Consider the following 44,596-nt stretch of genomic DNA (forward strand, 5'->3'; position numbering starts at 1 on the left):
GAGGCCCACGAGAACGGCGCCGTCGAGGCTCAGAACAACCATCTCAAGGTCGCTCTCGACCAGGCGCTGATCCTGCGCGGCTCCCGCGACTTCGCCGAGCTCGACGACTGGAAGCGCTTCGTTGACGAACTGGTCGCCCGCCGCAACCGGCGGCGCGAAGCCGCTGTGCGCACTGAGATGGCCGCGCTGCGACCGCTGCCCATCCGGCGCACCACCGACTTCACCGAGGTTGTCTCCCGCGTCACGAAGACCGGCGGCTTCCTGGTGCATGCCGTCTTCTATTCTGCGCCCTCCCAGCTCATCGGCAAGCGGCTGCGGGTTCATGTCTACGACGATCGGATCGAGGCATTCCTCGGCGCTACCCGGGTCGTCACCCACCCCAGGCAGCGCGGGCGTCGGGACGGCGTACGCGTCCATTGCGTGAACTACCGCCATGTCATCCACGCCCTGCGCCGCAAGCCGCAGGCCTTAGCAGGGTCGGTCTATCGCGATGGCCTGTTTCCCCGCAGCGAGTACGAGGCCGCCTGGGCTGCGCTTTCCACCGCCTTGCCCCGCAGGGACGCCTGTCGCCGGATGGTCGACCTGCTTTGGCTTGCCCATGACGAAGCCTGCGAGGCCGAACTCGCGGGGCTGATTGCCGGCGTCCTTGACGAGGGCCTCTTGCCCGAGGCCCGGGCCCTGAAGCCGAAGCTGGTACCGCGGCGGCGCGAACTGCCGGGAGACACACCTGTCACCCTGACCGACCTCTCCAGCTTCGACGACCTGCTGGAGGGGCGGGCATGACCGCGCCCGTGCCGCGCCCCGTCGACGTGCATGCGCTGCCCGCCATGCTCACTGCGCTGCGCCTCCCCAGCATCCAGCGGCACTGGCCCGCACTGGCCGGGCGCGCCGATGCCGAGGGTTGGCCCGCGTCCCGCTTTCTTGCTGCCTTGGCCGAAATCGAGCTCGCCGACCGCGACGCACGGCGCATCCAGCGCCACCTGCGCGAGTCCGGGCTACCCGGGGGAAAGACCCTCGCAACCTTCGACTTCAAGGCCTTGGCAGGCGTCCCAAGGGCCCGCATCGAGGCCCTCGCCGCCGGGGACTGGGTCGAGACCGGCGCCAACCTGATCGCCATCGGCAATTCCGGCGCCGGGAAGACCCATGTCCTCTGCGCCATTGGACATGCCTTGGTCGAAGCCGGGCGGCGGGTCCTCTACACCCGCACCACTGATATGGTGCAGCGGCTCCAGGCCGCCCGACGCGACCTCGCCCTCGAGGCTGCTCTGGCAAAGCTCGACAAGTTCGACCTGATCATTCTCGACGACATCACCTACGCGCAGAAGGATCAGGCCGAGAGCTCCGTGCTCTTCGAACTCATCGCCCGGCGCTACGAGACCAAGAGCCTCGCGATCGCCGCCAATCAGCCCTTCAGTGCCTGGGGCAGCGTCTTTCCTGATCAGGCTGTCACCGTTGCCGCGATCGACAGACTGGTCCACCACGCGACCATCCTGGAAATGAATGGGGACAGCTACCGCCGGCGAGCTGCAGCCTCCCGACAATCACCCGAGGCTGTCGCTCCGCCGACAGCCTCCAGCGACAACATCAGCGACAAGCTCGAGGAGAAAACCGCACAGTAACATCAACGAAGAACGCAGCGGTCAAAACCGGCCAATTTGGTTGTCGGTAGCGGCCAAGGAGGTTGACGCTCTACACGCTTGAGCGGTACGCATAGTATACGGTAACTAAGTCTGGCCCTGCGGCTTAAATACCGACCGGCCCGAATATGTAATTTAATTTTGCCACACCTACCATCTTTGTTACTCGAGAAGCAGAACAACTTTCAATGGTGCACGCTCAAGCTATGGTAGCGTCCGAGGACGTGGTGTAAAATCATCGGCGCTGCCGGTGTAATCCGGGGTGGCCATCGAGGTGTATGATCGAGGTGGAGTTTCGACGCTTCAACCACGGATCTTACGGAGACCCCGATGACCAAACCCACCATGGACCTGTCCGAGCTTCTGGCAAAGCATGATCAGGGCGATTTTCTGCGCGGTATTGCCGAGGCTGTGCTGCAGCTGATCATGGAAAGCGATGTCGACGGCCTGATCGGCGCCGGTCGGCACGAGCGCAGCGGCGAGCGAACGACCTGGCGCAACGGCTATCGCGAGCGTGCCCTTGATACCCGTCTGGGCACGTTGAACCTGCGCGTGCCGAAGCTTCGGCAGGGCAGCTATTTCCCCGGCTTTCTCGAAGCCCGCAAGACCTCGGAACAGGCGCTGGTAGCGGTGATCCAGGAAGCCTGGATCAGCGGCGTCTCGACCCGCCGCGTCGATGAGCTGGTCCAGGCCATGGGGCTGAGCGGTATATCGAAGAGCACCGTTTCCAAGCTGTGCAAGGATATCGACGAGCGCGTTGGCGAATTTCTGAACCGCCCGCTGACCGGGGAATGGCCCTATGTCTGGCTGGATGCGACCTATCTGAAGGTGCGACAGGGCGGCCGGATCGTGCCGGTGGCGGCGATAATCGCGGTGGCTGCCAACACCGAAGGTCGCAGGGAAATCATCGGCCTGGGCATCGGCCCCTCGGAGGCCGAGACTTTCTGGACCGAGTTCCTGCGGTCCCTGCGCGCCCGGGGCCTCGGCGGGGTCCGGCTGGTGGTCAGCGATGCACATACCGGCCTCAAGGCCGCCATCGCCCGGGTCTTCGAGGCAACCTGGCAGCGCTGTCGCGTTCACTGGATGCGCAATGCTCTGGCCCATGTCTCACGCGGCCAGCACACGGTTGTCGCCGCCGCGATCCGTCAGGCCTTCGATCAGCCCGATCGCGCGCATGCCAGCGAGACCTGGCGCAAGGTGGCCGAGCAACTGCGTCCTCGCTGGCCGAAGCTGGCCGACCTCATGGACGCCAGCGAACACGATGTGCTCGCCTACATGTCCTTCCCGCGCCAGCACCGCACCAAGCTGCACAGCACGAATCCCATCGAGCGGCTGAACAAGGAGGTGAAACGCCGCGCCGATGTCGTCGGCATCTTCCCAAACGAGGCGTCCATCATGCGCCTGATCGGCGCCGTGCTCTTCGAGCAAAACGACGAATGGCAGACATCCAGCCGCTATATGATGGTCGAAGCCTTCGCCCAGATCGACAAGGAAGAGATCGACCCCATCCTCAGCATCACCACAAAGGCCGCCTGATCATGACCTCAGGCCATCCCGGAATTTACACCACCTTGACGGACGTGACCCAAGCTATAGAGTATCGGTAAATTTGTCGATACCAGCTTGAGCGCACAACGAGTCCTGCGCCGGCGTTCCCGAGCTGATGCCGATCGCGCCGACAACCTGGTTGTCAACAAGGATCGGTATCCCTCCAGCGACGACTGATAACCGGCCACCAATTGCAGAGTTGATTCCATAAGCAGGCTGCCCCGGCTGGCTTGCCGCTCCATAGCTCTCCGTCGTGCGCTTTGCCCCTGCAGCAGTAAATGCTTTGTCCTGAGCGATTGTCGTGCTTGTGACTTTCCCGCCATCCATTCGTTCGAAGGCGATGAGTTGACCGGATTCATCAGCGATTGCAATGCACATGGGCACGCCTATCTCTTCGGCCTTTGCACGGGCTCCTGCGATCAGCACGCGTGCGTCATCGATACCCAGTCGTTTAATCAGTAACATAGAATAATCTCTGCATGTTAATTTAGGCGTGGCGACAACAATCCGCTAGGGAGGTGAGTGTAGGCTTCCGGCGCTCGCCCTCAGGCGAGAGTATAGGCGGTCTTGACGGTCGTGTAGAATTCGGCAGCATAGCGGCCCTGTTCGCGTGGGCCGTAGGAGGAACCCTTGCGGCCGCCGAAGGGGGCATGGAAATCGACGCCAGCCGTCGGCAGGTTCACCATGACCATGCCAGCTTCCGAATTACGCTTGAAATGGATCGCGTGCTTCAGGCTCGTCGTGGCGATGCCGGAGGAAAGGCCGAAGCTGGTGTCGTTGGCGACGGCCAGCGCCTCGTCATAGTCCCTGACGCGGATGACGGCGGCGATGGGGCCGAAGATCTCCTCGCGGGCAATGCGCATGTCGTTGGTCGCCTCAGTGAAGAGTGCGGGAGCCAAATAAAAGCCCGGCGTTTCCCGCTCGAGCCGTTCGCCGCCGAAGGCGAGCCTTGCTCCCTCGCTGCGGCCGATCCCGATATAGTCCAAGTCCTGCTTCAACTGGCTTTCATCGACGACGGGTCCGATATGTATACCGGCCTTCAATGCGTCATCCACAACGAGGCTCTTGAGCTTTTCTGTCAAGGCCGCAACGAAGCGCTCGTGGATGCCTTCCGTCACGATCAGGCGCGACGAAGCGGTGCAGCGTTGACCGGTCGAGAAGAAGGAGGAATTGGCGACGGCCTCCACGGCGACGGACAGATCGGCGTCGTCCAGAACGACGAAGGGGTTCTTGCCGCCCATTTCGAGCTGGAATTTCCTGTTGTGCTCGATAGACGACGCCGCCACGCGCCTGCCGGTGCCGGCCGAGCCTGTGAAGGTCAACGCGTTAACGTCCGGGCTGTCGAGCAGCGTCTGGCCGGCGACGCTGCCGCGGCCCATGACGAGGTTAACGACACCGGCCGGCGCGCCTGCGCGGTGGAGGATGTCTACGAGTGCCCATGCGGAGCCCGGTACGAGGTCGGCGGGTTTCAGCACGACGGTATTGCCGTAGGCGAGCGCCGGGGCCATCTTCCAGGCGGGAATGGCAATGGGGAAGTTCCAGGGTGTGATGATGCCGACAACGCCCACCGGCTCGCGGGTAATCTCGACGCCGATATTCGGCCGCACCGAAGGTAGCACCTCGCCGGAAAGACGAAGTACCTCGCCGGCGAAGAAGTCGAAGATCTGGCCGGCGCGGGTCACCTCTCCGATTGCTTCGGGCAGGGTCTTTCCCTCCTCACGTGCGAGCAAACGACCGAGATCTTCCTTACGGGCGAGTATCTCGTCCGCGGTCTTGCGCAAGATCACATGGCGCTCGAGGATCGGCGAGCGAGACCATTCGGGCAGGGCAGTCCTGGCGGCGGCGATGGCGGCTTTTGTATCCTCGGCGCTGGCGCGGGCATACTCACCGACGACCTGGTCGGTGTTGGACGGGTTGATATTCACCGACGCCTCGCCGGACACCCAATCACCGCCAATGAGATTTCTGTGCAGCATTGTAATTTCCCATCCGCTTCATTTGACCATGACATAGGCGCGCTGTACGAGCCCCAACACGCAGTTGGTATTGCCCTCGATGAGGGAGCGAGGTCCGGCAAACGCCCGACGAAGAAGATCAATTCCGGCCCAATTCCGGCCGTTGAATACGACAAGGCAGGCCAGATGAATAATTCATCTCACCCCGCACCCGATCCAAAAAAGGGATTCTAGCGCGATCGCTACGGTTTCCCATTTTTCCCAAACATGTTTTTCCATGCCTCGGTGCCCGCCTTCGCTTCCCATTTCTTGCTGTCGGCCAGCGTATCTATACCCGCTCGAACGCCCGGACGGTCCTTGATCGCCTGGTACCATCGATCGATGTTCGGGTAGTCCGACAAGTCGCGGCGATGCAGTTTCCGGGTGCGGACCCAGGGAAACGTGCTTATGTCGGCAATAGAGTATTCGCCGGCGAGATATTCATGCCGGCCCAGGCGCTGTTCGAGAATGTCGTATATCCGGCCGACTTCCCGGTCATAACGCTCGATCGCGTAGTCGATCTTCTCGCTCGCATAGACCATGAAATGATGCGCCTGCCCCAGCATCGGGCCCATCGTCGCGTTCTGGAAGATGAGCCATTTCAGCGCCTCGTAGCGACCCTCGGAATCCTGAGGGAGGAACTTACCTGTCTTTTCGGCAAGATAGATCAGGATGGCGGCGGATTCAAAAACCGCATAAGGCCTGCTGTGCGGGCCATCGTGATCCACGATGGCCGGCACCTTGTTGTTGGGATTGATCTTCAGGAACTCCGGCCTGAACTGTTCTCCCGCGGTTATGTCGACTGGAATGACGCGATACGGCAGATCCAGCTCGGCGAGCATGATCGCGGCCTTGTAGCCGTTGGGCGTGGGCCAGAAGTAGAGATCAATCATTGTCGACTATTCCTATCCGACGATCTTCGCCCCTGCCGGCTTGTCGATGAGAAGCCCCGGATTCATGATCCAGTTGGGATCGAGCTCGTTCTTGGCGGCGCTCAGCACGCGGCGGAACAGCGGATCGACTTCCTTGTCGTACCAGGGACGGAACGACTTGCCGACGGCATGGTGGTGCGTGCAGGTCGCGCCGAGCTCGATCAGCGCATCCGACGCCACGCTGTGCAGCATCGAATAGGCTTCGAGGCTGTTGTCATGCGTCGACGGCGCCATGATCGAGTAGTAGGGAGCCGGGCCGTCGGGATAGAGGAAGGAGAACCTGCGGCAAACGATGCCGCCGCCGAGATGCTGCCGCTGGGCCTCGCGGACACGGCGCATGATCTCGGTGTCGACCTCCTCGAACTTGTCCCAGGTATAGGCGGTCTCGAAGGTGAAGCTGACGATCCCCATCGCCGCGCGCGTATGCATCAGCCGGGGTAGATAGCGGAACTGATGCCGCCAGTTGCCCTGGGGTCCGCTGCGGCTCGTCTCCAGCGCGTTGTCGGACGTGCCGGCGCGCTGCTTCACGGTGCCTCCGAAATCGCGGCAGATTTCCAGGCCGCGCTCCAGCCATGCGTCGACCGGGTGGTCGGCGGACTCGAAGCCCAGCAGCAGGACCGACTCGGAACCGTCTCCCGCGCCGTAGAACTTGGCGTCCTGCTCGTCCAGATAGCGGCAATTGGCCGGGAACAACCCCGCCTGGGTGATCTGCCGGACGGCCTTGGCGCCCTCGTAGAAGGTCCGGAACGCAATCGACGCATTCGCGCGGAATTTCACGCGCCCCTGAAGACGCATCCAGGCCTCGGTGATGATGCCCATCGTGCCTTCCGAGCCGATGAACAGGCGGTCCGGATTGGGGCCTGCGCCCGAGCCGGGCAGCCGGCGGTTCTCCAGCGTGCCGGCGGGCGAGACCACGCGCAGGCTCTCCACCATGTCGTCGATATGCGTGAGATGGGTCGCATAATGGCCGGACGACCGCGTCGCGATCCAGCCGCCCAGCGACGAGAATTCCCACGATTGCGGGATATGGCGCAGGGTGAGGCCATGCGGCTTCAGCTGCTCCTCGAGCGCCGGCCCGAGAATGCCCGCCTGTATCCGCGCGCAGCGCGAGACGGGGTCGATCTCGAGGATCTGGTTGAGGTTGCCCAGGTCGATGACGACGACGCCCGGAAAGGCGTCGCGCTCGGGCGCCCAGAAGCCGCCGGTGACGCTCGATCCGCCGCCGAAGGGGATGCAGGCATAGCCGTTCTCGCCGCACCAGTCGAAGACGGCGGCGATGTCCTCCTCGTCGCGCGGGTAGGCGACGACGTCCGGCGCCCGGCCGAACTCGCGCCGGTAGATCAGGACCATGTCCTTGAAGCCCTTGCCGTAGGTATGGGCGATCCGGTCCCATTTCTCGGACGTGCAGAAATCCTCAAGCGCCCTCGGGATCTTTATGCGCGACGGGTGAAGCTCGATCTCGTCGACGGTCGGATCCGAAAGAACGGTGATATCCTTGATGCCGAGCCGTTGCTCCACGCGCTCGCGCATGACCTGGATCTCGTCCTGGGAATTGTCCTCGTCCTCATATCCCCACGTCCAGAATTTCCGGCGCTTTCCATAGTAGCCGCTCTTTTCCTTCGCCACGGCGCATCCTCCTTTGATCCTCGGGCTTCCAACCATCCAGGTGCGTATGTCTCGGAAGCACCGCGATTTGGTTCTACCAGATTGGCATATCCAAACTGCTCGGTCAATGGCCGGCGGAAGGGATCGCGGCCCCCGGGGAACGGTCATGCGGGAGGCTGGAGATCACGGGCAGCAGCGCGATACGGGGTGCACTCCCGGGCCCTTGGGCCAGGGTTCGTGACAGCGATGAAGAAGGTTGCAGCCCGGGATGCTCAGCTCACCCGGGCGATGAAGACGAAGCGCCTTCGCCCTGGACGATCTCGTCGGCGATCTTCTCGGCCATGGCCATGATGGGCAGGTTGGTGTTGCCGCTGATCAGCGTCGGCATCACGGAACCGTCGACCACGCGGAGGCCGACGAGGCCGCGCACCCGCATGCCCGGGTCCACGACCGAGGCGTCGTCGGCGCCCATGCGGCAGGTGCCGACCGGATGATACACCGTCTCGGAGCGCGCCCGCACGAACCCCTCCAGCGCGGCACGGTCGCCGAAGGCGTCCGCATCGATCGGGCGCTTCACGAAATTGCTGAGCGGCCCGGCCATGATCATCTCGCACATGTCGCGCACGCCGTCCCTCAGGCTCTCGAAGTCCGCCCGCTCGGAGGCCAGGCGCGGGTCGATGGCGGGGGCGACGCCGGGGTCGGCGCTGCGCAATCTCACCGTGCCGCGGCTCTGCGGCCGAAGCTGGCAGACGCGGACGGCGAAGCCGTGATCGATGCGCTTGCCCGGAGGCGGATTGCGCAGGACGTTGGCGAAATGCGCCTGCCACTCCGGCAGCGACGAGGATCGGTCGGGGCCCCAGAACGCCCCGGCTTCCACGGCCTGGGAGGCGGCCGGCCCGTCCCCCTTGAGAAGATAGCGGGCGCCAGCCATGCCGCCTTTCACCAGGCCCATATAGGGGGTCAGCGTCGTCGGCTGCGACGCCTCGAAGCGCACCGCGCAGTCGAGATGGTCCTGGAGGTTCTCGCCCACGCCCGGAAGATCGTGAACCGGATCGATGCCGAGAGACCTCATGTGGTCGGCAGGCCCGATGCCCGACAGCATCAGGAGCTGCGGCGAGCAGATCGCGCCCGCAGTCAGCAGAACCTCCCGGTCGCAGTCGATCACCCTCTCGCGGCCGTCCTGCGCCACGACTACGCCGCGGGCGCGGCCCTTTTCCACCTTGATGCGGCGGACACGGCAGTTCGCCAGCACGGTCAGGTTCTGCCGACCCTCGGCGCGCTCCAGATATTTGAACGCGCCGGACCGCTTACCGCCGGCGATCGTGAGCTCGTAGAAGCCGGCGCCGATCTGCGAGGCGCCGTTGAAGCCGTGGTTCTCGGGCAAGCCGGCGGCGACGAGGCTGTCGACGAAGGCCTGCGCCGTTGGGCGCCTCGGCCCGTAGGACAGCTTGATGGGGCCCGAGCGCCCGCGCGTGCCGTCGCCTGCGTCGGCGACCAGGCTCGCATCCTCGACCCGGCGCAGATAGGGCAGCATGTTGGCGGCGCTCCAGCCGGGCATGCCTTGGGACGCCCAGGAATCGTAGTCCCTGGGATTGCAGTGGATCGCGATCATCGTGTTGATCGACGATGACCCGCCGATGACCTTGCCTCGCGGAATATATATCTGCCGATTGTCGAGATGCTGCTGCGGCTCGGTCCAGAATCTCCAATTATAGCGATTGCTCGTGTATAGGATCTTTATCCCGGCGGGCATGTCGACGAACAGCGACTTGCCTCCACCCGCCTCGACCAGCAAGACCTTGACGCCAGGGTCTTCGCTCAGGCGGGCGGCCAGGACGCAGCCGGCGGATCCTGCGCCGATGATGATATAGTCGTAACGCGACATGGACCTTCTCCTGTCGGCGACGGTCGCCGCCGCCATTTCACACGCGATTATCCCTTCAGCGCGCCCGCCGACAGACCGGCGACGAAATACCGGTAGCAGAAGATGAAGATCACGAACAAAGGCAGCGCTATCAGCGAGGCGCCGGCCAAGACCTCGCCCCAGCGCAGGTCATGGACGCCGAGCAGCGAGGCGAGCGCCACCGGAAGCGTCTTCTGCTGGTCGCTCATGATCAGGATCAGCGCGAAGACGTAGTCGGCCCAGGACAGCAGGAAGGAGAAGATGCCGACCGTGATGAGCCCGGGCGCGGAGAGCGGCAGGACCACCTTCACGAAAGCCTCGAACTGCGAGCAGCCGTCGACCATGGCGGCTTCCTCCAGGTCGAACGGCATTGCCTTGAAGAAGCCCCACAGCAGCCACACGGCGAGCGGCAGCGAGATCGCGAGATGCGCGATGAGAAGCCCCCACAGGCTGTCAGTGAGACCGGCCCAGCGGAAGGCCGCGGCCATCGGGATCGCCAGCATCAGCGGCGGGAACATGTAGGCGAACAGCATCGAGGCGACGAGCGTGGTCTTGCCGCGGAAGCGCAGCCGCGTCGCGCCATAGGCGATGAACGCCGACAGGACCAGCGAGACGACGATCGTCCCGACGGCCATCAGGACGCTGTTCATGAAATTGACGAGGTAGTTCGTCTGCTGGAACAGCGACGTGTAGGAGGCGAAATCCGGCGGCCAGAACACGAGCGAGGAGTCCAGGAACAGGCGCTCCATCGGCCTGACGCTTGAGATCATCATCCAATAGATCGGGAAGAACGAATAGACGCATATCGCGATGACGGCTGCGTACAATCCGATCTTCGCGGCCGTCTTCTTGAAGAGTTTCCGGCTTTGCCCTTCACGCGCTGCGCCTTCCGGACGCTGTGGTGAAGGTTGATGCCGGATTGGACCCTGCCCGGGAAATCGGGTGTCGGAGACAGTTGACGATCTTTCCGCATTGCCTGTCATGCTCACCGCTCCTGTTTCGTGTCATCGATCGGGAACAGGCGCAGATAAATCAGCATGACGCCTGCGAGAATGAGGAACGAGATCGTCGCCACGGCGGCGCCCCCGCCGAGATTGAATTCCAGGAACGACTTCCGGTAGGCGAGCGTCGGCAACGTCTCGGTCTGGTTTAGCGGTCCACCCTTCGTCAGCAGCCAGATCAGGTCGAACTTGTTGAACATCCAAATGCCCCGCAACAGGATGACCACGACAAGGACCGAGCGCAGGCCGGGTAGTGTGATGTGCCAGAATTGCCGCCACGGGCCGGCGCCATCGACACGCGCCGCTTCATAAAGTTGAGTGGGGATCGTCTGCAGGCCAGCCAGGACGCAGGTGACGACGAACGGCGTCCACAGCCACACGCTGACGAGGACGATCGTCCCTCGGGCAGTGAAGGCTTGCGAACTCCAGTCGGCGATCCCGATCCCGAACGAGGCGAGGAGGCTCTTCAGCAATCCGTAGTTCGGATCGAGTATCCATTGGGCGATCAGGCAGGCGACGACGGTCGGCAGGAAGTATGGAAGTATGGAGACCGCCCTGACGACGGATTGGCCGAAGAACCTCCTGTTCAGCACCAAGGCGATACCCACGCCCAGAACGACCTGGAGGAAAATTGCGGAAAGCGCGATCATCAGGCCGTTTGCGAAGGACTGCCAGAACAGCGGATCCTGTATCGCCTTGGCGTAATTTGCCAATCCCACCCATTGGAGTTCGCCGACAAACGATTTCGCCGAATAGAAGGAAAGCATGATCGCATAGACGAGCGGCCCTCCGATGATGGCTCCCAGCACCAAGATGCTGCCTATAAACAACGTTACGATTCGCCAGTCCTGGGCCATGGGTCATATCCTTTGAAGAAAGAAGCGGGGCGTTGCCGCCCCGATCCTGCGTTCAGATCAGGGACCGTATCCGCTGCGCCGCCGCCGCGATGCAGTCGGCGGAAGGAGCGTTGCCGAGAGCCTTCTGCTGGAGCATCTCCGGCATGACATTGGCGTTGAAGACGGTGCAAGGCCGGATGTCGATCGAGGGACCGCTGGTGTCGATCGCCTTGATCACGACGTCGTCGCTCTCGATGAAGGACTTCATCGTCATCATGGTTTCCCAGTGCTTCTGGATCATGGGATGGCTCTTCCAGCGCTCATTCTCATAGATATCCATGCGCGCCGGGTGATTGTTCATCCAGGCGGAGAGCAGCCAGTCCACATAATGCTCATCGACGAACCACTGCAGGAACTTCAGCGCCTCCTCGCTTTGCGGTGTCTTGAAGACGCAGAAGCCGTCAAAGGCGTAGGAGAGCGCCTTCCCGCCGGAACTGCCGGGGGACGCGAAGACGCCGTATTTGTCGGCAAGCTCCGGGTTGGTCGCCTCGAGCGCCTCGACCAGGCGGCCGGAATAGAGCGTGTGCGCGCTCTTGCCCGTTGCGAAAAGGCTCATCAACTGGGCGAAGCTGACCGTGTTCATGCCCGGCGGCATGGTCTTGTACAATTCTGCGTACAGGTCCAGGAAGCGTTTGGCGCGGTCAGCATTCTCGCCCTGATCCAGAACCACATTCCAGTCACCGTCGAAAAGCTCCACGCCTTCTGCAAACATGTTCCCGAAAGCGGCCCAGTTCGTCGCGCTGTCGCTCGCCAGAGGCACAACGCAGCCGCCGACATCGACGTTAGAGCCGTCAAGTACCGTCAACGCCCGGCAGTTCTCCAGGAACTGATCCGACGTCTCCGGAATCTTCAGGCCCTTCTCGGCGTAGAGATCCTTTCTGTAGTAGTTCATGACGAGATTGTAATCGAAGGGATAGTACCAGTTCTCGCCCTCGTAGTCCCAGGCTGCGCCGCGCCCCCAATCATACCGCTTCACCATGTCTGTGAGCGGCACGAGCACGCCCGCATGAACAAATTCGAGGACGGTCGCGATGAAGCTGGCGGTCATGAGGTCGTAGGGCTGGCCGCCATTGATCGCGGCCATCGCCTTTTCCATCGATCCGCTGATCGGTGAGGAATCGATGATAATCTTGACGCCGGTCTTTGCTTCATACTCATCGCACGCGTTTCTCAGCGCGGCTTGGCTTGCGGCAGACGTCTCGTTGTTGAGAAAACGAAGCGTGACGCCGGATTGGGCGCGAACCGCCGGCGCCGCCAGGCCGGTGCCGATGACCGCGGCCGACGACACGAGAAAGTTTCGCCGCGTCAGGCCGAATAGACCCGTTCCAGCCTTCTTGTCACCTGGAATGTATATGCCCATTATCTGCTCCTCCCCTGTTTAAGGACTATTAATGACGTCGAACTTCCAAGACGTATTTCGGCCTGAATCGAGTGAACGCCTTTGTTTCCTCCTGCTTTCGACGATGCCTCTTCTTTCTTCGAATCCTGGAACAGACGGGCGCTCCCTCCGGATGCGGTGTGTCCCTGGTCAGGGGGCGGAGCCTCGCGGCTGCCCGCCCTCAGTGAACGGCGATCACGAGTATTCCTTCACGTCGGCTTCCGACATTCGCAGCGTAGCGCCGCTGGCTGAAGCGAACAGGTGCAATCGCTCCTTCGGGAACGCGATCGGAACCTTGTCCCCGGACCGTATTCCGTCCCGACGGTCGAAAACGGCGCGCATTCTGTGACCGGCGATCATGCCCATGAGATAAGTCTGGGCTCCGATCTGCTCGACCAGGCTCACAGTCATCTCGAACGGCGAACCGTCAGCAATGACCAGATGCTCCGGCCGGATACCGAGCGTCACGGTTCCTTCGTTCGTGGTGAAGGTTCGTTCCGGTATGCTTATCGTGAGGTCGCCGGATCGCACGGCCATCCGCCCGCCCTCATCGATCAGTTGTCCGTCGATCAGGTTCATTTCCGGCGAGCCGATGAAGCCGGCGACGAACGTGTTCGCGGGCGTGTCGTAGAGCTCGAGCGGCTTGCCGGCCTGCTGGATCACGCCGTCACGCATGATCACGATGCGATCCCCAAGCGTCATCGCCTCCACCTGGTCGTGCGTCACGAAGATCATCGTGGCTCGGAGCCGGGCATGGAGTGTCGCGATCTCTTCCCGCATCTTGACGCGTAGCTTTGCGTCCAGGTTGGACAGAGGCTCATCCAGGAGGAAGACGTCGGGATCGCGCACGAGCGCGCGCCCGAGGGCGACACGCTGCATCTGGCCGCCCGAGAGCTGACGCGGCTTGCGATCGAGCAGCGCTTCGAGATCGAGACTGGCCGCTGCCGCCCTTACCCGCCGGTCGATTTCCTGCTTGTCTTCACCGCGAACATGCAGGCCGAAAGCCATGTTGTCGTAGACTGTTTTCTGCGGGTACAGCGCATAGTTCTGAAAGACCATCGCGACGTTGCGGTCCTTCGGAGGCAGCCCGGTGACATTCCTTCCACCGATAACGATTGCGCCCGACGTGGCCTCGTCCAGACCGGCGATCATCCGTAGGGTTGTCGATTTACCGCATCCCGAGGGACCGACAAAGACAATGAGTTCGCCATCTTCGATCTCCAGACAGAAGTCCTTGACCGCCCAGGGCCCTTGCTCTCCGCCAAAGGACTTGGAGACATGTTGGAGCGATATTCGCGCCATGCAGCGTAACCTCCCTTAACATGAGGCCCCAATGAGAGCCTCGCGTGCCGTCCCTCCAGACGACCGCTTGTTGACCAAATTGGATAGACCAGTACTGTCGCTTCGTCAATGTCTCCTGATGGATTTGATTGACCTAAGCATAATTGGATTGACCAATTTGGTATCTCCAGTTAGGCATTCTCTTGTGTCTTTTCTGAGAAATACGTCAATTACGAACGCGGTGGTTGAAATGGCTGGACCCTTAACCGGATATCAAGTTCTTGATCTATCGAGGATTCTCGCAGGTCCTTGGTTAGGGCAACTCCTGGCCGATCTGGGAGCGACGGTGTGGAAGATCGAACGTCCGTTCACCGGCGACGACACCCGTCACTGGGGACCGCCGCATCTTGAGGGAACGACCGAGAGCGCCTATTTCCTGAGCGCCAATCGCGGAAAGCATTCGATCTGTATAGACATCTCCACCCAAGCTGGCGCGGATATCATCCGATCCTTGGTAAAGAAGGCCGACGTTCTTATCGAGAACTACAAGGTCGGCGACATGAAGCGCTACGGGCTGGACTATGAAACGCTCCAGCGCATTAAGCCGGACATTGTGTATTGCTCCATCACTGGCTACGGCCAGACCGGCCCGATGAAGAATGTAGCCGGATACGACATGGCCATACAGGCTATATCGGGGCTGATGAGTATCACGGGCGAGAGCGACGACAAGCCCGGTGGCGGTCCCCAGAAGGTCGGCGTCCCGATCTCCGATCTTCTTACGGGAATGTATAGCGCTGCCGGCGTGCTATCGGCGCTATTGCATCGAGAGCGGACGGGCGAGGGCCAGCATATCGACATGGCGCTTCTGGATGTCCAACTCGCCGCACTGGCCAACCAGAACCTGAACTTCCTGACCACCGGCACGCCGCCGCGGCGATATGGAAATGCCCATCCCAATATTGTGCCTTACCAGGTGTTCGGATCGAGCGACGGGTCCTTCGTGCTCGCGGTCGGAAACGACCAGCAGTTCCGGAAATTCTGCATGGCGTCCGGATTGGAAAGGCTCTGCGAGGATCCCCGTTTCACCACGAATACCGACCGCCTACTGAATCGCGACGACCTGATCGCGATCCTGACCGGGCATCTCGCCCAGGAAACGACGGAGTACTGGATCTCCCTTCTCGAGCCGATCGGCGTGCCATGCGCGCCGATCAACCGCATCGACCAGGCATTCGCGCATCCGCAGGTCATCCATCGCAAATTGCAGATCAGCCTTCCCCATGCCACCGGCAAGACGGCGCCTCTCGTGGCCAATCCGATCAAGTTCTCGCAAACGGAAATCGAGTATTCGACCAGCCCCCCGATGCTCGGGGAGCACACGAAGCATGTCCTGAGCTCAATCCTCGATATCAGCGGCGATGAGATATCGCGGCTCGAGAAGGACAAGATCGTCTATTGCGGGTGAGATGAGCCGGTGCCGCTGGGTGCCTGGCGGCGCCCTTTACTGGGGCGCCGTTCGGCGGGCGTGCCATTCCGGCACGTTTATGCGGGCAACCCGCACGTCGGCCCGGATTCAGAACTACCAATTTGCTGGACCGATTCTGGTTTTAGCGATACTATAATATTCAGTTGACACGATATCCACGGACAAGCCTTGACCCTGGCAGGCTGTGGCATGCCTGATGATGATTGTCATTCTAGGGCTGCTTCAGGAGCCGTCGGCAGATTGGCCGGGCGCGCCCGATCGGGCTGGATGGGAAAAGACCAAGAAGATACTCGGAATGACTGAAAGAACCAAAATTGTCGGCTCTCCGAATGTTGTGGGGAGAATACTCTCGTTCATTGAGGAACGTCGCTATCAGCCGACTGAACGGCTTCCTTCGGAGCGTGACTTTGCCGACAAGTTTGATGTCAGTCGCGGGGCTGTTCGCGAGGCTTTGGCCGCTCTGGAATCGATGCGCGTGATCGAGCGGAGACCCAATTCGGGGATTTATCTCAGAAATTCCGATGAGAGCAGTATTGAGGCCCTCGTCTTTCGCGCATCGTCCGGCCTGCCGTTTCAACCGGATGAGACGGCGGACGTCTTTGAAGTGCGAAGCATCCTTGAATTGCAGGCCGTCAGGCTTTCCTGCGAGCGCAGGAGGGATCAGGATATCGACCACCTGAAGGAGATACTTCACAAGACAAAGCTGGCAATCGATGAAAAGAAATCGATAGAAGTCGAGGATGAAGCATTCCATCTCGGCATCACCGCTGCCACGCAGAACGAGATACTTCTCCGAACTGTGAAGCTTTTTTACGAATTTTCGAAGCAGCGCCGCATCATATATTTCTCGGAGTATGCCAGAGGCAAGCAGGCCTATGAGGATCATTGCGAGATTCTCGAGGCGATCGAGAACCGCCGAGCCGATTTGGCCGTGCGAAAGATGGACGGCCATTTATCCGGCGCCCTCGCGACATGGCAAACCCTGCTCGCGACCCCGGAGCCCGCCGCCAAGTGATGGAAAATTGCGCCAAGCCATCGAGGAAGTTTGGAGTTTCATCTAGCTGAACCGCGTTTTGATTGGCATTGGAGAGCGGATGACGACTCCGGAAGTCGTAGCTGAGGCGATGTGCGCATATGCCGAAGAACTGAGCCGGTAGAACCGAGAGCGTTATCCCGATGGCGAAGCATAGAAGGCGGAGTTTTAGAAGATCGAAAGTAGATTGCAAGCTCGTCGAGGCAATTGCTGACGCCGTGTATCACCCTAAAGCGTTTTGCGTTTGATCTGAATCGGACGGAGATTCACATGGTGCCGATTTTCTGATTCACTTCTTCTGGGAGGTGGATCATGGGCAACCCCTATTCTTTGGACCTTCGGGAACGGATCTGCGCTTACGTTGCTATGGGAAACTCGGCCCGTTCAGCAGGGCGGCTTTTCGGGGTGAGCGCCGCGACGGCGGTTCGGTTTGCGGCGGAGCATCGAGACCACGGTGCTGCACGCCCCAAACCACAAGGTCGCCCGGCTGGTCAGTTCGGCAAGCTGGCACCGCATCGGGATTTTCTGCTGGAGATCGTGCGGGCCGAACCGGACATCACGCTCAAGGAACTCGCCGCTGCCCTGTCGGAAACATATGGCGTAGATGCTCAACTCTCTTCGCTACACCGCGCTCTCGAACGGGCGGGGCTATCATATAAAAAAAGGACTGATCGCGGCGGAACGTGATCGGCCCGCGCTGCGCCAGGCCCGCCGAGACTGGATCACGCATCGTCAGCCCCGCATGCGACAGGAGCCGCACAGGTTGGTCTTCATCGACGAAACGGCGGTCAAGACCAATCTCACGCGGCTGCGCGGGCGCGCCCCAGTCGGGGAACGGCTCTATGGCACGGCACCTTTCGGCAAGTGGGGGACACAGACCTTCATCGCCGGGCTGACGCAAGACGCCCTGATCGCACCTTGGGTGATCAAAGGCGCAATGAACAGGGCGGCCTTCGACACGTACATCGAGACGCAGCTTGCCCCGGCCCTCGATCCCGGAACCGTCGTGATCCTCGACAACCTGTCTACACACAAAAGCCCGCGCGCCGCCGAAGCCATGCGCAAGCGAGGCTGCTGGTTCCTGTTTTTGCCCGCCTACAGCCCCGATCTCAATCCTATCGAGATGGCTTTCTCCAAACTCAAAGCCCACTTGCGGCGCATCGGCGCCAGAACCTTTGATGCCTTGTTCGAAGCCCTTGGTGACATCTGTGACATGTTCCATCCAGACGAATGCTGGAACTTCCTCAAAGCTGCCGGATATGCCTCAGATTAAATGCAAAACGCTTTAAGCGACGGAGGGCTCGGGGCCACCTATGCGGCCGGAACCATTCTCAGCGCCATGACGCTCACCTGGGCGGGGCGCTTGATCGACTACACGACCGTCCGCCGATTCACATCCGGCGTGGCGCTTCTGCTCGCCGCAGCCTGCATTCTCGTGGCCGTCAGCGCCAATTTCATCATGCTGGCGGTCGCTTTCTATTTTCTGCGCCTTGGCGGACAGGGCCTGATGACCCACACGGCGCTTACCGCGACGGCGCGGGCCTTTCCCCAGGATGCCGGCAAGGCGCTCGGTATCATCGCGCTTGGCCTCTCTGTCTCTCAGGGCCTTTTTCCGATTGCCGGCGTCACGATGATGGAACTGTTCGGCTGGCGAACGGCCTGGATGATGAACGCCGGCCTGGTCATCGCCGGTGTGGCAATCGCCCTGCTCTTTCTGCCGCGCGTGGGTGACAAAGCCATTCGCAGCCGCAAGGACAAGCCGGCCGAAGGTTCATCGACCGTGCCGCTATGGCGCGATCGTCGTCTTTTGCTCACTCTCCCGGCGATCCTTGCCGGCCCCTTCATCGTGACGGGATTCTTCTTCCATCAGGCGCGGCTTGCCGAACAAAAGGGATGGGACATTTCGATTGTGGCAGCGAGCTTCGCCGCCTTTGCCATAGTCCAGGCGGTCGCCTCTGTTGTGATCGGCCCCGTAATCGACAGGATGGGGCCGAAAAAGCTACTGCCCCTTTTTCTGTTGCCCCAGGCGCTCGCGATGCTCCTGATCGGCCTCATCAGTGTGCCGTGGATCGCGCCTGTTTACATGGTCCTTATGGCGGCCTCGATGGCTATTGGTTCCACGCTCGCAACCGCCCTCTGGGTCGATCTGTTCGGAGCCTTCGAGCTTGCAAGGGTCCGATCGGCGGTTGAAGCCGGGGCCGTCATAGCCAGCGGCGCATCCCCGATCGTCATGGGCGTTCTCATCGACGCCGGCATTCCGCTTTCATGGCAGGCGCTTGGCTGCTCTGCCTATGCGGTCCTGGCTTCGATCATCGCGATAGGCGTGATGCGCGCCAAAACCACGTAGCAGGAAAATTCGGGCAAATCCCGACACTTGCAAAACCACTACCGGCGCGAATTGCTCTCGACTACGGGCAGGACAACGGGGCAACGCTGCTCCTTCTTGCTTTGGAACATATCTGCGATGCACTTATCCAGCGCCGCGCGGTTCGTCTCATAGACCCACCCGGCCGTCACAATGTCCTGCGAGCGCTTCGGGTCGGCCGCCTCGATCATGGCGCGACCAGCGCTGACGCGATCCTGCCCCATGACAAGGCTGGCAACATGGCTGTCGGCCGAGAAGGGCAGGACGCGCGGCAACAGCAAAGTCAGGAATATCCCAACGAACACCCCGACAACGCCAGCCGTCCACATGCGGAAATCCTGACTTTTCCGGTCGTAGGCGCTTTTCGTGTGGGCGGCGAGGTTCCGGCCGGCGCGCTCGAGGTCGGACGCCTGCCGCTCGAGCTGCTGCGCGGCGGTGCGTATCAGGGCCTCGCCGCTGCGCTCGAGCGCGGCCGCATAGTGCTGCGCGCCCTGCTTGAGAATGGGGGATTGCTCAACGCCGTGCAGCCGCTCCGCAACAGTGTCGAGCGCCTGCACGAGCTGGGCGAGCTGGGGCTTGTAATCGGTCTGCGGCTCGATCTTGTCGAGCTGGTCGAAAGCCGCTTCCAGCCCGCGCCGCATCACGGTCATTTCCGCGCCGATCTGCGCGCCCTGCGTCTCGATCGTGCGCCGGAGCGCGTCGAAGGCTGCGGCCGGGTCGCCGGCGTCCTCGTCCAGTGTTTCCGGCTCGATTCCTTCCCTGTCGTCGTCCAGTTCCGCCATGATCTCCCTGCCTACATTCCCAAACCGATGCCCCGGCTAATCTGCCGGCTGCGTGTCATTTCCTCTTGCAGCTCGCGGGCGATGCTCTGGCCCCGGCGCAGCTCCTGCCCGATTCCAAGCTCCCGGCTGCGATTGCGCACGAGGGATTCCGCCTGCGGATCGCGTTCAAGGCTCTTGGCAAGGCCGCTCATCTGGTTTTCGACCTTGGCGCGGGCATCGTCGTGTTGCCAGCCGCGAAGCTCCCGGCGCTGGCCCTGTAGCTCCTGCCAGCGGTTCACAAACCGCTCGGCCCTGACATTGGGGTCTTGCAGCGCGGCGTTTTCGCGCTTCATCCCGTCGATGACATGAGCGACACGCTCCCGGCCGGAAAGCTCGGTCATGGCGCGCGCCGTTGCCGGGTCGTTTTCCAGCGTCGAGCGCATCAAATCTTTCATGCCGCCCTGCACCTGGTCGAGCTGCTGGCCGGCAGCGCCCATTTCCTGCCGCTGCATGTCGAGGACCGGCAGGCCCTCGCGCCGGTGCTGGTCGATCGACTGATAGGCCCGCGCATAGCGGTCAACGGCCTGCTCAAGCGGCGACTGCCCCCGCGCCCGCTCGGCCAGCCGGTCGGGCGTCGGCGCCTGCCGCAAGCTCCCCTCCCTTTCCGGCCGCTCTGTGCGCTCCTGCGAGGGCGCAGAACGCGCATTGAGCTTGAGGCCGACGAACATGCCGCGCCGCTGCTTCTCGGCCTGCTGCGGCCGTTTCTGGTCGATCTGCAGGCTGTCCTCGCCGGCGCGGTCCTGCTGCGGCCCCTCGACCGCCGCGCCGCGCCCGAGTTTCAGGCCCTCGAACGGATTGCGGCGCTGTTGCCGATCGCCGGCGAGATCCGCGCGCGGATCTGCACGAAGATCCTGCGCGAGATCTCGGCCGACTTTTTGCGAGGATCTCGGCGCACGGTCCTCGATCCGCTCCCGCTCGCCGGGGTGCCGCTCGGCCGTCGACTCCCTGTCCGGACGTAGCCCGGCATGTTCGGCCGGAATCTCGATCTCGCTGCGGACGCCCATTTGCTCGGCAATCCCGCGCCGCTCGGCAAAGTCGCGGGTATAATCGAGCGTCGTTTCCTTCACGCCCGACCGGGACAGGCGGCGTTCAAGCTGGTCATAGGCCAGCTCGCCGGCGTCCTGAACCTTCCATGTGTTGCGGTGCGTCTGTGTGCCATCCGGCAAGGTGACAGGGGTGGAACCTTCATGTTGAAGGCCGATCTTCTCCCCGATCTCCGGCGCGGCCGCCTTCATGGCCCGCTCAAGATCGACGCCCCATAGGGTGCGCTGCTCGCCCTTGGCGTTTTCCAGCGTCACAAAATAGCTGTCGGACTTCTGCGGGTCATGCTCGAAGGGCGCGGCCCCATGCTCGACCAGCCGGCCGGCATTGGTGAACTCGTCCTGTGCCGCGTAGAGCTGCACGCCGTCGCGATGCCGGGTCATGGCGACATAGGTTAGATGCCGGTCCATCGTCCCCGACGCCATCACATAGGACCGATCGACCGTCGCCCCCTGATTTTTGTGAATCGTCGTCGCATAGCCGTGGTCGATCGCCTGATAGTCGCCCATCGGGACGCTGACGCTATTGCCGCCTCGGCCGTCGAGCTGCGCGACGATCCGGCCGGCCTCGACATGCTCGACGGTGCCAAGCATCCCGTTTTTCACGCCAAGGTCGCGGTTGTTCTCAAGGAACACGATGCGGTCGCCGGGCGCGAACTCGCGCTTGCCGTCATTGGTCTGGAAGGTCAGCGCGCCGGCGTCCTCGCCCTGCGCCAGCTCGCCCCGGTCCTGTAGCTCGGTCCTAATCGCGTCATTGATCGCCCGAACATCGGCCCGGCGATGCGCCATCGCTACGCGGGTTCCCTCCGGCCGCTCGTCACGATCGGCAAGATAATCGCGCACGATCTGGCCGCGCGCGTCCTCGCCGGTTTCGGCAAAGCTGATATTGCCATGCTCGTTATAGGCTCTCAGTCCCAAATCTGTGCGATGCGTCGCAAACTGAACCGATGCCTCGCGCTGCCAGTCCACCCGCTGCCGGCGGATTTCGGAAAGCTCGGCATGGCCGATTTCCTCCGTGATCGCCCGGAACGGTGCGCCGGCCCCGATCGCCTGTAGCTGCTCGTGATCCCCGACAAGGACGATCTTCGCCCCGCGCGCCTCGGCCTCGGTGACAAACCGGGCGAGCTGCCGGCTCCCGACCATGCCCGCCTCGTCGATGACAAACACGTCGCCGCGGTTGAGCTGGCCGCGGTCGTTCTCCCAACCGCGGGACCATGACGCCAGCGTGCGGCTCTGGATGCCGGAACTTTCCTCCAGGCCCTCGGCCGCCTTGCCAGACAGGGCCGCGCCGTGAACCGTGTAGCCCTCGGCCTCCCATGCCTCGCGGGCGGCCGCGAGCATGGTGGACTTGCCAGCGCCGGCATAACCGACAACGGCCGCGATCCGCTCCGGCCCGGTGATATGCTCGATAGCCCGGCGCTGCTCGTCGGACAGCCGGGCGGAAGCATCGCCCGCGCTGCGTTGAATGGCGGCGTCCTGCCTCTCTATCGCCCGCTCGACATGCCGGCGATCGACGCCATGACGATCGCTCAGCCCGTGGCTGTGCGCCGCGTGCATCCGCTGCGCGCTCTCGATCATGCCGGATTCGATCTCGACCATTTCGCGGGTTGAGAACCGCGCAAGCTCGATCTCGCCCGTTGCCGGGTCGATCCGCTCGGGCTGCAACTCCATCAGCGCCGGCGAGGCCATCACCTTCGCAAAGGCGCTCTGGAACTCCTGCGGGTCGTCATTGATGTAGCGATGCAGCGCCCGCGCAACGTCGTGCCGGTCGAACACGCTCTTTTCGCCGGTGATGATCGTCAGAACCTGCTCGGGCTTCTCCCGGATCAGCTCGGCATTGCGCCGGGCCGCTTCCTCGTCCAGCCTCGCCCGCGACACGTCGAGGCCGCGCCGCTCCATCTGCGTGGCATGGACGCCCATATGCTCGGTCGGCGCGATCTCAAGCCCGCGCTCCATGTGCGAACGATGGTCGATCCGGATATCAAGCCCGGCCATCGCCAGCCGCTCGTTGGCGATCCCCTCCCACCTCTGGCGAAGGTCGCGGAGCTGCATATCGGTCGTCGGCAGGTCGTGCGCCAAGAGCCATTTGTTTTCGCGCTCAAGATAGGTCTTCTCGCCTAAGCCGTCCCCCGTCACCTGCCGCGTCGTCATCATCACATGCGCATGATGATTGCGAACGTCGCTCGCATCGTGCGGTGCGTGAATGGCGAAGTCCACGGCAGCGCCGTAGCGGTCGGCCAGCTCCTGCGCGAACTCTCGGCTGGCCTCTAGCCGTTCCTCGGCCGAAAGCTCGTGCGGCAAGGCAATCTCGAATTCGCGGGCAACGCGGGCGTCCTTCCGCTTCTCGGCAAACTCGGCGGCGTTCCACAAGTCCGACCGATCCCGCGCCCAATCGGCCGAAACACCTTGCGGCAAGACGATCTCCGCATGTTCCACGCCCTGCTTGGCCGTGTAGTCATGCGTGATTCCGTCGCGCTCGTTGGTCAGCTTCTCCCCGGCACGATAAGCCATCGAGGCGACGGCGCTACGGCCGCTCGCTCTTGAAACTGGCTTCATGCTCAAATGGTAGATTGCCAACCTGTTTCCTCGATCCCGTTTCAAGGTTTCCCGCCAGCCTACAAGCTGGTGGCGCGCTGAGTTGCGAAGCAACTCGTAAGTGCGCCCTTCTCAACTCAATCGCTTCGCTCTTTCGTCGCTCGGTGTGGCGCTTGCGGCAAGGTCGATGCAATGAACTGATGCCCGGATTGTGCTGCAAATCCGCCGAAAACTCAAGCGCAACAGGCAAACGCTGGAAAAGACGGACGGGAATGATAGTCTAGGCGAACGACCGGAAAAGGAGATTTGAGGAATGGCGCGCAAAACGATCGAACAACGCTTGGCCGAACTGGATGCGCAGCGCGCCACGCTCAAGGCCCGTCTGTCAAAGCAGGAACGCGCCAACGACACGCGCCGCAAGGTGCTGCTCGGCGCGCTCGTCCTGCATCGCCTCGAAAACGGCAAGGATGAGGAATTTTCCCGGCGCTTGGGCGAATGGCTCAAGCGTGAGCTGCCCGACTTCCTGACGCGCTCCGGTGACAAGGAACTGTTTGCCGACCTGATCGGCAACGCGCCGGCCGGGGAGACGACAGGCAGCGCCGGGGGGACGGCCGCATGAGTCAGGCGAGACTTGCATGGGGTGCGTTCAAGAACATGATGCGGCAAGCCGCGCGTGATCCGCTATGGGCGTTCGTCGCTCTGCTCGCCGCACCTTTCCGCATCTGGAAACCGCTTCTCGGGCTTCTGTTCCTCCTTGTTATCGTCCTGTTCGTCGTCGGCTTCGGCGGCCGCTTCGCTCTCGAACAAATCGGCCTTCGCGTCGGCTCGGTTCCGGTTCTCCTGCTCGATCTCGTCACGCTGCTGGTGCTGCTGGCGCTCGCCTTCCGCTTCCTCACCAATCCGCTGATTATCCATTTCGGGGATATGGACGGAGAAACCCACGGCTCGGCCCGGTTCGCCACCGACAAGGAAACCGCCGCCCTCGCCCGCGCCGATTCCGGCCTGCTGATCGGCCGCGACAGCAAGACCGGGAAGCTCCTGCGCTATGACGGCCCGGCCCATCTGCTGACGATGGCACCGACGCGCACCGGCAAGGGGGTGGGAACCATCATCCCGAATCTGCTCACCGCCGACCGCTCCGTGATCTGCATCGACCCCAAGGGCGAAAATGCCAAGATCGCCGGCCGCGCTCGCCAGCAATTCGGCCCGGTCCATGTCCTCGACCCCTTCGGCGTCACCGGCCAGCCCTCGGCCGCCTTCAATCCCCTCGACCAGCTCGACCCTGCCGGCCTCGATGTCGCGGAAGATGCAAGCACCTTGGCCGACGCCCTCGTGTTCGATGAACCGGGCATGGCCGGCGAGGCGCATTGGAACGAGGAAGCCAAGGCGCTCATTGCCGGCCTGATCCTCCATATTGCCGCCAGCGAGCCGCGCGACAGGCGGAACCTCGCCACCCTGCGCGAATATCTCACCCTCGCCCCTGAAGCCTTCGCGGCGCTCCTGAAGGACATGCAGGCGTCAACGGCCGCCTCCGGCCTGATCGCCCGCGCCGCAAACCGCCACCTCGGCAAATCCGACCGTGAGGCGGCCGGCGTCCTCTCCGCCGCGCAGCGCCATACCCATTTCCTCGACAGCCCGCGCATGGTCGCCGTCCTCGGCCGATCCGATTTCGGCTTTGCCGATCTCAAGCGCCGCAACGTCTCGGTGTTCCTCGTCCTGCCGCCCGATCGCCTCGCCACCTATTCCCGATGGCTGCGCCTGCTCGTCGCCCAAAGCCTCACCGACATGGCCCGCGATCCCGCCAAGCCGGCCGTGCCGGTCCTCTATCTGCTGGATGAGTTCGCCGCCCTCGGCCATCTGGCCCCCGTCGAGCGCGCAATGGGCCTCATGGCCGGCTACGGCGTCCAGCTCTGGCCAATCCTGCAAGACGTTCACCAGCTCCGCGCCACCTACGGGCAACGCGCCGGCACCTTCCTGTCAAACGCCGGCGTCCTACAGGTGTTCGGCGTCAACGATCACGATAGCGCCCGGCTTGTCTCCGATCTGCTCGGGCAGGAAACCGTTGTGTTCCAGACCATGAGCCGCGCGCTCGATTCCGACAAATCCGGCATTTCCTACGGCGAGCAACACACGGCCCGCTCGCTGCTGACCCCGGATGAGGTTCGCAACCTGCCGCAGCATGTCGAATTGCTATTCCTCGCCGGGCAACGGCCGATCGTTGCCGGCAAGCTCTCCTATTACGCCGATCCCGAGTTCCGGGGGCTGTATGATGCGCCCTGACCGCCTCGGCCCGCTCGATCGCTCAACCGCCCTTCGGGCGAAGCGGACCCGGCGCTAAAGCGCCGGGACATTGTTACGAACGGCCCTCCGGCTCTCTACGGCGCTATTGGGGAGCGCGTTCGCCTCCGGGCCGGCGCGGCTTCCGCCGCGATCCACCCGCCAACCTGGTGCAAGCTCTATTCAAGGAAACGCCACGGCCGCGACGGTAGCCCCCCGGCCGGCCCGCTCTCATCATCTAGGGCCGTAGGGACGGCCGGGGGGCGGGCCACACGCGCAAGCATTAGCGTATTTAGCTATTTACGTATCAACGTGCATAAGGCTCGATCGGCGGCAATCCGTGCTGCGCCAGAACCGCCGAAAGCCCGGCCTCGGCCATCGCCTGAATTGTCGTTCCCTCTGCATCTGCGAGCTGGCGAAGGCGCTGCCAGTCCGATCGCCGGACCTTGACCGTAAGCGCGACAGTCTCGCCCCCTCCCCTCTTTCGCCTCGGCGTCTGGATTTCCACGGCCGGGCGGTCGTCCTCGATCGCTGCAAGGCTGGTGGCTTCCGCGCCGGCCTTCGGGCGGGTGAAGGCCGCGAGGCCGGTTGCTTTCTTTGCCATAGGTTTCGCTCCTTCAATACGCGCTTACGTATTTAGCTATTTACGTTCTAACGTGCCTTTGATCCACGCCCACAATGCCCGGATTTCCTCGGCTGCCCTGCCCTCGGCCTCGAACTCCGTCACAGCGCTGCCGGTCGTGACCGCGCGGGCGAACGCGCGCCGGTCGGTAATTTCGCCGGGGACGATCGGCAGGCCGTAGGCTTCCAGCGCCGCGCGCGTCTCCCCGATCTCGGGCGCGCGGAACGGGCAAGCGGACAGGACGAACGCACCGCGCACCTTCGCGGCCGTCACGATCTCGACGGCGGCCGGGACCGCAGCGAGGTCAAACGCGGAAGGTCGGACCGGAATCAAGACCAGCTCCGACCTTCGGGCTATCTGGCCGGCCGCCGGGGCGGCATGGGGCGGGGCGTCCACTACGGCCAAGGTCATACCCTCGCCCTCAGCCGCCCTAAGCGCGGCGTCCAGCTCCCCCGCCTGCGCCGTGGCGACAATCGGCGTTCCGGCTTCCCGCGCGCTCGCCCATGCGGTCGCGCTTTCCTGTGGGTCCGCGTCGATGACGCAAACCCGTTCGCCGGTCGCCTCGGCCGCCACGGCGGTATGAACCGAAAGCGTGGTTTTTCCGCTCCCGCCCTTCTGGCTCAAAAACGCAATGACGTTCATGCGTGAATCCCTCTTTGCGTGAATACGTATTCAAGCATATAGCTAAGGACGTTACTACGTCTTTAAGCTAGTGCGGCCATTCCTCGGCCGGCCAGTCGCGCGACGTGTGGATGACGCGCACGATCACGACGCTTTCCCGGCCCTCCACGTCCCGCAGCTCATAGGCGATGATGTAGGGATGCCGGGCGAGGGACTTTTCATAGGTTCCGCTCACCCGCCCCGGCCGGCCGGTCGCAAATTCGCCGAGCTTGTTCCCCGCGTCCTCGATCGCGTCCACGACTCGTTCGGCGGCGAATGGGTTGTCCTCTGCGATATAGCGCAGGATTTCAAGGTTATCCCGCTGCGCCTCAATCGACCAGACAACCGGCCTCATCCGCGCGCGGCTTTCCGGCGCTTCGCTTCCTCGATAACCTCACGCATTTCCGCGACGGCCTGCGCATGGGGGATCACTCGGCCGGCCGCCGCATCGGCCATGCCGCGCTTGATACCGTCGATAATTTCAAGCTCACGATCGACATAGGCGGCGACGGCCTCGCCGGCGAGGAAGGATTTGCTTCGCTGCGTGTCGTTCGCGATCCGGTCGAGCTTTTCTTTCACATCGGGCCTAACCCGAATCGTCATGGTGGTGCTGGCGGTCATGGAATCGCCTCCGTGTGTTGAATTGTGTACACCCTAGCACGTTTTCCCTGCCGCCGCCATCGCCTTCTATCAAGATAATACGTTTACACGTCAATACGTATTAACGTAAATAATTAAGCGCCGACCTTGCCCCTCGCGCCCTCTCGAAAGCGCATAGGACGTTGGCCGCAGGCGCGAACGGTGCGGATTAGGTGGTGAGGGTGCCGCTTCCCGGCCCGCCTATACGCGGGCCGGAACCGCCGCAGGGCTGCGAAAGCAGCCCGAACAGCGGCGACCGCTTATGTTTTCCCTCTTAGATAAAGATTAGATGGGGATTCAGTCTGGTTATCGGACTCACGTTTCATGAAGTTTTTCGCCATGCGCACAAGGGCCTGTCCTAGCGGGCTGTCGCCGGCGTCGAGCTGCGTTCGCTCATCGAGGGGCAGGGTGGTCTTGTAGGCGTCGATTGCCTCGCTCCATGCCCGCTGATCCTGTCCATGATCCGCAGGCGGGGGAGGGGCCTTGCCGAACCGTCCAAGGAACTGCCGGGCCTTCTCCGGCAGAGACAGGCGATAGGCGTTGCTCGCCTGCTGGACCTGTGGGCCGCGCCCCTCGTTGCCGGTCGGCTCGTAGCGCCGCAGCCAGTCGATGAAACCATGCGCCCGCAGGTTCTTCAGCGCCCGCACGATCGTATCGCGCGACCGGCCCAAGCGGTCCATGATCGTGGTGATTGACGGCTCTAGCCGGCCGGTGCGGAAGTCGATGAGATTGACGAACAGCCGCAGCACGTCCAGCGCCACCGATCCGAGCGGCCCGCTGCGCTCGCCCTTCTCGTGCAAACCGGCCTCGTTGTAGATTTCGGCCGCCTTCAAGATCGCCTGCACGTCCTTGCGCGTCGTCGGCCGCCATATGCGGCCCTCCGATCGCCCCCGGATATGACTATGCCGGCGAACTGGCGTCGGGCAGCGCGGGGCAGGGGGCGGAAAGATCAGCCCTAGCGCGGTCTGTCTCGATCCTCGCAGGGCGGCCCGGCGCTCATGGGCGAGCGTCGTAAGCTCGCCGGCCTCGTCGTCGGTGAGCTGGCCCGCGCCGTATCGGCTCCAAACCTCCCGCATGATCTCATCAAGCGCGTTCCCGCGCGCGCAGCCGATCGCGGCCGCGTAGTGCGTCCTCAACATATGCCCTCGTCCTTCCATTTGAAGGACATGACGGCGCGGACGGCAGGCACGGCGCTCCCGTTTCCGCAAGAATCAATCTTGCGAATTGGAGTGCTCTAGCGTAGATAGGGGGAGACTTATCGGCCCCGGCTCTACGGTGTGTCTGACGGCCTACAAAAACGCTCGACCGTTGGCGCGGTCGGGCGTTTTGCCGTTATGTCCCTTGCTTCGCTTCGATATAGAACCTCAACGCTTCTTCGATGATCGGCGCGCGAGCTGACGCGCCCCGCTGCTCCTTGATCCTGTCGATTGCCTCGACAAGCTCGCCCGGAACATAGGTATTCAACGCCACGCGGCCGGCCGCGATCTGCCGCGCCCTGTGGGCGGCAACGCCCCTGCGAATCTCTTCCGCGCGTTCCTTCATGTTTACAACTAAGAGCAAGCCGCCCGATTCTGCAATCCCTTGCGGAAGGAACCGGGAAAGGCACTACTTCTAGGGTTGGCAGCTAAACGTAGTAACGTCAATGCGTATTCACGTTATTGCGTTCTATAGCCCGGTAGAGCGTGGCGCGATGCACCCCCAAAAGCCGGGCGACTTCCGCCACCGGCTTCTTGTCCTCATGGATGAGCTGGCGGGCGTACGCGATCTGCTCGGCCGACAAGGTAGGGGCGGGACCAAACCGCACACCTCGCGCCTTCGCCGCGATCCGGCCGGCGCTCGTGCGGTCCACGATCAAGCTGCGCTCGAAATCCGCGATGCCGGCGAACACGGTCAACACCATGCGCCCGGCCGGCGTCGTGGTGTCGGCCCACGGCTCGGCCAGCGAGCGCAGGCCCGCGCCGGCCTCTTTGATCCGCTCCGCGATCGCCAGAAGGTCGGCCGTCGATCGCGCGAGGCGGTCTAGCCGGGTGATCGTCACCACGTCGCCGGCGCGCAAGTGGTCGAGCATCCGCACCAGCTCGGGCCGGTCGCGCTTCGTCCCGGAAGCCCTTTCCTCGAAGATGCGGACGCAGCCGGCCGCGCCAAGAGCGGCCCGCTGCTGCTCCAAGTCCTGCCCGCGTGTCGAGACGCGGGCATAGCCGATGAACACCCGACCGGCGTCGGAATCTGGTTGGCGGTTCACGGCTCCCCCCTGTCGCAAATCATGTCGCAAGTGGCGTAGCACCTGCGACAAAGACATGCGACACGAAAACCCCTGATTTTCCGGGGGCGGCCGATCTGTCGCGGGTTTTAGGATTTGCGCGACATGTTCTCATGCTGGATCAAGAAATGCCCGCTGGCTCAATTCTTGCTTGATCTCGTATTGTTTTGCCGCAATATAGCCATGATCAACCGGACCCGCATCGCGGGTGGCTTCTCCGGGCGCCTATCCCCCGGCAACCAGCTAGCTCCCTGCACCATCTGACCAGATTGGTGCGCTGTGAGCATTCCGATTGGACCCCTTCATGACTGCGATCGACTAATCACGCGCGCTCGTCGGCGTTCGCCGCTTCGCGCACTTTTTCGCTACGCCCGCCGCGCGTTCATCCGCGCGGGCACACCATAGCAAATTCCAGAAAAATGCCGCTTCGACCGTCCTCCCAGGCGTCGCCGGCACGGAGAACATGCACTTGAACCGTGATTTCATTGACTCACTCAAAACCGACTGGTTCGGCAACATCAAAGGAGATGTACTTGCGGGCCTGGTCGTCGCGCTCGCCCTGATCCCCGAAGCGATCGCCTTTTCCATCATCGCCGGCGTCGATCCGAAAGTCGGCCTCTATGCGTCCTTCTCGATCGCCGTCCTGATCGCCTTCGTTGGTGGGCGGCCCGGTATGATCTCGGCCGCAACTGCTGCCACGGCTGTTCTCATGGTCACGCTCGTCCGCGAGCATGGCTTGCAATATCTGCTCGCCGCGACCGTGCTTGCCGGCATCCTGCAAATCGTCGCCGGCGTCTTCAAGCTCGGCTATCTGATGCGCTTCGTCTCGCGCTCGGTGATGACCGGCTTCGTCAATGCGCTCGCCATCCTGATTTTCATGGCGCAGTTGCCCGAACTGACCAATGTGCCGCTGCTCACCTATATCCTCGTCGCGGCCGGCCTCGGCATCATCTACCTCTTTCCCTACATCACCAGAGCCGTGCCGTCGCCGCTCGTCTGCATTGTGGTGCTGACGGCATTGTCGATCTATTTCGGCTTCGATGTCCGCACCGTTGGGGACATGGGCGAACTACCTTCCACCTTGCCGGTCTTCCTGATCCCGCAGATTCCGTTCAACCTCGAAACGCTGCTGATCATTCTGCCGTACTCGGTGGCCGTCGCTGCCGTTGGCCTGCTGGAATCGCTGATGACAGCTCAAATTGTCGACGATCTGACCGACACGCCGAGCGACAAGAACCGGGAGTGCATCGGCCAGGGCATCGCCAACACGGCAACCGGCTTCATTGGCGGCATGGCCGGCTGCGCCATGATCGGCCAGTCGATCATCAACGTGAAATCAGGCGGGCGCGGGCGTCTCTCGACCTTCTGCGCCGGCGTCTTCCTGTTGTTCATGATCCTCGTGCTTGGCGATCTGGTCAGCCAGATTCCCATGGCTGCTCTCGTTGCCATCATGATCATGGTGTCGATCGGCACTTTCTCATGGTCCTCGATCAAGAACCTTGCCGTTCATCCGCGCTCGTCCTCGCTCGTCATGGTCGCAACCGTTGTCGGCGTGGTCTACACCCACAATCTCGCCATGGGCGTGCTGATCGGCGTGCTTCTGTCGGCCGTCTTCTTCTCATGGAAGATTTCGCAGATTTTCCGTGTCACCTCGGCTCTCTCTCCCGATGGCTCGCATCGCACCTACACGGTTCAAGGCCAGATTTTCTTCGTATCGGCCGATGACTTCAACAAGGCGTTCGACTTCAAGGAAGCACTCGACAAGGTAACGATCGACGTTAGCCATGCCCATATCTGGGATATTTCCAGTGTCGCCGCTCTCGACATGATCGTCCTGAAATTCCGTCGCGAAGGGGCGGATGTGGAAATCATCGGCATGAATGAGGCGAGCGAAACCATCGTGGACAGGCTCGCAATCCATGACAAGCCCGGCGCGCTCGAACGCCTGATGGGCCACTAAGGGAGAACCGCACCATGAAGATACTTGGACTTATCGACGGCTCGACCTATGCCGAAAGCGTATGCGATCACATTGCCTGGATCGCCGGCAAGATCGACGCCAGCGTGGAAATCCTGCATGTCATCGGCCGCCGCGATCTCTCGACCGAGCCGGTCAATCTGAGCGGCAATATCGGCCTGGGCGCGCGCACGGCGCTTCTTGAGGAACTGGCGGACCTTGACGCCAAAAAGGCGAAGGTGGCGCAAAAGCGCGGCCGGCTCCTGCTCGAAGATGCCAAGGCGCGACTGCACGCGGCCGGTATCCAGAACGTCGAAACCAAGCTGCGCAACGGCGATCTGGTCGAAACCGTGCTCGAATTTGAAGCCGACACGGATATCATCGTCATCGGCAAGCGGGGCGAGGGAGCCGACTTCGCCAAGGGACATCTCGGCTCCAATCTGGAACGGGTTGTCCGCTCCACCCATAAGGCAATCGTCATCGCCTCACGCGCCTATAAACCGGTCAACAAGCTGCTGATCGCCTATGACGGTGGCGCGATGGCGATAAAGACGGTCGATCAGGTTTCCCGCAGCCCGATCCTCGCCGGCCTTAGTTGCAAGCTGGTGATGGCGGGCGACGACAATGCGGAAAACCGCAAGAAGCTCGATGACGCGGCGGTGATCCTGAAAGCCGCCGGCTATGCGCCGGAAACCGCGCTCGTCCAGGGGCAAGCCGACAAGGTGATAACCGGGATCATCGAACAGGAGAGTTTCGACCTTCTGGCGATGGGGGCCTACAGCCATTCGCGGCTGCGCAGCCTGTTCATCGGCTCAACGACAACGGAGATGATTCGATCCTGCAAGGTGCCGGTCGTCATCTTCCGCTGAGAACAGGCAGGGCGGGCTTCGCCCCGCCCTCGTTCCGGGAAGGACGTTCATGAAAACCATAGAGGACGCCGAAGTCGTTCAGACATTCGAGCAACGCATACGCCAAGAGCTGGCCGAAACGGCCCGGCTGATCGAAGAGAGCAAGGAATATCGCGCGCCCGTCGAGCTGGATCAGCAGAGCGTCGGGCGGCTGTCCCGCATGGACGCGATGCAGCAGCAGGCCATGGCCCAAAACCTCACGCGCCGCCGTCAGGAGCGCAAGGTCGCGCTTGAGCGCGCCCTGTCGAGAATTCGGGATGGCGAGTTCGGCTATTGCGCCGAATGCGGCGAGCCGATCGCCGTTCGCCGGCTTGAGATTGATCCGACATTCATGACCTGCGTGCGCTGTACGCCCTGAACGGGGCTCTGTGGTCATTTCTACATTAATACACGCTAAGATCATTTTGCAGGTGACGGGAAACACATGATTTCCGCTCACCGTGATCGCGGGGCAAACTGGCCACTGTCGATTTCAGAAGACGGCTTCAGTGAGGAAGTTGCTTTTTCAGAAGGTTAGCGGCGCGCCCGTCGCCAAATTTTTCAGAAGTCGCTTTCAGTGAACGGGATTTTTACCAATAGTGGTGTTCAGTGGTCGGCATGTCGACCAGAAGTCCTGTTCAGCAGCCAGCACCTGAACCTTCTCTGATCCCTGAGCATGGCGTTCTGGGATTATCCGATGCTGCATGGGCAGAGGCCAAACGGCGCGCCAGTGTCATCGGGCCATTGGCGGAGCAGCCTAAAGCACCGGCTTATCTCGCCAGGCAGGCTGGCGCGGATCTCGGGCTGACTGAGCGGACGGTGTACTCCCTCATTCGCCGATACCGACAGTCCGGAGGGCTTCTCAGCGCGCTGGCCCCAAAGCCGCCCTCCGGCGGCAAGGGCAAGGGACGACTGCCGCATATTGCGGAGACGATCATTGCCGAGGCGATCAGGGACGAATTCCTGACGCGGCAGAAGAAGCGCGCCGAAGCCGTCGTCCGAACTGTGCGGGAGAGATGCGCAAAAGCAGGCGTCGTAGCACCGTCGGCGAATACAATCCGGTCGAGAATTCGGGCAATCAGAACTGATGAAGCCGCCCGACGCAGACAGGGCGGCGTCAAGAGCAAGGCTGCCCGGCGCCTGAAGGCAGCGGCAGGGCAGACGCCGGAAAGCCCGGGGCCGATGGCGATATTGCAGATCGACCACACGCCGGTCGACATCATTCTTGTTGACGAAACCTACCGCAAGCCGCTCGGCCGTCCTTATCTCACCGTCGCGATCGATGTTTACAGCCGCTGTGTGGCAGGATTTTTGCTGTCGCTCGATCCGCCGTCAGCCACCAGCGTCGGCCTTTGCATCGCGCATGCGGCAATTCCCAAGGATTCCTATCTGCAGAGCCTTGGAATCGAAGGGCATGCCTGGCCTGTTTCGGGCGCTCCCGGTGGGCTCTATGTCGACAATGCCGCGGAATTCCACTCGGAAGCCCTTACGCGCGGTTGCGAACAGCATGGGATCGCCCTGAACTATCGCCCGGTGGCGACACCTCATTACGGAGGAATTGTCGAGCGCCTGATCGGCACTTTGATGGAGATGATCCATGAGGTTGCCGGGACGACGTTCTCTAACCCGGCCGAGCGCGGCGAGTATGACAGCGACGGCCAGGCTTGCATGACGCTGGCCGAGCTCGAGCAATGGATGACTTTGGCGATCGTCGGTCGCTATCACGGCGATGTACACGGCGGCCTCTTCGAGCCTCCAATCGTACGATGGCGGCACGGCGTATCGACAACAGGAGCGCCCCGCGCCATCACTCAGATCCAGGCATTCCTGGTCGACTTCCTGCCCGTTCTGCGTCGCCGCGTCACCCGTGAAGGTTTCCGGATCGATCATATCAGCTACTTCTGCAATGCCCTGCATCCATGGATCGCTGAACGGGATCGTCTTGGACCCCTGATGATCCGGCGTGACCCACGCGATTTATCGCGAATCTTCGCGCTCGACCCTGTTGGCGAGTTCTACGTCGAGGTGCCATGCGCCCGGCTCGGCCGTCCGAGCATCACTTTGTTCGAGCACCGGCAAGCCATCGCCTGGTTGAAAGCCGATGGAAGATCCCAGGTCGATGAAGATTCCATTTTTCGCGCGGTTGCGGCGCAACGCGAGCTGGCCCGGATAGCCGCTGCAAGAACACGGTCGGCTCGTCGTAAGCTCGCCCGGATTGCCGCGACCGGTCGCTCCTTGATTGAACACGAGCAAAAAGAGCGGGAGGACAGCGCCGATCCGCCAATCGTCGTGTCCGCGCTATATCCGGCGACACGATGGTGACAGGAACAGAAGACATTTTGCCCGGCCGACTGGTCGATACAATAGCGGATGATGACGCCACACGGCTCGAACTTCTGGCCGGCGCTCAATGGTGGATCGGTTATGACCGGGCGCAGGAGGCACTGCGAAGGTTCGAATATCTTCTGCGTTACGGGCCTGGCCAATTGCGTCCACCAAACGCATTGCTGCTCAGCCCCACCAACAACGGCAAGAGCATGGTGGTCGAAAAATTCCGGCGCGATCACACGCCGTCTCCGGGACAAGATACCGACGCGGAGACCCTGCCGGTTGTGGTCGTGCAGATGCCGACCAACCCCACCATCAGCCGGTTCTATGCTGCCCTTCTTGCCGAAGTCGGCGCGCCCGGACCACGTAGTGGTGGCGGTGTTCGCGGCCACGATCTGGAGCAGATGGCGCTGCGGGTTCTCCGTGCGGTGAACACCCGTGTGCTGGTGATCGACGAGCTTCACAACATGCTGGCGGGGTCAGCATCGGCGCGGCGGGAGTTTCTCAATCTGTTGCGCTATCTCGGCAATGTCCTTCGAATTCCCCTGGTCGGCGTGGGCACGCAAGAAGCTTATCTCGCTATTCGCACCGATCCTCAGCTGGAAAACCGGTTCGAGCCGATCATCCTTCCTCTATGGGAACCGGGATCCGAAACCGCGAAATTGCTCATGAGCTTTGCGGCGTCCCTGCCGTTGAAGCGATCCTCGCCTGACCTGTTGCGCCCCGATGTGATCAAGCAGCTTTTGACGAGGACCGGCGGCACGATCGGCGAGATGCTGACGCTTCTGCGGGCAGCGGCGATCGCAGCGATCGAAACCGGCGAAGATTCGATAAACGAGCACACGCTCGGCATTGCAGAATACAAAGGCCCGGTGGAACGCCGGATCAGCATTGAGCGGCAGCTCGTTCCCGGGTGATGAAACGACTGCCGGTCCATCCGCGCCCCCTGCCACATGAAGCGCTTTCGTCATGGATCGATCGAATGGCCGATGCCTACGGCCTTCCGTCCTCGACCTTTATGGAGCGGGCCTTCGGCTACAGCCGCCTGTCTGACCGGGAGATCGACCTTTCCCCTCCGGCCGATCTGCTGATGACAATCGCCGAGCGGACGGGAATAGCGACGAGCAAAGTTCGCTCGATGACGTTGGCGGGCTATGTGCCGCTTCTGCTCGATAGCCTGACGCCAGGACAGGGCTTGTTCAAAACCTATGTCAGCCAGTTTCCTGCCTTCGCGCGTGTTCAGGACCGATTCCGCCGCCCCGTGTTCCTGCTCGATGAGGATCGATGGCTGCCCTGGATATCGCGAGAGATCCGCGAACAACCGCCCATCTGCCGGCAGTGCGTCGCGCAAGACATCGCTCCATATCGGCGGATATTCTGGCGGGCTGGTTGGATGACATGCTGCCCCGTCCATCATGAAATGCTGGAAACCGGGTTCTTCTTGCCGAGCGTCAGGCGCGATGATCTTTATGCCTACACGCCGCGCCGCGCGGCGGCGGCGGATATCGTGGCGCTTGACGGATTGACGCTTGAGGCCGTGACCGAAGTCAGTCTGTTGCTGCCGCATGGCCGAGAGATCAGCGCGGCTGTGTGGATAAGAGCGCTTCGCACCCTCATCGATGATCTGATCCGTCCCCAATACACCCTGGTTGGCGTGAAACACATCATGAGCGCTGCGTGGCGGCTTGCCGGAATGTCTCTGCACGAAGGGCTCGGCATGGGCCGCATTTTTGAGGACATGTCAGTGCAGCAACGCGAAACCGTTTTTGCCGTTGCGGCGGCGACCGTCAAACGACTGCTGCAGGGTGATCTCGATACCCGGCACTCCAACGTCAGGCATTGGTCTGTGTCGACCGTCTTTGACCCGCCGCCTGCGCTGCCCGACCGGGACTTGCCTTCCCTGCCACCCCGGGCCGAGGTGCAGACTGACGCGGCCACCGACTGGGAAAGACTGTGGGCAGCGGCCGTCGACGAAGCGAAACGCAGCCCACTTCAAGCCTACAAGCTTCGGCAGATGATGATCTGGAGATTGCCGGCCTCGCAGATCGATGGGGTCGATTTTTATCTGCGCGATCTTGGCATCCCGGTGATCACCGCACAGCCCGCGCCGTGAATGTAATAAAAACAAATCAGATCACCTTTACAGTGCATAGACAAAAATACGGGTTATGTGACAGAATGAGCCCGAGCCTGGAGTGGCGAACCGAATTGTAATAAATACGAGTGTTTATGTGACAACCCTTCTCGGCTATGCCCGCGTCTCCAAAACCGACGGCAGTCAGGTCCACCACCTTCAGCGCGATGCGCTCACCAAAGCCGGCGTGCATGTCGATAATATCTATGAAGACGCCGCGTCTGGGCGGAAGGACGACCGCCCCGGCCTCGCGGCCTGCCTCAAGGCGCTGCGCGCCGGGGATACCCTTGTCGTGTGGAAGCTCGATCGTCTGGGCCGCGATCTCCGCCACCTCGTCAACCTCGTGGACGATCTGACAAAGCGGAACATCGGCCTCAAGGTACTGGCTGGTGAAGGTGCGTCGATCGACACCACGACCGCCAACGGTCGACTGGTATTTGCGATCTTCGCCGGCCTGGCGGAATTTGAGCGGGCGCTGATTGTCGAGAGAACGAAGGCCGGTCTGGAATCGGCCCGGGCTCGCGGCCGCAATGGAGGCCGGCCATTCAAGATGACGCCAGCCAAGCTACGTCTCGCGCAAGCCTCCATGGGAAAGCCGGAAACGAAGGTCGGTGACCTGTGCACCGAACTCGGGATTACACGACAGACCCTCTACCGGTTCGTCGGGCCGAAGGGCGAGCTGCGTTCAGACGGTGAAAAGCTCCTCAAAAAGAAGAAGCGCACCTCTACTGAAATCCTCTTTTGATCTCCACTGATTGTCTTCTGAAATCGAGAGCCACGCAATAGGGCCATTTTTTGCGCGACAAACCCTGTCGGAATGTTAGGCTGTGCGGCAACACCTGATTTGAGGTTTGTCGCACATGTTGATCGGTTACATGCGGGTATCGAGTAGTGACGAGCGCCAGTCGGTTGCCTTGCAGCGCGATGCCCTGCTCGCGGCCGGGGTCGATGAGCGCCATCTCCATCAGGATCGCGCTTCCGGAGCGCGTGATGACCGGCCGGGTCTGAAGGCATGCCTCGGCGAATTGCGCGAAGGCGATGTCCTGGTCGTCTGGAAGATAGATCGGTTAGGCCGGTCACTCTCCCACTTGATCCGCATCGTCGAGGATTTGAAGGAACGTGGTGTCGCCTTCCGATCTCTCACGGAGGCGATCGACACCACGAATTCGCACGGCGCGTTTCTGTTCAACCTGTTCGGCTCGCTTGCAGAATACGAGAGAGTGCTGATCACCGAGCGGGTCAATGCCGGCCTGGCGGCGGCTCGCCGACGTGGCCGTAAGGGCGGGAGACCTCCAACGATCGATGCGGAAAAGGTCGAGCAGGTTCTAGCTGCTTTGGAAGCTGGCGCCAGCAAGGCGTCCGTGTGCCGGACGTTCAAGGTGGCGCGCTCGACCTTGATCGACACGTTGAAGCGGACTGGATGGACAGGCCCCGGCAAGACCGGCACGCCCGAAACCGTAGTTTGACGAGTGACCGTGGCTGATGGCGTTTCTCGATGAGCAATCGCGTGCCGTTTTATTCGAACCACCCGAAGCTTATGAAGATGCGCAAGCGCGCTATGCACTGACTTCCGAGGATATTGTCTTCGTCAAGGAGCATCGCCGGTCGCATAATCGGCTTGGCTTTGCGATCCAACTCGCACTGGTGCGTGATCTGGGCCGTCTGCTGCGAATAGGCGAAGTTCCACCTCAGGCGGTTGTCTCTGTTGTCGCCGACCAGCTGGGCATCGACCCTGCAGTGTTCGAGTTCTACGCCCAGCGCGACGAAACGCGCCGGGAACACGCGCGCGAGATCGTCTCTGCACTGGAGCTTCAGCCTGTCCGGACGAGTGACTATCGCGAGTTGATAACGGCGGCGGCACGCGAGGCGGCGGCCACTGAACAAGGTGCGCCGATCGCCAAGGCCGTGATCGAAGCCTTGAAGGAACGAAAGTTGCTCGTTCCTATGCCGGAGCTGCTGATCCGTCTGGCACTGGCCGGCCGGGCGGCGGCGCGTCGACAAGCCTATCGCGAATTGATCCGGGATCTGGAGCAGCCTTCGATCGAGGCGCTTGATCAGCTCCTCGCTGAGCGGGCCGGCGATCGGAGCCACCTTGGCTGGATTGCGGAAGCACCTGAAGGGGCGAAGCTGAAGAACCTCAAAGGCTTGATCGCCCGCCTCGAGGTATTGCGCTCAGCCGCCATTCCCGACGACCGTCGCAAGACGATCCATGCCAATCGCTACGGCATCATCGCCAGGGATGCACGCATTCTGCATGCCCGGGAGATACGACGCCTGACATCCGAACGTCGCTACGCCACGCTGGCCGCCTTCGTCATCGAGAGACAGGCGTCGATCACCGACCTGACGATCGACATGTTCTGCAAAATGATTGGGAGCAACCGCCGCAAGGCCGAGATCAGCCGCACGGAACGCCGGCTAAAAGAGGCCGAGGTTCTTGATGGGGTGGCGCTTGAGCATCTCAAGCTCGGCGAGGCGCTTCTGGCCGCTCGTGCGAGCAAAACCGATCTTGCATCGGCGATCGCAGCCTCCCTCGGCTGGGACGGATTGGTCGCCAGCATGGCGGCAGCCAGATCTGTCGTCCACCCTGATCGCAGTAACGAATTCGACGAGCTCATCAAGCGGCACAAATCGTTGCGCAAGCTGGGCAGACTGATGTTCCGCACGTTCTCGTTCCGGTCGTTTCGTGCTGATGATCCGATCCTTGTAGCAGTGGACCATCTGCGCGCGCTCTATGGCGGCCGGAAATTGCCGGCGCAGGTGCCGCTCGCCTTTCTGACCCGCAAATGGCGACGCTGCGTGCGCCCGAACAGTGCCGATATCGACCTGCGCGCCTGGGAAGTGGCGGTCCTCGTTCACCTGCGAGAGCGTCTGAGGGCCGGTGACATCTGGGTCGAAGGCAGCCGGGCATGGCGCAGTTTCGAGGATTATCTTCTGCCTCGGCCGATCTTCGAGCTGATGCGCGCCGAGGGGCGGCTCGGGCTCGCACTCCCCGACAGCTTTGCCGAATGGCGAGCAGAACGGACCGCCACGCTCGATGCGAAGCTGAAAGAGCTGGCAAAGGCGGCGGCTGCCAATGCTATTCCGGATGCAGCGATTTCCGACAAGGGCCTGTCGATCTCGCCGATCCGCGAGGAGGAGCGCGACAGCATCGTCGCGCTCAGCCGCCGACTATATGTTCTGGTGCCACGGATCAGGATCACCAGCCTGCTTGCCGAGGTGCAAAGCTGGACCAAATTCCTCGACAGCTTCACGCATTATCGTACCGGTGAGACGGCAAACGACGAGGCAGCGCTGATGGCAGCGATCCTTGCCGACGCCACCAATGCCGGAGCCGAACGTATGGCGGAAAGCTCACGCGGCGTCACGATCCACCAGATGATGCTGATGGTGGACAGGCATATGCGATCGGAAACCTACGCCACGGCGACCGCCGTGCTGGTCGATGCGCAGCAGGCCCATCCCTTTGCCGCGATCTGGGGTGACGGCCATATCTCCTCCTCGGACGGACAGTTCTTTCCGGCTGGCGGGCGTGGCGAAGCCAGCCTCGACTACAATGCAAAATACGGCAAGCGACCGGGGGCGTCGATCTATGGCTTCCTGTCCAACCGTTTTGCTTCCTTCTTCTCCCGCATGATCCAGGCATCCGAGGGCGAAGCCCCCTACGTTCTCGACGGCCTCCTTCACAACGAAAGCTCCGTCGAAATCTATGAGCACGCAACCGATACCGCTGGCGCCACCGAAACGACGTTCTCCATGTTCCACGCCTTTGGCTACAGGCTCATTCCCCGTATCCGCAATCTCGGCAATCGCAGGCTCTTTGTCATTGATCGCGATCCGGCTTACGAACCGCTCGACGCGCTGATCGCTGGAACCGTCAACATGGATGTCGTCGAGCACCACTGGGATGAGGTCTTGCGGCTGAAGGCTTCGATCGCTGCAGGTTTGGTGCCGCCTTCCGTCATCCTCAAGAAGCTGGCAGCGTCGCCGCGACAAAACCGGCTGAACCAGGCCCTGCGCGAAATGGGCCGGATAGAACGCTCGATCTTCATCTGCGACTGGCTGCTCGATACGAAACTGCGCCGCAGATCGCATGCGATCCTCAACAAGGGTGAAAGCCGTCATGCTCTCGCACGCGCCATCTTCCTCCACCAGCTCGGCGAATTGCGCAACCGCGTCGCCGAAACCATGGCTTACCGCGCGTCCGGTCTTAACCTCGTCGTCAACGCCATCATCCTGTGGAACACTGTCTATCTCAGCCGTGCTGTCGATTATATCAGCAGTCAGGGTATTATCATTCCGGACGAGCTGCTCTCCCAGGTCGCACCACTACCATGGGCGCATATCGCGCTCACCGGCGACTACCTCTGGAACGAAATTGACCGACCCCTCGAACGCTTCAGGCCAATCCGGGCTAACCGCTTCAATCCAAAAAACTTCAAATTCCCTTAGCGTGTATTAATGTAGAAATGCCCACGGAGCCCCGAATCTGGTTCAGATTGCCGTCGATGCCCTTCTGCTGGCCCAGCCCGGCGACCATGTGATGGTGCTCGCTGGCGACGCCAAGCTCGAACCGCTGTTTGTGGCCTTGCGGGACGACGATATAGAGGTGACGCTGATATCGACGCTCGATGCACCCAGCACGATCGCCCCGGCCCCGATCCTCATTGAGGCAGCCGACAGATTCATCGATCTGGCGACGATCATCGAGCAACTGGCCGTGGCGAAGCCCGCTCACCAGTAAGCGGAAGATTTTGCTGCATAGTCCATTCGCACTGGCGCAGCGATAGTCTTCGCGCTACAAGAAGCGTGCTCGATCGAGCCGAAATCTCCCTTCCGAGAATATCCTTTAACGTCCAGGCGTCCGCCTCGGGCGCAAATCGTGTTGAAAAAGTCAGATGCTCAAAGCCTATATCGAATTCACCAAGACAAACTGGCAACCGCTTTTGTTCGGTGCGCTTCTCATGGCGCTTTCCAGCTTTGGCCAGACCTATTTCGTCGCCGTTTCAGGTTCCTATTTTCGGGAATCCTTCAATCTAAAGCGTTTTGCATTTAATCTGAGGCATATCCGGCAGCTTTGAGGAAGTTCCAGCATTCGTCTGGATGGAACATGTCACAGATGTCACCAAGGGCTTCGAACAAGGCATCAAAGGTTCTGGCGCCGATGCGCCGCAAGTGGGCTTTGAGTTTGGAGAAAGCCATCTCGATAGGATTGAGATCGGGGCTGTAGGCGGGCAAAAACAGGAACCAGCAGCCTCGCTTGCGCATGGCTTCGGCGGCGCGCGGGCTTTTGTGTGTAGACAGGTTGTCGAGGATCACGACGGTTCCGGGATCGAGGGCCGGGGCAAGCTGCGTCTCGATGTACGTGTCGAAGGCCGCCCTGTTCATTGCGCCTTTGATCACCCAAGGTGCGATCAGGGCGTCTTGCGTCAGCCCGGCGATGAAGGTCTGTGTCCCCCACTTGCCGAAAGGTGCCGTGCCATAGAGCCGTTCCCCGACTGGGGCGCGCCCGCGCAGCCGCGTGAGATTGGTCTTGACCGCCGTTTCGTCGATGAAGACCAACCTGTGCGGCTCCTGTCGCATGCGGGGCTGACGATGCGTGATCCAGTCTCGGCGGGCCTGGCGCAGCGCGGGCCGATCACGTTCCGCCGCGATCAGTCCTTTTTTTATATGATAGCCCCGCCCGTTCGAGAGCGCGGTGTAGCGAAGAGAGTTGAGCATCTACGCCATATGTTTCCGACAGGGCAGCGGCGAGTTCCTTGAGCGTGATGTCCGGTTCGGCCCGCACGATCTCCAGCAGAAAATCCCGATGCGGTGCCAGCTTGCCGAACTGACCAGCCGGGCGACCTTGTGGTTTGGGGCGTGCAGCACCGTGGTCTCGATGCTCCGCCGCAAACCGAACCGCCGTCGCGGCGCTCACCCCGAAAAGCCGCCCTGCTGAACGGGCCGAGTTTCCCATAGCAACGTAAGCGCAGATCCGTTCCCGAAGGTCCAAAGAATAGGGGTTGCCCATGATCCACCTCCCAGAAGAAGTGAATCAGAAAATCGGCACCATGTGAATCTCCGTCCGATTCAGATCAAACGCAAAACGCTTTAATCCCTCATTCCATGCCTAATCACAGCGACCGGCACGGACGTGACGGACCTATATGTTGCTGGTGCACACGCCACCCTGAGCTTGGCGCGTGAGAACGGTTGTCGGTTTGCGCTGTTGATCGACGGTATCTGGATTGCTTGCGAAGCTGTCCCAATCTGCTTGTCGTAATCAAAGCCAAGGAGCGCCATCCGATGCCGTCTCATCTAAGCGTAGAGCGGTCAGCGTTTGGAGGAAGAGTATGCGTCCGTGTCGCACTCCGCCCATGACGACCGCCGATTCCAGAAGCATAGCATTCCGAAACGCCGGACAGAGCATGTACTTATGGGATGCGTCATCCTTTTGTGGCGCCGAAGCGGGTCGCTTGTGGTGGGCGACAACCATCTTGACCGGCACCGTCAGGCAAGTTGGCCGCCGCCGCCAGCCGTAGGGAGGGCGTAGCCCGACCGAAGGCTGGCGGCGGCGGCGCGGTTCTCTTCACGGGGATTGCGGGGGGTGCTGGCCGCTGCGGGCCGGTAGGGTCGAAGTCTCTGCTACCAAACGGAGATTGGACCTTGCCGGGCAAACCCGTCACCGACCAGCAAGTGGGAGTCTACATGACCGACCGCCTTCAATACAGCCAGCGTATCGCTGCCGCCCGCGCAGGGTTCAGCGAACGCACTGCCCGCCGCCTCGAGGCGGATCCCTGCCTTCCTTCGCAGCGCCAACCCGCCCGCGGGCGTACCGTACCTGATCCGCTCGAGGCGGTTTGGGACACTTTACTGCTGCCGATCCTCGAGCGCGATCCGGCCGTTCAAGCCGTGACACTCCTGCGCCACCTACAGATGGCCGATCCAGACGCTTTCCCTGATGACCGGGTCCGCCGCACCCTCGAGCGCCGCGTTCGCGACTGGCGTGCCCTGCACGGCCCCGAGCGCGATGTTATTTTTCGCCAAGCGCCCGAGCCGGGCCGGATGGCACTGTCGGACTTCACGGATGCGGGCAGGCTTGGCGTCACCATCGGTGGCGTGCCGCTGGAGCACCGGCTCTTCCACTTCGTCTTGGCCTACAGCGGCTGGGAACACGTTGCCGTGGTTTTGGGTGGCGAGAGCTTCACGGCGCTGGCCGAGAACCTCCAAAACGCGCTCTGGACCCTCGGCGGCGTGCCTCAGGAGCACAGGACTGACAGCCTTTCGGCCGCTTACCGCAACCTCGATGCCAATGCCGCGGCGGACGTGACCCGGCGCTATGACGCCTTCTGCGCCCATTACGGCATGCTGGCCAGTCGCAACAATCCCGGA

The 44,596-nt window shown here is 62.1% G+C and carries 40 protein-coding genes and 1 other annotated feature; of the genes, 21 read left to right on the plus strand and 19 right to left on the minus strand.

The window, feature by feature from the left end:
- From ABDF71_RS25535 to ABDF71_RS25545, 3 genes are all read left to right on the plus strand, one after another.
- On the plus strand, nucleotides 1–783 hold a 783-nt coding region (locus ABDF71_RS25535; protein WP_500061982.1), incomplete at its 5' end, for a Mu transposase domain-containing protein.
- Nucleotides 780–1,619 (plus strand): IS21-like element helper ATPase IstB, encoded by an 840-nt coding sequence (gene istB / locus ABDF71_RS25540; RefSeq protein ID WP_052081803.1) that lies wholly within the window; start codon nucleotides 780–782, stop codon nucleotides 1,617–1,619. The genes ABDF71_RS25535 and istB, both read left to right, overlap by 4 nt.
- Nucleotides 1,620–1,967: 348 nt before the next feature.
- Nucleotides 1,968–3,173, plus strand: a complete 1,206-nt coding sequence (locus ABDF71_RS25545; protein WP_036744002.1) for an IS256 family transposase — start codon at nucleotides 1,968–1,970, stop codon at nucleotides 3,171–3,173.
- A gap of 54 nt (nucleotides 3,174–3,227) precedes the next feature.
- Here ABDF71_RS25545 and ABDF71_RS25550 read toward each other — a convergent pair whose 3' ends face one another.
- The 9 genes from ABDF71_RS25550 to ABDF71_RS25590 all read right to left on the minus strand — a co-directional run bounded on the left by ABDF71_RS25550 (nucleotide 3,228) and on the right by ABDF71_RS25590 (nucleotide 14,196).
- The gene (locus tag ABDF71_RS25550; protein ID WP_036744000.1) at nucleotides 3,228–3,650 is read right to left on the minus strand and encodes a GlcG/HbpS family heme-binding protein; all 423 of its coding nucleotides are present in this window, start codon (nucleotides 3,648–3,650) and stop codon (nucleotides 3,228–3,230) included.
- A gap of 80 nt (nucleotides 3,651–3,730) precedes the next feature.
- Complete coding sequence (locus tag ABDF71_RS25555; RefSeq protein WP_036743999.1) at nucleotides 3,731–5,161, minus strand: aldehyde dehydrogenase family protein; 1,431 nt, start codon at nucleotides 5,159–5,161, stop codon at nucleotides 3,731–3,733.
- Between the two features lie 221 nt (nucleotides 5,162–5,382).
- Nucleotides 5,383–6,072, minus strand: a complete 690-nt coding sequence (locus ABDF71_RS25560; RefSeq protein ID WP_036743997.1) for a glutathione S-transferase family protein — start codon at nucleotides 6,070–6,072, stop codon at nucleotides 5,383–5,385.
- A 12-nt stretch (nucleotides 6,073–6,084) separates the two neighbouring features.
- Nucleotides 6,085–7,737: an FAD-binding oxidoreductase gene (locus ABDF71_RS25565; RefSeq protein WP_036743996.1), complete on the minus strand. Its 1,653-nt coding sequence runs from the start codon at nucleotides 7,735–7,737 to the stop codon at nucleotides 6,085–6,087.
- Nucleotides 7,738–7,993: 256 nt separating this feature from the next.
- Complete coding sequence (locus tag ABDF71_RS25570; RefSeq protein ID WP_036743995.1) at nucleotides 7,994–9,601, minus strand: GMC family oxidoreductase; 1,608 nt, start codon at nucleotides 9,599–9,601, stop codon at nucleotides 7,994–7,996.
- A 47-nt stretch (nucleotides 9,602–9,648) separates the two neighbouring features.
- Entirely contained in the window at nucleotides 9,649–10,602 is a 954-nt protein-coding gene (locus ABDF71_RS25575) for a carbohydrate ABC transporter permease (RefSeq protein ID WP_500061983.1), read from the minus strand.
- Nucleotides 10,603–10,604: 2 nt separating this feature from the next.
- Complete coding sequence (locus tag ABDF71_RS25580; protein WP_036743994.1) at nucleotides 10,605–11,477, minus strand: carbohydrate ABC transporter permease; 873 nt, start codon at nucleotides 11,475–11,477, stop codon at nucleotides 10,605–10,607.
- 52 nt (nucleotides 11,478–11,529) lie between these two features.
- Nucleotides 11,530–12,876 carry an ABC transporter substrate-binding protein gene (locus tag ABDF71_RS25585; RefSeq protein WP_052081768.1) on the minus strand — a complete coding sequence of 449 codons (1,347 nt, stop codon included), beginning with the start codon at nucleotides 12,874–12,876 and terminating at the stop codon, nucleotides 11,530–11,532.
- Nucleotides 12,877–13,089: 213 nt separating this feature from the next.
- Nucleotides 13,090–14,196: an ABC transporter ATP-binding protein gene (locus ABDF71_RS25590; protein WP_052081767.1), complete on the minus strand. Its 1,107-nt coding sequence runs from the start codon at nucleotides 14,194–14,196 to the stop codon at nucleotides 13,090–13,092.
- A 229-nt stretch (nucleotides 14,197–14,425) separates the two neighbouring features.
- Between ABDF71_RS25590 and ABDF71_RS25595 the strand changes: the two genes are divergently transcribed.
- The 4 genes from ABDF71_RS25595 (at nucleotide 14,426) to ABDF71_RS25610 (ending at nucleotide 19,044) form a co-directional block, all read left to right on the plus strand.
- Nucleotides 14,426–15,643, plus strand: coding sequence for a CaiB/BaiF CoA transferase family protein (locus tag ABDF71_RS25595; RefSeq protein WP_036743992.1), 1,218 nt, complete (start codon nucleotides 14,426–14,428; stop codon nucleotides 15,641–15,643).
- Nucleotides 15,644–15,860: 217 nt separating this feature from the next.
- A complete protein-coding gene (locus tag ABDF71_RS25600) occupies nucleotides 15,861–16,679 on the plus strand; it encodes a FadR/GntR family transcriptional regulator (protein WP_197056024.1) in 819 nt (272 codons plus the stop codon).
- A gap of 330 nt (nucleotides 16,680–17,009) precedes the next feature.
- Nucleotides 17,010–17,970, plus strand: a protein-coding gene (locus ABDF71_RS25605) for an IS630 family transposase (RefSeq protein WP_197056037.1) whose coding sequence is annotated in 2 segments (ribosomal slippage) — nucleotides 17,010–17,354 and nucleotides 17,356–17,970 — 960 coding nt in all. Because the reading frame shifts where the segments join, the coding sequence is not laid out codon by codon here.
- A complete protein-coding gene (locus tag ABDF71_RS25610) occupies nucleotides 17,971–19,044 on the plus strand; it encodes an MFS transporter (protein WP_500061984.1) in 1,074 nt (357 codons plus the stop codon).
- A 38-nt stretch (nucleotides 19,045–19,082) separates the two neighbouring features.
- Here ABDF71_RS25610 and ABDF71_RS25615 read toward each other — a convergent pair whose 3' ends face one another.
- Both ABDF71_RS25615 and traA read right to left on the minus strand, forming a co-directional pair.
- The gene (locus ABDF71_RS25615; RefSeq protein ID WP_500061985.1) at nucleotides 19,083–19,844 is read right to left on the minus strand and encodes a DUF6118 family protein; all 762 of its coding nucleotides are present in this window, start codon (nucleotides 19,842–19,844) and stop codon (nucleotides 19,083–19,085) included.
- A gap of 11 nt (nucleotides 19,845–19,855) precedes the next feature.
- On the minus strand, nucleotides 19,856–23,500 hold the full coding sequence (gene traA, locus ABDF71_RS25620) for a Ti-type conjugative transfer relaxase TraA (protein ID WP_500061986.1): 3,645 nt from the start codon (nucleotides 23,498–23,500) through the stop codon (nucleotides 19,856–19,858).
- A gap of 271 nt (nucleotides 23,501–23,771) precedes the next feature.
- Here traA and ABDF71_RS25625 point away from each other — a divergent pair, with 271 nt between their 5' ends.
- Together ABDF71_RS25625 and ABDF71_RS25630 are read left to right on the plus strand one after the other, a co-directional pair.
- Nucleotides 23,772–24,077 carry a mobilization protein gene (locus ABDF71_RS25625; RefSeq protein ID WP_112593085.1) on the plus strand — a complete coding sequence of 102 codons (306 nt, stop codon included), beginning with the start codon at nucleotides 23,772–23,774 and terminating at the stop codon, nucleotides 24,075–24,077.
- Nucleotides 24,074–25,738 (plus strand): type IV secretory system conjugative DNA transfer family protein, encoded by a 1,665-nt coding sequence (locus ABDF71_RS25630; protein WP_500061987.1) that lies wholly within the window; start codon nucleotides 24,074–24,076, stop codon nucleotides 25,736–25,738. The genes ABDF71_RS25625 and ABDF71_RS25630 overlap by 4 nt, the downstream gene beginning before the upstream one ends.
- 304 nt (nucleotides 25,739–26,042) lie before the next feature.
- Here the strand turns inward: ABDF71_RS25630 and ABDF71_RS25635 are convergent, their stop codons facing one another.
- The 7 genes from ABDF71_RS25635 to ABDF71_RS25665 form a co-directional block, all read right to left on the minus strand.
- On the minus strand, nucleotides 26,043–26,339 hold the full coding sequence (locus ABDF71_RS25635; RefSeq protein WP_112593088.1) for a hypothetical protein: 297 nt from the start codon (nucleotides 26,337–26,339) through the stop codon (nucleotides 26,043–26,045).
- Nucleotides 26,340–26,375: 36 nt separating this feature from the next.
- Nucleotides 26,376–26,999: a ParA family partition ATPase gene (parA, locus tag ABDF71_RS25640; protein ID WP_112650368.1), complete on the minus strand. Its 624-nt coding sequence runs from the start codon at nucleotides 26,997–26,999 to the stop codon at nucleotides 26,376–26,378.
- Between the two features lie 67 nt (nucleotides 27,000–27,066).
- Nucleotides 27,067–27,372, minus strand: a complete 306-nt coding sequence (locus ABDF71_RS25645) for a type II toxin-antitoxin system RelE/ParE family toxin (RefSeq protein WP_112593071.1) — start codon at nucleotides 27,370–27,372, stop codon at nucleotides 27,067–27,069.
- On the minus strand, nucleotides 27,369–27,638 hold the full coding sequence (locus tag ABDF71_RS25650) for a CopG family ribbon-helix-helix protein (protein ID WP_006473479.1): 270 nt from the start codon (nucleotides 27,636–27,638) through the stop codon (nucleotides 27,369–27,371). Before ABDF71_RS25650 ends, ABDF71_RS25645 begins: the two co-directional genes overlap by 4 nt.
- Nucleotides 27,639–27,916: 278 nt before the next feature.
- Nucleotides 27,917–28,795 (minus strand): helix-turn-helix domain-containing protein, encoded by an 879-nt coding sequence (locus tag ABDF71_RS25655; protein WP_112593073.1) that lies wholly within the window; start codon nucleotides 28,793–28,795, stop codon nucleotides 27,917–27,919.
- A 193-nt stretch (nucleotides 28,796–28,988) separates the two neighbouring features.
- Complete coding sequence (locus ABDF71_RS25660) at nucleotides 28,989–29,198, minus strand: ribbon-helix-helix protein, CopG family (protein ID WP_017502925.1); 210 nt, start codon at nucleotides 29,196–29,198, stop codon at nucleotides 28,989–28,991.
- A gap of 97 nt (nucleotides 29,199–29,295) precedes the next feature.
- On the minus strand, nucleotides 29,296–29,898 hold the full coding sequence (locus ABDF71_RS25665) for a recombinase family protein (protein ID WP_500061988.1): 603 nt from the start codon (nucleotides 29,896–29,898) through the stop codon (nucleotides 29,296–29,298).
- Between the two features lie 208 nt (nucleotides 29,899–30,106).
- Nucleotides 30,107–30,158: a sequence feature (sul1 is cis-regulatory element that is thought to sense ions involved in sulfur or methionine metabolism; They are found in Alphaproteobacteria), on the plus strand.
- 221 nt (nucleotides 30,159–30,379) lie between these two features.
- Here ABDF71_RS25665 and ABDF71_RS25670 point away from each other — a divergent pair.
- The 11 genes from ABDF71_RS25670 (at nucleotide 30,380) to ABDF71_RS25720 (ending at nucleotide 42,303) form a co-directional block, all read left to right on the plus strand.
- A complete protein-coding gene (locus ABDF71_RS25670; protein WP_183754871.1) occupies nucleotides 30,380–31,876 on the plus strand; it encodes a SulP family inorganic anion transporter in 1,497 nt (498 codons plus the stop codon).
- A gap of 14 nt (nucleotides 31,877–31,890) precedes the next feature.
- Nucleotides 31,891–32,742, plus strand: a complete 852-nt coding sequence (locus ABDF71_RS25675; protein ID WP_183754869.1) for a universal stress protein — start codon at nucleotides 31,891–31,893, stop codon at nucleotides 32,740–32,742.
- 49 nt (nucleotides 32,743–32,791) lie between these two features.
- Nucleotides 32,792–33,139, plus strand: coding sequence for a TraR/DksA family transcriptional regulator (locus tag ABDF71_RS25680; RefSeq protein WP_183754867.1), 348 nt, complete (start codon nucleotides 32,792–32,794; stop codon nucleotides 33,137–33,139).
- Between the two features lie 239 nt (nucleotides 33,140–33,378).
- Nucleotides 33,379–35,082, plus strand: a complete 1,704-nt coding sequence (locus tag ABDF71_RS25685; RefSeq protein WP_500061876.1) for a transposase — start codon at nucleotides 33,379–33,381, stop codon at nucleotides 35,080–35,082.
- Nucleotides 35,076–36,005 carry a TniB family NTP-binding protein gene (locus ABDF71_RS25690; RefSeq protein ID WP_500061877.1) on the plus strand — a complete coding sequence of 310 codons (930 nt, stop codon included), beginning with the start codon at nucleotides 35,076–35,078 and terminating at the stop codon, nucleotides 36,003–36,005. The genes ABDF71_RS25685 and ABDF71_RS25690 overlap by 7 nt, the downstream gene beginning before the upstream one ends.
- A complete protein-coding gene (locus ABDF71_RS25695; protein ID WP_500061979.1) occupies nucleotides 36,005–37,201 on the plus strand; it encodes a TniQ family protein in 1,197 nt (398 codons plus the stop codon). Before ABDF71_RS25690 ends, ABDF71_RS25695 begins: the two co-directional genes overlap by 1 nt.
- 118 nt (nucleotides 37,202–37,319) lie before the next feature.
- On the plus strand, nucleotides 37,320–37,967 hold the full coding sequence (locus tag ABDF71_RS25700) for a recombinase family protein (RefSeq protein WP_500061878.1): 648 nt from the start codon (nucleotides 37,320–37,322) through the stop codon (nucleotides 37,965–37,967).
- Nucleotides 37,968–38,082: 115 nt separating this feature from the next.
- Complete coding sequence (locus tag ABDF71_RS25705; RefSeq protein ID WP_003501158.1) at nucleotides 38,083–38,688, plus strand: recombinase family protein; 606 nt, start codon at nucleotides 38,083–38,085, stop codon at nucleotides 38,686–38,688.
- A gap of 16 nt (nucleotides 38,689–38,704) precedes the next feature.
- Nucleotides 38,705–41,674: a Tn3 family transposase gene (locus tag ABDF71_RS25710; RefSeq protein WP_500061879.1), complete on the plus strand. Its 2,970-nt coding sequence runs from the start codon at nucleotides 38,705–38,707 to the stop codon at nucleotides 41,672–41,674.
- 46 nt (nucleotides 41,675–41,720) lie between these two features.
- Nucleotides 41,721–41,966, plus strand: a complete 246-nt coding sequence (locus ABDF71_RS25715; protein WP_500061991.1) for an NYN domain-containing protein — start codon at nucleotides 41,721–41,723, stop codon at nucleotides 41,964–41,966.
- A 154-nt stretch (nucleotides 41,967–42,120) separates the two neighbouring features.
- Nucleotides 42,121–42,303 (plus strand): hypothetical protein, encoded by a 183-nt coding sequence (locus ABDF71_RS25720; RefSeq protein ID WP_500061989.1) that lies wholly within the window; start codon nucleotides 42,121–42,123, stop codon nucleotides 42,301–42,303.
- On the opposite strand, the gene ABDF71_RS25725 is transcribed toward ABDF71_RS25720, so the two are convergent.
- A protein-coding gene (locus ABDF71_RS25725; RefSeq protein ID WP_197056037.1) for an IS630 family transposase occupies nucleotides 42,275–43,235 on the minus strand; the annotation gives its coding sequence in 2 pieces (ribosomal slippage) (nucleotides 42,275–42,889 and nucleotides 42,891–43,235; 960 coding nt in all). The genes ABDF71_RS25720 and ABDF71_RS25725 overlap by 29 nt on opposite strands.
- A 677-nt stretch (nucleotides 43,236–43,912) precedes the next feature.
- Here ABDF71_RS25725 and istA point away from each other — a divergent pair.
- On the plus strand, nucleotides 43,913–44,596 hold a 684-nt coding region (gene istA / locus ABDF71_RS25730; protein WP_500061990.1), incomplete at its 3' end, for an IS21 family transposase.

The sequence above is a fragment of the Ochrobactrum sp. WV_118_8 genome (assembly GCF_039631535.1).
In the GTDB taxonomy this organism is placed as follows: Bacteria; Pseudomonadota; Alphaproteobacteria; order Rhizobiales; family Rhizobiaceae; genus Brucella; species Brucella anthropi.

Bases quoted from the DNA above. Each gene is read 5' to 3' on its own strand.
- istB (WP_052081803.1), top strand. From the start codon at position 780: ATGACCGCGCCCGTGCCGCGCCCCGTCGACGTGCATGCGCTGCCCGCC.
- ABDF71_RS25545 (WP_036744002.1), top strand. From the start codon at position 1,968: ATGACCAAACCCACCATGGACCTGTCCGAGCTTCTGGCAAAGCATGAT.
- ABDF71_RS25550 (WP_036744000.1), bottom strand. From the start codon at position 3,650: ATGTTACTGATTAAACGACTGGGTATCGATGACGCACGCGTGCTGATC.
- ABDF71_RS25555 (WP_036743999.1), bottom strand. From the start codon at position 5,161: ATGCTGCACAGAAATCTCATTGGCGGTGATTGGGTGTCCGGCGAGGCG.
- ABDF71_RS25560 (WP_036743997.1), bottom strand. From the start codon at position 6,072: ATGATTGATCTCTACTTCTGGCCCACGCCCAACGGCTACAAGGCCGCG.
- ABDF71_RS25570 (WP_036743995.1), bottom strand. From the start codon at position 9,601: ATGTCGCGTTACGACTATATCATCATCGGCGCAGGATCCGCCGGCTGC.
- ABDF71_RS25575 (WP_500061983.1), bottom strand. From the start codon at position 10,602: ATGACAGGCAATGCGGAAAGATCGTCAACTGTCTCCGACACCCGATTT.
- ABDF71_RS25580 (WP_036743994.1), bottom strand. From the start codon at position 11,477: ATGGCCCAGGACTGGCGAATCGTAACGTTGTTTATAGGCAGCATCTTG.
- ABDF71_RS25585 (WP_052081768.1), bottom strand. From the start codon at position 12,876: ATGGGCATATACATTCCAGGTGACAAGAAGGCTGGAACGGGTCTATTC.
- ABDF71_RS25590 (WP_052081767.1), bottom strand. From the start codon at position 14,196: ATGGCGCGAATATCGCTCCAACATGTCTCCAAGTCCTTTGGCGGAGAG.
- ABDF71_RS25595 (WP_036743992.1), top strand. From the start codon at position 14,426: ATGGCTGGACCCTTAACCGGATATCAAGTTCTTGATCTATCGAGGATT.
- ABDF71_RS25600 (WP_197056024.1), top strand. From the start codon at position 15,861: ATGATGATTGTCATTCTAGGGCTGCTTCAGGAGCCGTCGGCAGATTGG.
- ABDF71_RS25610 (WP_500061984.1), top strand. From the start codon at position 17,971: ATGCAAAACGCTTTAAGCGACGGAGGGCTCGGGGCCACCTATGCGGCC.
- ABDF71_RS25615 (WP_500061985.1), bottom strand. From the start codon at position 19,844: ATGGCGGAACTGGACGACGACAGGGAAGGAATCGAGCCGGAAACACTG.
- ABDF71_RS25625 (WP_112593085.1), top strand. From the start codon at position 23,772: ATGGCGCGCAAAACGATCGAACAACGCTTGGCCGAACTGGATGCGCAG.
- ABDF71_RS25630 (WP_500061987.1), top strand. From the start codon at position 24,074: ATGAGTCAGGCGAGACTTGCATGGGGTGCGTTCAAGAACATGATGCGG.
- ABDF71_RS25635 (WP_112593088.1), bottom strand. From the start codon at position 26,339: ATGGCAAAGAAAGCAACCGGCCTCGCGGCCTTCACCCGCCCGAAGGCC.
- parA (WP_112650368.1), bottom strand. From the start codon at position 26,999: ATGAACGTCATTGCGTTTTTGAGCCAGAAGGGCGGGAGCGGAAAAACC.
- ABDF71_RS25645 (WP_112593071.1), bottom strand. From the start codon at position 27,372: ATGAGGCCGGTTGTCTGGTCGATTGAGGCGCAGCGGGATAACCTTGAA.
- ABDF71_RS25650 (WP_006473479.1), bottom strand. From the start codon at position 27,638: ATGACCGCCAGCACCACCATGACGATTCGGGTTAGGCCCGATGTGAAA.
- ABDF71_RS25655 (WP_112593073.1), bottom strand. From the start codon at position 28,795: ATGTTGAGGACGCACTACGCGGCCGCGATCGGCTGCGCGCGCGGGAAC.
- ABDF71_RS25660 (WP_017502925.1), bottom strand. From the start codon at position 29,198: ATGAAGGAACGCGCGGAAGAGATTCGCAGGGGCGTTGCCGCCCACAGG.
- ABDF71_RS25670 (WP_183754871.1), top strand. From the start codon at position 30,380: ATGCACTTGAACCGTGATTTCATTGACTCACTCAAAACCGACTGGTTC.
- ABDF71_RS25675 (WP_183754869.1), top strand. From the start codon at position 31,891: ATGAAGATACTTGGACTTATCGACGGCTCGACCTATGCCGAAAGCGTA.
- ABDF71_RS25680 (WP_183754867.1), top strand. From the start codon at position 32,792: ATGAAAACCATAGAGGACGCCGAAGTCGTTCAGACATTCGAGCAACGC.
- ABDF71_RS25685 (WP_500061876.1), top strand. From the start codon at position 33,379: ATGTCGACCAGAAGTCCTGTTCAGCAGCCAGCACCTGAACCTTCTCTG.
- ABDF71_RS25690 (WP_500061877.1), top strand. From the start codon at position 35,076: ATGGTGACAGGAACAGAAGACATTTTGCCCGGCCGACTGGTCGATACA.
- ABDF71_RS25695 (WP_500061979.1), top strand. From the start codon at position 36,005: ATGAAACGACTGCCGGTCCATCCGCGCCCCCTGCCACATGAAGCGCTT.
- ABDF71_RS25705 (WP_003501158.1), top strand. From the start codon at position 38,083: ATGTTGATCGGTTACATGCGGGTATCGAGTAGTGACGAGCGCCAGTCG.
- ABDF71_RS25710 (WP_500061879.1), top strand. From the start codon at position 38,705: ATGGCGTTTCTCGATGAGCAATCGCGTGCCGTTTTATTCGAACCACCC.
- ABDF71_RS25720 (WP_500061989.1), top strand. From the start codon at position 42,121: ATGCTCAAAGCCTATATCGAATTCACCAAGACAAACTGGCAACCGCTT.